Consider the following 53,963-nt stretch of genomic DNA (forward strand, 5'->3'; position numbering starts at 1 on the left):
GGTACCGACAACGGCGGGGACGCCGAGTTCGCGGCTGACGATGGCGGCATGCGAGGTCCGGCCGCCATGGTCGGTGACGATCGCGGAGGCACGCTTCATGACCGGTTCCCAGTCCGGGTCGGTGATGCCGGTGACGAGCACCGCGCCGGTGGGGAAGCGGTCGAGATCCACAGGCGAGTCGAGGACGACGACAGGGCCGGACCCGATGGCTTCGCCGACCGCTATGCCCTCGATGAGGCTCTCCCCCGGGCTCTCGGTCAGGCGACAGCGACGCAGCGTCGTCGTACGGCGTCGGGACTGTACGGTTTCGGGCCGGGCCTGGACAATCGCCAGCTCGCCGGTCAGGCCGTCCTTTGCCCATTCCAGGTCCATGGGGCATCCGTAGTGCTCCTCGACGGTCATCGCCCATCCGGCCAACTGCCGGACTTCCGCAGCTGTCAGGACGGTGCGCGAGCGGCGCTCTTCGCGGGTCGTGTCGACGGTCCGGGTCAGTCCGCGCTCTCCATAGACTGCCTTCTTCCGCTTCGCTCCGATCCGTACATCGATCACGGGATCCAGTGCCGGGTCCTTCAGGCTCGGCTTGAAGACCGTGTATTCGTCGGGATCGACCTGGCCACTGACGACGGTCTCGCCCAGGCCCCACGCCGCGCTGACCACGATGACCTCGGGAAAGCCGCTCTCAGGGTCGAGGGTGAAGATCACTCCGGCGCCCGCGAGGTCCGAGCGGACCATGATCTGGACGCCGACGGAGAGAGCGACCGAGAGGTGGTCGAAGCCCATCCGCTCCCGGTAGTCGATCGCGCGGTCAGTGAACAGAGAGGCATAACAGCGGTGGCAGGACTGCAACAGCTGGGCAGGCCCGCGGACGTTCAGGTACGTCTCCTGCTGGCCGGCGAAACTCGCCTCAGGCAGGTCCTCGGCGGTGGCACTACTGCGCACGGCCACTTCGGGATCGTGGCGGCCCTGGTCCCGCGAGAGCTGCTCGTACGCGGAGACGACCTCGCTCCGCAGCCCGGTCGGCAACGGCTCGGCCAGGATCATCGACCGGATCTCCGCCCCCACCTCGTCAAGCACAGTCCCTTCGTGCAGGCGCCCGATCTGCGCTTCGATCCGCGCACGCAGTCCGTGACCGTCGAGCAATTCTCTGTACGCGTCCGCCGTCGTCGCGAAACCAGGAGGCACTCGCACGCCCGCAGATGCCAGATGTGCGGTCATCTCTCCCAGAGAGGCATTCTTGCCACCGACACGGCCGACATCCTGCCGACCAAGCACTGCGAACGGTACAACCCGTCGAGCAGTTGCCATGATGTCCTCCCGCCCCATGTGCGGTGGCCGCGGGCTTCAGTGGATCCGAGTGCGCTGCATCGTTGTCACCTCGTCGGGAGACGGAGCCCGATACAGCGTTCCGACTTCCACGATCGCTCCGCAGGCGTCATCGCCGCAGTGCCGAGGGGGTCGGCGGCACCGGGCCGAGTGGGCTATGGAGGGGGACCGAACGGCCCATGGAAGTGCACAGCCCGGACCTGGTGACCACGAAGGGGGGCACACATCTGACAATGGCGTCCGCTACGCGTCCCGGTACAGACGTTCAAGGTCGACGAGCATGACCTCGCCGCGAGCACGCGCCGCATGGAGCTCGGGGCTGAACCCCGAAGCACCATAGAGAGCCAGTCGGACGTGGCTGACATCCTCAAGGGAATTGAGTCCGTCCAGGATGCACCGCAGACGTTGCAGATGGTGGATGTCCATGCCGGTATGCCATCGCGCGAGCCCCACCGACAGAAGGGAACCGGCCATCGGGCCGTCCTGTCGGCGGACCACGACCTCGGCATCCAGTCCGGCAGTCGCCGACGGGTCACTGAGGGAGCCGTACGACGCGGTGACATGGTCGGCACCGAATGCAGCCGAGTCGGCAAAGCGGCCCGCCCACTCCCGGCAGACTTGGGCAAACTGAGGTCCGGCGACAAGAGAGTTGAAATCGGTTCGCGCACCTGCCCATACCGTCTCGGCATCGTTTTGCTCAAGGGCGGCCCTGCGTGGGCGCGTTACGGCGTGCTCGAACGCGAGGAGCGGGTCCGCGATGCGATGACGCTTGACCCCCGGCTGCAGCCCATCCGTCTGCGATTGAAGCAGACCGTGGTCGCGGAGGAGGGCGAGGGTCCTGGAGGCATCTGTGAGTTGCTGTCCCAGGAAGGTGGCGATTTCGCCGTGGGTCGTGCAGCCTCTGGCCAGGGCGGCGAGTACGGAGTGACAAACCCCGTGGCTCCAGGGCCCGGTCTCCTCGTCGAGGAGATGGCGAGCCTCGTGGAACAGCGGGGTGCGCGGATTCAGGATGGTGCGACAGACCCAGGCATCGAAGTCGTCACGATCGACAGGAACATCGTCGTCGACGTAGTCGTACCGATAGGCGGGCGTCCCGCCGACGACCGTGTAGACGAGAAAGGCGAGCCTCGGGTCGTCGATGCCCCACAATTGCGCCGTCTTGCGGAAGTCCAGGGGCTGGATGTCGAGCTTCAGAGCGGCGAGTGTGTGCAGCGGCGAGGAGTGCGCGAACAGCCGGATCATCACCGGTGCGGTCTCACCACCGAGCAGCAATCGCGCACGGCTTTCCAGTGGCGGTCTGTCGAGGTGCCGGAGGGCTCCGTGGATGACAGAGGGCAAAGCCGGGCTCGCCGCGACAAGGTCGGGGAACGAGTCGATGATGACGGGCAGTGGCCGGGTGTCACCCAGCGCCAGCAAGGCATCGATGCCTTCCTTCCAATCACGCCAGTGGCTGGGCTGTGCGACCTGCCTGTATCGCGCGTACTCCTCGCCCAACCTGCGCAAGGACTCGGCTTGGGTGGCTTCCTGTCCACAGAAATAGAACCCGCCCGTGGCTCGTGCCACCGATTCCAGCAGGAGGGTCTTGCCCTGGCGGGGCCGGCCCATGACGACGCCGAGGCCCGTTCCCGGATGCGGATCGCTCGAGAAGGACATCAAGGCTGCCCATTCGTCTTCCTTGTCGAAGAGGCGATCGGGCCTGGCTGAGCGTTCAGGGTCCACGATCGAGGTCTGCTGCTGTCCGTGTACGGCATTCACCCCATGCACCTCCGGAACCAGCTGAGGGCTACTCCATTCTCGGGCTCGCGGCCGTCGAGCGCGCGCTGTAGCGACCATCGTTGTCACGACGGACCGCGCGCTCGGGCAGACGGAACCAACGTTGTTCCCCCGCGGCCACGGTCTCCAGCCGCTCGCCGGGCAGGCACACGCGCAGCGGGGGATTGAGTCGCGACAGGGGCACGCGAATCCCCACCCGACCCGGCAGAAACTGGATGCGGATATCCCGGTGTCCGCGGTAACAGAACGTGAACGAGCAGCGCGGCACCTCCTGGAGCGGGATGGGGCCGATCCGGAGTCCGTCCGGGCCTGCCTCCAGCCCTGCGACGACCCGTTCGACAAGATCGAGGGTGCCGGCCATGGCACCCAGGTGGATGCCTTCGCCGGTGGTGCCGCCCTGAATATCTGCCACGTCGCTGAGCAGGGCTTCCTCCCAGTACCGCCAGACGTCCGGACCCTTCTGGCGGGCGAGGACCCAGCCATGCACCAGGCTGCTGAGGGTCGATCCGTGACTGGTGCGAGTCAGGTAGTAATTGACCGTCGTGCGCCACACTTCGTCGTCGAGACGGTACCCGAGGCGGTCGAAAAGTTCCTGCAGCTCGGCGGGGCGGAAGAGATGGCCGAGCATGAGTGTGTCGGCCTGCTTGGAGGCTTGGTAACGGTTGACCGTATCGCCCTCGGACTCCAGGATCCGGTCGAGGCGGCGGATGTCGGAGTAGCGGGAGCGGTAGGCATCCCAGTCCAGCTCGGCCAGCTCACCATAGCCTTCGAACTGGTTGATGACATCGCCGTGGAACGGCACGTACAACCGGTGGGAGATGTCGTCCCCCAGCGGTTCAGCGTCTCGTCGTCGAGGCCGAGTTTCTCGGCCAGCTCCCTTCGGCGGGCAGCAGGCAGTTCGTCGAACACTTCGAGTGCGCGTGCAAGCGCCCAGGCGGTGGTCACGTTGGTGTACGCGTTGTCGTCGATCCCAGCAGCAGCCGCCTCGGGGTAGGCGCGTGCCCCTGCGGGGAATTCTCCCGACTCGACCACTCGCCGATCACTGCGGCCACGGTCACAGGCCAGCGGGCCGCCTGTCGCATCGGCCCACGCCCGCGCTGTTTCGCACCGGTCCGCCCCGACGGCAGCAGTCGGGCGCTCGCCCACACTCACCGAGGAATTTGCCATGACCTCTGGCCGGTACACCGTCAACGACGTCATGACGAAGACCGTCGTCACCATCACCCCCGACGCGGAATTCAAAGAGATCGCCGCCGCCATGGAGCAGTGGAAAGTCACCGCCCTACCCGTCGTCGAAGGCGAGGGCCGAGTCGTCGGCGTCGTCTCCGAGGCCGACCTGCTCACGAAGGAGGAGTTCCACGACCACTCACCCGGCATGATCGAGCATATGCGCCGCCTGAGCGACATCGCCAAGGCCGGCTCGGTCCGGGCCAAGGACCTGATGACAAGCCCCGCCGTCACGGTCAAGCCCGACGCGCCCCTCCCGCAGGCCGCCCGGCTCATGGCCGACCGGCATGTCAAGCGCCTACCGGTCGTTGACGCCGGTGGCACCCTCAAGGGCATCGTCAGCCGCGCCGATCTCCTGAAGGTTTTCCTGCGCTCCGACGACGAGATCGCCGCCGAGATTCGTCTTGAGGTCGTCAACCAGCTGTTCCCCGTCGCGCACCAAGACGTGAAGGTCAGTGTCACCTGGGGTGTGGCCACGCTCACCGGTCGCGTCCGCGACGCCACCCTGATTCCCGCCGCCGCCCGCCTCGCTCAGTCCGTGGAAGGCGTGGTCAGCGTGGACTGCCGGCTCGAAGGCCTGGGATCCGCCTGAGCCCGGTATCACCTCGCACCCGCAGGTGCCGGGTCGAAGGGACCCCTGTGCCTTCCCGTCGGCCCGGCCAGGCGGCGTCCCGCGACAAGCACGAGCAAGGGGCTGGACGGTCGCTGTTCCGCCTTGTGCCCGGCAGCGCAACCTCGTACGTCCTCACGTGGATCCAGCACCTACTGGCCCCCGACGAGGAGTCCATCCGGCCCTGTCGAGGGACGAACGGCCCATTTGTACGGGACAACGGGCCGCTCCATGCTGGAGGGGCCATCGACCGTTCCCGACTCTCCGGGAGACCCGCGATGCTCACCAAAACGCTCGACGACACCACGTTGACCGACCTCGTCGCCGATGCCACCACAGCGCCGTCCATGCACAACGCCCAGCCCTGGCAGTTCCGCTACGAACGCTCCAACCACACCCTCACGCTCCGGGCGGACCTCGACCGTGCGATGCCGGAGGCCGACCCCTCCACCCGCGGACTCCATGTCGGCTGCGGCGCGGCCCTGTTGAACCTGCGGGTATCCGCCGCCCACCTCGGTCTGGACTCGGTCACCACACTGCTGCCCGAACCGTCGGACCCGCCCCTCCTGGCCGTCGTACGCCTGGGTATCCACCCCGACTCCCCCCGGAAGTCGGCGGACAAAGCACTCGCGTCTCTCCACCCCGCGATTCGGGACCGGCATACCAGCCGCTATCCGTTCGACGAGCGAGCGATCCCCGAGGACGTTCGTACGCGATTCGCCGACGCGGCCCGTATCGAGGGCGCGGACTTCGCCTTCCTGACTCCGACGCATTTGGAGACCGTGCTCGAACTGATCCGGGATGCCGAGGGATACGACCGCAGGGATGTTGCGCGAGAGGCGGAACAGCGCAGCTGGACCCGGGACACAAAGACAGAGGTCCCAGTCGACGGAATTCCGGATTACGCGTTCGGGCCCCGTGACGCGTCCGAAAGGGCGACCGTCCGCGATTTCGCGGGCACGGCCGTCCTCGCAGGCCGAGTGCGCGTCCTGTTCGAGAACCGGCCGCAGCTGGCCCTTCTGAGCACCACGGGCGACCGTCCCGAGGACTGGCTGCACGCCGGCCAGGCCCTGGAACGCGTCCTGCTCACCGCCACACTTCACCACGTGTCCAGCTCATTCGCGACGCAACCCCTCGAATGGCCGGACCTGCGATGGCTCCTGCGCGACCCGGTCTTCGGCACGGGAAACGCGCAGATGATCATCCGCCTGGGATACGGGCCGAGCGGGCCACGCACACCGCGACGTCCTGTAGACCAAGTACTGACCATCGAGCCGTAGAAACCCGGGTCGTATGCCACCGAGGCAGGCGGTCATCCGAGCAGGGAAGGCAGTGGGAGCGATGCAGCTTCCCGTAGTCGTCGGAGTGGACGGATCAGAGGGCAGTCTGCGCGCACTGGACTGGGCAGCGGCGGAAGCGGCCCGACAGCGACTCCCCCTCCGCGTCATCCACGCGTCATTGTGGGAACACTACGAAGGGCTGCGCCCCACATTCGACACCGAGCGTCCCGCCGAGCAGATCCTCGCCGAGCATCTCGTCGCCTCCGCGCAGGAGCGGGCACAACGCCTCCATTCGGAGGTGAGCGTGGTCGCCGACGTGCAGCCCGAAGACCCGGTGACCGCACTCGTCCAGGAGAGCCACGAGGCAACCCTTGTCGTCCTCGGCTCCCGCGGCCGGGGCCGAATCGCCGGGATGCTCCTCGGATCCGTCGGCCTCGCCCTTGCCGGCCGGTCCCACTGTCCGGTCGTCGTGATCCCGACGACCCCACCCGGCACGCAGCCGAAGCCCGGCCGCATCGTCGTCGGGATCGGAGACGCCGCAGGACCGTCAGCAGCCGCCCACTTCGCACTCGAACAGGCGGCATCCCGTCACGGTGAACTGATCGCCGTACGGGCCTGGCGCTGCCCTGCCCACGAGGCCATGGACCATCCGCTCCTCTCGGGTTCCCCGGCATCCGCACACCGTCAACAGGCTGAGGAACACCTCGAAAACGTCCTGGCGGTGCTGGACCGCACCGGTTCCGATGCCGTCATCGACCGATCGGTGGTCCAGGGACCGGCTCACCAGGCACTGATCGAAGCAGCCACGGGTGCGGAACTCCTCGTCGTCGGCGCACGGCGCGGCAGCGGACGGCACGGACTCCACCTCGGCCCGGTGAACCACGCGGTGCTGCACTACTCCCCCTGCCCGGTTGCCGTCGTGCCCCACACTCGCTGAGCACGACGCCGATACTCAGAGCACCTCTGATCAACGGTGGGGAACGCGGGGGACCAGACAGTGCGCGTGGTGCAAATACTCCTCGACGGCGTCGAACGGCCGCTGGACGGAATACGGACCCGGCTGCTGTAGCCGTAGTCCCGTGGCCGAGGTTCCGGAGATCTGAACGATCCGGAGCATGGGCCCGTTCGGCCCTGGTGCGTAGCTCCTGTGCGGACGCACGATGACGGAGGGGCGGGACTGCGCAACCCCTCGACGGCCAGGAGGACACCATGAGCGACGAGACGGGGTTCTCGGCCCAGAGACCGATCCGCGTGTTCCTGCTCGACGATCATGAGGTGGTCAGGCGCGGGGTGCAGGATCTGCTTGATGCGGAACTCGACATCAAGGTCGTCGGCGACGCCGGCACAGCCGATCAGGCTCTGGCCCGCGGCCCGGCGCTCCGACCTGACGTCGCGATTCTCGATGTACGGCTGCCGGACGGCGACGGGATCGCCGTGTGTCGTGAACTGCGCTCGCGGATGCCGGAACTGGCCTGCCTGATGCTCACCTCGTTCGACGACGACGAAGCCCTGCTCGACGCGATCATGGCTGGCGCGGCAGGCTACGTACTCAAGGAAATCAAGGGCTCTGACCTTGTCGCCGCCGTCCGCACACTGGCATCCGGGCGTTCGACCCTCGACCCGGCGACCACGGCACGGCTGATGAGCAGCCTGCGCGAGGAGGAAGCCTGCGCTGAACCCGAGGAGGACGACGCGCTGTCGGGGCTGTCCCCGCGGGAGAGGGACGTCCTCGTACTGATCGGTGAAGGGCTGACGAACAGCCAGATCGGCAAGCGCCTCTACCTGTCGGAGAAGACCGTCAAGAATCATATCTCCCGTCTGCTGGCCAAGCTCGGTGTCGAACGTCGCATCCAGGCGGCCGTGATCGCTGCGCACGCCACGGAACCCTCCCCGCCGCCCGGAGCCGGACAGCATCGGACGTAACCGTGCGGCCCCGAAATATCAGGACAGCCGCAGTGGCACCCGCCAGCTCAGCCGAGTGCCACCCTTTTCCGACGCCCCCACACTCATCTCGCCACCGAGTTTCTCGGCGCGCCGTGCAAGGTTGTCGAGCCCGCTTCGGGAACCACCGTCCTCGGGCATGCCCACGCCGTTGTCGGACACGATGAGGTTCAGCGCCCCCTCACCCACCACGAGCGAGATGTCCACCGACGTGGCCCGTGCATGGCGAGCGACATTGCTCAGCGCCTCGCCGAGGACCGCGATCACCTGCTCGGCGATCTCGGCTGGCACATCTGTATCAATGAGCCCTCCCATCCGCAGCGACGGCTGGAAGCCCAGGGTGCGTGCGGCCTCTTCCACCGCGGTCGCCGTCCGGGCCCGCAGCCCCTGGCCGGCACGGCCCGGTCCGCGTGCACGTAGGCCAAAGATCGTGGACCGGATGATCTTGATGGTCTCGTCCAGATCGTCCACCGCTCGCAGCAACCGTTCGCTCGCCTGTGGATGATCCACGAACCGCACCACGCTCTGCAGCGTCATACCGGTGGCGAACAGCCGCTGAATGGCCAGGTCGTGCAGGTCCCGGGCGATGCGGTCCCGGTCCTCCAGCAGAGCGATCTGCTCGGCGGCTTTGCGCCGCTCGGTGAGTTCCATCGCCAGCGCTGCCTGACCGGCGAAGGTCAGCAGGGGCAAAGTTTCCGACGTGGTGAAGGCGGGACCCTCCCGTACGCGGGCCAGCAGCAGCACCCCACGGGTCCGCTCACCTGTCACCATCGGGACCGCGACAGCCGGGCCGAGCCCCTCCCACCTCGGAGGGCCCTCGGTGATCCGCGGATCGTGTTCGACATCGAGGCTGGTGATCGGCTCGCCCGCGTCGAGAGCCGCACCGACGAACGATCCCTCACGTGGCAGGACCAGACCATGGTGAATCTCGGCGTCCACACCTGAAGCCAGTGCCACTCGGAGGGTCCTGCCCTCTGCAGGGAGCGCCAGGACGCCAAGATCCGCGGAGAGAATACGCGAGGCACGATCGATGATCATCTGCAGGACGTGTGCCTCGTTCGCCCCGCTCAGCAGACCCGCGACGATCTCGCTGTTGGCCTCCTGCCAGCGTTGGCGATCGCGCGTCTCCGCGTACAGGCGAGCGTTCTCGATCGCCACTCCCGCCGCCACGGCCAACGTCGACAGCACGGTTTCGTCCTCGGCGTCGAATTCGCGGCCGCCCCGTTTCTCAGTGAGATACAGATTGCCGAACACCTCGTCGCGAACCCGGATGGGCACCCCAAGAAACGAATGCATCGGGGGGTGGTTCGGCGGGAACCCGTACGACGCCGGATGCTCGGCGAGTTCCCCGAGCCGCAGGGGCTGGGGATGACGGATCAGCTCGCCCAAGAGGCCGTGCCCCTCAGGCAGCGGGCCGATGGCCTCTCGCTGCTCCGCCGTTATGCCCACCGGCAGGAACTGCGTGAGCCTGGTTCCCTCGCCGACCACTCCCAGGGCTCCGTACTCGGCATCGACCACAACGACTGCGGCTTGGACGATCCGGCGCAGCACCTGGGGCAGATCAAGTCCCCTTCCCACCGACATCACGGCGTCCAGGAGCAGGGCCGCCTCGGCAGGGCTACGAGTCACGGCATCGAGACGCCCGTGGAGGTCGTCCGGCAAGGTGCTCAGGCGACGGCGCGCCTCGCCGCAGCGGTCAGTTCCGTTGTCGCCCACAGTGCCTCCATCGTGACCCGCACATCCCGGGCGGGTCACACCTCCACGGTAGGACCGACCGTCACGCGGCACCTGGTGACTTCAACCGACTCAGCCGTACAGTCGGGCAGTGCTCGGGGCAGTGCCCGGAATCTGTGGGCTCTCGTCGAGCGGAACCAGCCGCGGCCGACAGCCCGCCGAGATGGCCCGCGCGGTGCTGGACACTACGTGCGAGCCCCATGACCGAAGCGAAGCCCGGGCCTCCTTGACGCGCGCGGATCGGTTCGCTGAGCATCTCCGTGGACGACCCGGAATTGATCCGTACCGCGCCGGGTCGTTCCGGGCGTGCATCGTCCAGAACACAATCGAAGTCCCTCCCGAGATCACCATCACGCTGGGCGCCAGCTCGGGTACCCGGTCGAGCGAGAGCGTGGACCGCGTGCGTGCTGATGCAAGTTGGGACTCCGGCGTCACCCTGTGACAAGTTTCAGGTGATCGATCACTTCGGTCACGTCGTCGATGTCCTTGATTTCTGCGAGGAGCCGCGGAACCTCGTCTTCCGCCATCTGGCCCCTGACGTCCACCACGCCGTTGCGCACGTCGACCTCGACGGTGTTCCGCGCAGCCGGGAAGTGTTCGGCGAGGATTCTCGACTCGATCTCCTCGCGAATCCCGGCATCATCGCGTATCAGCGCGTTAAGCAGTGCGTTCCTGTGCACGACACCGACCAAGCGGCCCTCATGGTCCGTCACCGGCAGGCGCTTGAGACGCGACAGGGACACGAGCCAGGTGGCTTCGGCGACGGTCGAACCTGGGAACACAGTGACGGCCGGAGTGGTCATCAGCGTCTCGGCGGTCTCGGCGCGGGCCTTGTCGTGCAGCCGCCGTTCCCTCAGCCGGCCGATCGGACCGGGTTCGTATCCGGATGCCTCCACCGCGGCCTTCGCCAGCAGGTCGGACTCCGACACCACACCCATCACCCGGTCGTCGGCATCGACCACTGGCAGGGATCCGAGGTGTTCACGCGTCAAGCTCCGCGCGATGTCCAGGAACGGCATGTCGCCGCGTACCGATGCGGCCGGTATGTCCATGACGTCACGCACCAGCAGAGGCGCGGGTTCGGCACCGGACGGCTCGGCGGACTTCTTCACCCGACCGGCCGGAGCCGTCTCGGGGACGGTCGGGCGCCGTGCCGCCGCCTGCTTGGCGGACACCGTGGCCACCGCGCCGAGGTAGCGCAGCAACATGTCCTGCCGCAGGGGTTCGTCGGTGGGCCTCCATGCCTTCGCCGGCACCGCGCGGCGAGCTTCGGCCCCTGCCGAGGTGTTCTCGCGTTCAGTCACGGTGGGCTCCTCACTCGCGCCGAGCTGGCCTACCTCCCAGTCTTCCACGGCTGGAGCCCGGGCCAAGGGCCGATCGGCCCATGCGGGACGACGGACGGTACACGTATCGGCGGCGCCTGCCTCTGGAGGGGGGTGTGGGTCTGCCCCAGATCCAAGGTCTGACACCGGCGTTGAGCTGGGCTGTTACCCTGGCGACCAGCCCCGTCGACCCACGCACCCGCGGCTAGAAGCACCTCGGCCGCGTCGAGCTCCTGAGCCGGCGCGGCCTAGCTAGTAGTCACATGATCCGCCGGGCAGAACCTGAAGTCGTGGAGCCGTAGCCACAGCGGGGTGCCCTCCTTCGCCCGCAGCACGCAGCGCCGCTGGCCGCGGTGCCCCGGACCATGATCGGTCCGGGGCCTTTTGCCTGGTTCCCGCGGCAGGATTCGAACCTGCGACGCCTGCTTTAGACGACGTTTCTGATGGCCGTATGGCTGCCGAAACGGGTGTCTACCCCTGGACGCAGGACATGCGCAACTCCCCCAAGGCGCCCCAGGCTGAGTCGGGAGCGAACAGCGCCGTCAACGTGCTCCGCCCAGGAACGAACAACACATAGTGCCTTGCAAGGTAGGACAGGTCACCCCACGGCTCCTGGTTGTGCGCACGCGCAAGCACTCGGCCACAACGCGTACAGGCAATCCACGGGACAACCAGGAGACCAGCCAGTGCCGTATCGGTGGCTACGGAGGATCCGGGCAACGGGACGGTGTCGGCATGCTCGATCACCCTCAGCCTGCTGTCCTCCTGGTGGTCGTCGAGGCATCGGCCGAGGCCGGGAGCGAGTGCTGTCCGCATGCCCCATAGCTCAGCCGCTACGGCGATCTCGGCCCGCACGGTCTCGCTGATCGGCACCTGATGCTTCAGAAGGCCGGCGACGAGCTGGTCGAGTCCGACTTCCTGCTCCCCGATGTCCCAGCAGTCCATAAATTTCGCAGCGTCAGAGGGTGGCAGCAGCGCAGCAAACCGACGCCACTGGGTTGCTTCATCGATCATGCGGCCGAGGCTATCGGTGCCCTCGAGCATGCGTAGCTGCGCGCCGTGATAGGGGGACCGATGCAGCACAGTTGGGCACTCAGCTCGCTGTACGCGCGTTGATTGGTACCTCTGTCCTGATCAGGTCAGCGACGCCCCTGCCACAGGACGGGTCTCCTGCGCCTACTTCCCGCTCAACTCCAGCTGCTACAGCAAGTGGTGTCAAAAAAGATCTCTCTGCAGTGCAACCGTCCCGGGGGTTCGGCAGTCGTCTTCGGTGCCGTCCACGCAGCCGAGGCGGATCAGGCCGCCCTCACCCCGGTGACCTGACCTCCTCTGCGCCGGATGCGCCTCGCCGGCTTCGGCCCCGGGCGTCCCGGGGCCACCACTGCACGTGCATGCCCCATAGCCATATAGGGGCATCAGACGATTCGCACTCGATCACCGAGGCGCCGGCCGGGAGCACAACCATTCGCGGCCCGTCTGGTGGCGCGCTCGGACAGAACGCAGATCTGCCGGGAGTTCACGCAGCCGCGTCCATGGCCAGCGAGGTTCCCACCGAAACTCCTCAGCATTGGCCCGCGTCCGGCCAAGGTTCCATCGGCCGCTCGCATCCGGCCGCTTGGCCCCGATCGGGAAGAGGACTGCGTGCCCCGGATCGGCCCGAGCCGCGGCCCGATGCTGTCGCCGAAGCATGAGCGCCGTCCCGATCACCGCGCCGAGAGAACTGCGAGCCCCGTAATCATGCGCGGAGTAGGGCAGGAGGACGATGGATCGCCAAGCTGTTTGAGTGAACTCGCCACGTCCCCCAAGCCTCGGGGCCGCTGGCGTGGAACGCGGCACGACATGCGTCACCCGGGTTCGTGCACGCGATGGCGGTTTCGGCACGCCCGAGCAACTTCCGCGATAGATCGGTGGAGTCTCAATGGCCCAGGCGAGCCCGCCGACGATGTCAAGTTCCGTCGTAGCAGCGACCCGCGCTCGTACCTGAGCCCTGTGGCTGCCCATGGTTCCCGTGGTTCTTCCTCGCTCGATCGGGCACGGCTGGGGCACGGTCGCCCCTGCACGGCCCTTGGAGCGGCTCGCCGCTCGCGCCCGCCGTGCCCCCTCCGATCGGCCGCGCCACGGGCACACCCCTATCGCGAATCCGCAAGGAAGCAATCCCCGGAGCCGGTGGCGGTGGCGGTCAGATCACATGCGGCCGTATCGGCCTCCTCTTGCGTCGGGTGCTGCCGCAGAATCGCCGCCGTCGCACGAGTCCCGGCATCGAAGCATGTCGGATTTTGCGCCACCATCATGCTGAGGATCTTCACCTGTGTGGCATCCAAGTCCGACTGCATGGAATCAAGTTCGTCGTCATCGTAGGGCGCCCGTTGCTGTTGCTTCCGGAGCTGGCCGGCCCGTGTCGTGAACTCCTGGTTGGCCTGCTGGCACGTCGCGGACCGCTCCGATGCGCCATCGTGTCGCGACGCCCCGACGGCATAGCCGCCTATGGCGAGTGTGACTGCCTCCAGCGCTGACCAGCGCGATCATCGAACGCTTCATGGTCGTGGATCGTATACACCCAGGTGAGGCCACTCACCACCGTCTGATGAGCCACGGAGCCCAGTGCCGCCGAGCTCACGAGCCGGGGCTGTGGCATCAGCTTCCCTGGGAGGTAAGATCCGCTGCCGACCTACGGGAAGTCCGAACGGGCGGCTTCCAGGGGGTGTGAAGTGGCTGGAGCAGTCAGGGTGCCACGCGGGCAGGCCCGGTTTGCCTGCGGCGCGCTTGCCACGTTCGCGCTGGTGACTGTCGCCGCCGGGCTGGCAGCCTGGCACAAGTACGAACTGCTGGCCGGACCGCCGACGCCAGGGCCGTACGTCAACAACCCATTGGTCGAGGTCGACACGTATTTCAGAAACCTGATGGGCTGGCGGACGGGGCTGCTACTCGTGGCCCTGCTCCAGTTCAGCATCTGGCTCGCCAACATGCGCGACCTCGCGGATGTGATCTGGCGCCAGGGACAGCGTCGGCACAGGGCGTGGCTGGTCTTCGGCTGGGTGATACCGCTGGGGCAGCTCTTCATACCCAAGATGTTCATCAACGACCTGTGGGCTGCCAGCCGGCCGGAACCGCAGCGTCGTCGCGGACATCCCCTGCTCACGGCATGGTGGCTGTCCGTCCTCGTCGCCGCGAATGCATACAGCGATGCCCCCGAGCATCTGAAGGAGGCGGCCACCACGAGCCAGGCTCGCCAGGCCCTTCGTCAGATCATGTTCAGCGATGGTCTGGACATCTGTGCCGCTGCGCTGTCGATCATCGTCGTCTGGCAGCTCATTCGCAGGTTGGAGCGCGCCACACTGACTGCGATAGCACCCGCTGAGGTCTGCCCGGCGGGCCAAGCGGGATCCTGAGGATCCCTGGGTACTTGCATGCCCACGCGATCGGTGGAGTCTCATTGGGCGCGTCAACCGCCTCTGGGTGCGATCAGGCCGGGTTCCCAATCTGTGGTCACGTAATCGATCAACGCTGTGAACTGCTGCTGAGCCGGTCGGCAGTTTCAGCGTTGGTCATGGTTGAGCGCCCTTCCACGGCTCCGTGATGACTCTGGGAGGGCGCTCCGTGGTGCGATGTTCGGCGTGGCACCCGCTGTGGCAGCTCCCACCCGGGGTGCCAAGCCCGTTCAAGCCCACCCAGCACTGCAGTTGTGGGCCGCCGATGATGTCAGTTGTGGATGCCGGGGTGACCGCTCGGCACGTCTCAATCTCCGCTCCCGACGCTTGTACTGCCGGGCCCACCGTCACCCATCGAAGCGCGTCTGGAGTCGACGTCGGAACCCGCTCGTCGACGATTTGATCTGGTGCCCTGCGGCATTAGCTGCCGCACGCGCATCCGGTACCAGTGGCAGCGGGCTCGGCCTGCTCGTCGGAGGTGCAGCAGGCGATCGGTGCGCTGTCGGCGCTCTTACGGAGGGTGTTGGAGTCGGCCTTGACGACGTAGACCTCCCAAGGCTCCTTGCCGGGGCCTGAGACCCAGACCTTGTCCTGGAGGGCGTAGCAGCAGGAGGTGTCGTTCTCCTCGAAGGTGGCCAGGCCCGCTTCCTGGAGCCGCCCGGTGGCTGCGGTGACTTGGTCGGTGGACTCGACCTCGACGCCGAGGTGGTCCAGGCGGGTGTCCTGGCCATCCTCGCCTTCGATCAGGACGAGCTTGAGCGGGGGCTCGGTGATGGCGAAGTTGGCGTAGCCGGGGCGGAGCTTGGCGGGCTCGGTGCCGAAGAGCTTGGAGTAGAAGGCGATCGAGCCTTCGAGGTCGGCGACGCGCAGGGCGAGCTGAACACGGGACATGACGGTCTCCCTCATCTGCTTCTGTATCGACATTCATCGATGCAGCTCGACAAGCCCGAGGTTGCCACCAGAATCGATAAGCGTCAACATAGACACATGTCGAAATCGGAACTTCGGGTTCTCAGGCAGGACGAACAGGCGGTGTGCTGCTCGCCGATGGTCCGCGAGCCGCTGGGCAAGGCGGACGCCGGGGACCTGGCGCGCATGTTCAAGGCGCTCTCGGACCCGGTGCGGCTGAGGCTGCTGTCGCTGATCGCCTCCCACGAGGGTGGCGAGGCCTGCGTGTGTGACCTGACCGGGCCGTTCGACGTGTCACAGCCAACGATCTCGCATCATCTGAAGGTGCTGCGGGAAGCGGGCCTGGTGGGCTCTGAGCGGCGAGGGACCTGGGTCTACTACTGGGTGCTGCCGGCCGCACTGGCCCGGCTGTCCTCGCTCCTGCAGACCTCCGCCGAGCCGACCGAGGTCGGGGCCTGCTGACAACTTCCATAGCCTCTCTCGGCCGCCGTGTCGCAGCCGAGTTCATTGGTGCGGCCGTCCTGGTGACGGTCGTGGTGGGCCCTGGCATTCAGTCAACCGAGCTGTCCCGCGACGTGGGCGCGCGGCCGTTCGCCAACTCGCCGGCAGCCGTGTCCGGCCTTGCCGTGTTCATCGCGCTGCTCGGTCCGGTCTCCGGCGTCCACTTCGACCCGGTCGTCGCCCTCGCCGGATGGCGGACCGGTCGCTTGACGTACGACGGGCCGACTGCCCCCGAGGTTGCCGTCTACCTGCCCGCCCAGATTGCGGGCGCCATCGGCGGCGCACTCCGAGGATCCAGCCAGAACGGTCGGTGACGGCCATACCGGTTGCCACGAAGCTCCGGCGAGACAGTAGCGGCGGACGGGCCGGCTGCTGCGGTTGCGCTACCGGGCTGCTGTACAGCTGTTCCATGGCTCCGTGAGGTACTGAGTAGGGTTGAGACCGGCGTGCGGGTGCCACTGCCCGAGAGTGTGGTGAGTGCATCCGCGAGAACGTCCGAGGGGGCACCACATGACGCCACAGGGAACCATCACGGTAGAGCGGATAGACGGCTCGGCCGCAGCACAGGCTGAGGACTCGTTCAGGCGGGTCTACGCCGACGTCTTTGCGGAACCGCCGTACAACGAGGCCGCGGACGACGTCGCGGCCACGTTCCGGCACTTTCGCTTCCAGACCCGCAAGCGCACTTTTCGCGCCGCCCTGGCCCGTGCCGAGGACGGCGAGCCAGTCGGCATGGCCTACGGCTATCCACTCGAGCCTGACACAAGGTGGTGGGACGAACTGACCGCTCCCGTGCCCGCCGGCATGCGGCGCGAGGATGGGCACCGCACCTTCGGCCTCATGGAACTTGCCGTGCGCGGACCGTGGCGCGGGCAGGGTGTCGCGCGACGTCTGCACGAGGCCCTGCTTGACGGCATCAAGGCCGAGCGGGTGCTGCTGAACGTCCACCCGGAAAGCAAGGCAGCGTCGGCCGCCTACCGGGCGTGGGGCTACCGCAAGATCGGCGAGGCGCGCCCGTGGGAGGGCCCGTACCTCTATGACGTCATGCTGCTCGACCTGCGCGCATGACGACTACCTACAAGCGAATCGCGCATCGAGGAAGCCAGCCGGGATGACGCGGGTGCTGGTTCGGCGGGCGAGGCGGCGGCTCATGAGCAGAGTCATCGCCCCCAGGAGGCCGGGAAGTCGGCGGGAATGGACCGCCACTTGATGCCGTTGTCGACGACGTAGCAGACCGTGTCGATCATCTGCCGGTGGCAGTGGCCCTGTGGCCTGCCGCCCCGCCCCTCCAGCCAGGTCGGCACTGGCAACACGGGACGTCAGGGCGGTCGGCACCGAAGCAAGTCCAAGGAGAAGGTGTCCATCACAGCCGTGGTCTCTGCTGAAGCCTCGACAGCCGGCAGCGAACCCTTGACTTCCCGCTCTTACGCTTTCGCATGCCCCTCGGCCAGCAGTTGAGGTTTCGTCGCGCGGAACGGCGCTTTGCCGGACCTCTCACTGCAGCAGCTCAGCAACCTCGGAGAGCTGGGCCTTGGACAGGGGGCCGAGCTGGAGGGCCCTGGCGTTCTCCTCGGCCTGGGCGACGCTGCGGAAGCCGGGGATCGGCACTGTCCGCGGGCTTCGTGCCCACAGCCACGCGAGGGCGCCCTGTGCAAGCGTGCGATCGTCGGCGGTGAGCACATCCCGGACGGCGTTGATGCGCGCCCTCCATCGCGCTGCGGGTACACCACCCTCGTCGAACCAGCGCAGCCACGCCGGCGGCACCGAACGGATGTCACTCGCTGCACCGCGCCCCGAGGAGCCGTGCTTGCCGGTGAGCAGGCCCATAGCGAGCGGGCTGCGTACGATGGACGCGAGTCCGTGCTGCTCGCACAACGCCAGCATTTCAGGCGCGTCCACCAGCACATTGCACGCGTGCTGGACGCCCACGCAGTGCTGCCCGTGGGCGAAGAGCGCCGCTCGCCCCGGATCGTCGGTGCTCCAGGCGTAAGCGCGGATGAGCCCTTCCCGTACGAAATCCTCGCAAGTTTCGCGCAGTTCGGTTGCCTCGTCCAGCGGTACGTCGCCCAGATGCAGCTGGTAGACGTCGATCCAATCGGTGCCCAGCCGCCGCAGCGATGCGGTCAGTGCGCGGCGCGCGTACGCGGCAGTTGTGTCCTCACCGGTCAGCGTGCGGGTCTCCTCGTTGAAGACGTTGCCCCACTTGGTGGCGATGACCACCTCGTCCCGCCGCCCCGCGAGCGCCCGCCCCAGTACCCGTTCGCTGCGGCCGGTGCCGTACACGTCCGCGGTGTCGAAGAAGGTGACCCCGAGCTCCATCGCCCGACGGATCGCCGCGACGGATTCCTGGTCGTCGACGGTGCCCCACCCGAGGGGGTTCCCGTTGGCGTCCTGCCACTCACCGCCGATGGCCCAGCACCCGAATCCCAGCGCACTGACCTCGATCTCGCTGTCTCCCAGCGTTCTGTTCTCCATGCCTGAACACGCTACGAGTTGGAGCGCACACGAGGGCAAGGCCGCGGAGTGATCCAGAGTTCCTTGACCACCGAGTTGATCGACCAACCGCCCGACGCCACCGGCCCGACTCCAAGCCCGGCACTCGTCCTTGCGGCCGGCTCAGCGGCGATCCCCTCAGTGGCAGCCCCTCACCGTCCAAGTGATCCGGCCCCGTCAGCCGGAGGCCGGCGGCACCGGTTGTGCGAGGTGCCGCCAGAAGAAGGTATGCATCAGGGCGTTGTTGTGGGCGGACTGTTCGTTGTCGCTGGCGCCCGCGTGGCCACCGCCGGTGTTCTCGTGGAGCAGGACCGGGTGGCCGAGTTCACGCAGCCGTGCGGCCGCTTTGCGGGCATGACCGGGGTGGACGCGGTCGTCACGGGTGGAGGTCGTCAGAAGAACCGGCGGGTAGGCCTGGTCTGCGCTGAGCTGGTGGTAGGCGGAGAGCGTACGGAGGTGGGGGCGATCGGCTTCGTTGTCCGGGTTGCCGTACTCGGCGATCCAGGATGCGCCGGCGAGGAGCTTATGGAAGCGAAGCATGTCCAGCAGCGGTACCTGAGCGACGATCGCGCCGAACAGCTGCGGGTAGCGGGTGACCATCGCGCCCATGAGCAGGCCGCCGTTGCTGCCCCCTGCGGCGCCCAGCATGGCCGGTGTGGTGATGCCCCGCGCGACGAGGTCTGCCGCGACGGCCGCAAAGTCCTCGAAGGCGCGCGGCCGGTCCGCGCCGAGCGCGGCCTGGTGCCAGTCCGGCCCGTACTCGCCGCCACCTCGGATGTTCGCGATCACGTAGGTACCGCCGCTCTCCAGCCACGCCCGTCCCGTCACCGCGTCGTAGAAGGGGGTGAGGGAGACCTCGAAGCCGCCGTAGCCGTAGAGCACGGCGGGTCCGGGGCCGGTGGGGGAACGGTCGGGGCCGATCACGAAGTACGGCACCCGCGTGCCGTCCTGAGAGGTCGCGAAGAACTGCTCCGCCGCCAGACCGGCCGTGTCGAAGCGGGCCGGAGCCTGCTTGAGGATCTCCGTGTCGGCGCCGATCTGCCCGTGGTAGAGGGTGGAGGGCTGCAAGAACCCTGACACGTCCAGGAAGTACTCGTCGGAGATGTCCGGGTCCGTGTCCACGACAGTGACGGCGGACAGCGCCGGGACGTCCGCGAGCGGCTTGCGTGCCCACCCACCGACAGGGGTGGGGGTGAGGACCTCGATGCGAGTGCTGACGTCGCGCATCGTCTCCAGGATCAGATGGTGGCGGGTCCATGAGTGCCCGGCCAGAGCCGTTCGCTCATCCGGGGTGAACAACACCTCCGCGGAGCGGTCGCCCGCCAGGAAAGCGTCGAAGTCGAACGCCAGCAGAGAGCCCGCCCTCTGTCCGAGCCAGTCGGACTTCAAGGTGACGATCAGATGTTGCCGATGGACAGAGGTAGTGGCGTCGTCGGGAACGTCGATCCTGACGAGCGTGGCGTCGGGGGTCAGGAGGTACACCTCGCTGCGGAAGAAGTCCACCGACCGGACGACGAAGTCCCGCTCGAAACCCGGTGTGGTGTCGCGCCAGCCCCGGGTCGACACATCTCCCGTCTCGGCCTCGAAGACCAGGGCGGCTTCCTCCAACGGCGTGCCGCGTCGCCACCTGCGAACCGTGCGCGGATAGCCGGCGTCGGTCAGCGAGCCCGGCCCCAAGTCCGTGCCGATGAAGACGGTGTCGGCGTCGATCCAGCCGATCCACGTCTTCGCCTCCCTCACCTGGAATCCGCCCTCGACAAAAGCCCCAGTGGCGAGGTCGAACTCGCGGACCACAACGGCATCACCCCCGTCGCGCGACAGAGACACCAGTGCCCGGTCGTAATCGGGATGGCGGACCCGCGCACCGGCCCACACCCACTTCTCGCCCTCCGCGGCAGCAAGCGCGTCGACGTCGAGAAGGACCTCCCACTCCGGAGCATCCTTGCGGTACTGCTCCAGCGTCGTACGCCGCCACACACCACGCACGTGCTCGGCGTCCCGCCAGAAGTTGTAAAGGAACACTCCGCGACGGGTGGTGTAAGGGATACGTTCCGGTGCGTCCAACACCTCCCGAAGGCGCTCCTTCAGGGAAGCGAACCCGGCGCCGTCAGCCAGCGCGGCCTCCGTCTCGGCGTTCCGCTCGGCCACCCACTCGAGCGCGGCCTCACCCTCAACGTCTTCCAGCCACAGGTACGGGTCGTCATTCATCACAAGCCAAATTGTGCAGGCCCGGAACGCGCGGTGAGACCACATCGACCCAATGGCCGGACGTGCACTCTCGGCTGTGATGCCATCCGGTACGTCCGCTGGGCGTGCTGGACGTACTGGATGGCCACCAAGGCTGCCCCGGCTGACCGGCGCTCGCCGCGCCAACCAGGAACGTGGTGTCCGCCGAAGTCACAGGAGAGGGCAGCCCGGACCAAGGTCACGAAGACCCGACTGCCACCTTTCGGCTGGTGTCCGAGATGAGACTCCGGGCCCGTGATCCCCGTGGGTTCAGGGAAACCGAAGGTCCTTCAGCGCTAACCCACGGCCCACCGGTGTGCGTCAGGCAGACGCGCCCGTGGGTTCGGGTGAAACACGAGGATGCCGAACGATCCGAAGGGCTTCGGCGTGACATCGGCCTGGACGTCCTCGGGTCACGACGGCCGCCCGCCGAACTGCCAGTTGTGCACCTCGATGTCGGCGTACCGGTCCGCTGTCAGGATGGCGCGCGCCGTGTCCGGGTCCGGCGCCCGGACCAACGCCGCAGTACCCAGCCAGGTGGCGCCCTCGTCGGACAGCAGCGGTCCGTAGCCGATCAGCTCGTCCCGGTCGGGCGGCACCGCGAGGTCGGCAGCAGGCCCCGCGCCGAGGCCGAGCACCAGGTACCGGTTGCCACCGGTCCGGCCACCGGGGAAGTCCCACATGGTGCGCCCCAGCATGTTGCGCCACCGTCGCACCAGCACGTCCCGGTACACGCCGGCCTGATAGCCGGGCTCGTCGAAGGCAAACGCGCGGGCGGCGGCGGGATCGGGCAGATCGACGATGTGCACGCTGCCGGTGGGTGTGTCTCCGGCGAGGGTCGGGCCCCGGACGATCATCTCTTTCGCGTACCGGTCCATATAGGACCAATGCTCTTCCAGCAGCTCGTCGCGCAGCTCTACGGAGCCGGGCCGGTCGCGGTGGTAACAGAAGAACTCCATACCCACAGGGTCTCTTCAAGGAGGTGACCGGTCGAGCGAGTTTCACTGCGATCGCTGCTCGGCAGCCTCAGCCAGAAGCACGCGCGCCGACTCCGCATAGCGGATGGCGGCCTTTTCGTCCAAGCCGAAGACGTGCGCGAGGTGCAGAGTGGGGCGCCCCTTCAAGCTGTCCGGCGACGCGGCCTGACGAAACCCCCGCCCGCCGCACAGGCCAGACCGCCCCCTTCCCCGAAGGGAGCGGGATCGCCGCCCGGTCTCGGTAAACCGCTGAGACTTGCGTAGACCGGGCGGCAGGAGTACCTAACCAGTCCGTGCAAGAAGGGACAAATACCCGTCGGCCAGACGGGCGACGGCAGCCCTGAGCTCGGGATGCTGCGATCACGAGCCTGGTGCACTCTGGACGGATGAGTACCCCGATAGTCGTGCACCGCTCCGCACCGGCCGGTGGCCGGGTGGTCACCATCAACGATGAGACGGTCGGCCTCGTCCACGACGACCACGCCCTGATCGAGCTCCTCCGGCGTGCCGGCATCTACGACGCCGAGCATTGCCTCGACGACCCGCAGTGGATCGAATGGCGCGGCGGCCCGGCCCACCGGTACGAAGCGGCGTGACGTAGGCCCTGTACATCCGGAAGGAGTCAGAGCTGTCCCGCCCGCGCCAGACTGGGACCAAGGCGTGTTTTGGAAGTAGCGCATGCTCAGAGGTCTGGAGAGTCCCCGTGGCACGCAGGAGCTCCGTGGAGATCGTCGAAGCGTTCTGGGAGGAGGTTTGGAACCGCCACAACCCCGACAAGATCGACGACTTTGTCGTCGAGGACTTCGTCATCACCAACCCCGGCGGATCCATCGAAGGCCGCGAGAAATTCAAGTCGTGGGTCGCCGCCTTCCTGGACCAGGTCCACGATCTGAGGCTCGAGGTCGTCGAGTCCTTTCAGAACGAGGACGGGAGCCGGGTGGCGTCACGGTGGATCGTGCGCGGGAGGAACAATGGGCTTCTGGGCACCGAGCCCGACGGGCGGCCGATCTCCTTCAGTGGTACGGCCGTCTGGGCGGTGCGCGAGGACGGCAAGCTACAACTGGGTGGAACGTGCCACCTGGGAGCTGTACCAGCAGCTGACGAGCACCTCAGGACGGTGAGACGATCAGCCCGCCTTGCGGTCACTGCCACGGAGCCTCGCTGTCATGGAACGTGCCCACCACCAGGTCGGGCAGAGCAGAGACATCGCTCCGTCGCTCGTCAGCTCCCTGACAGCCGCTGCCGTGACCTCCTACGGCGTGTATCGAAAGTAGATCTTGACCGCATGACGATCTCGGCAAGTGCCGCCGATGCCGTCGACCCGTCAGCCGCCGGGTCCTCCACTGCCAAAAGCCCCACCGTTGTCATCCTTGGGTACGTCCCTTGTCGAAGAGGGCCGGTTGATCTCATATGGGCTGAGACCTTCTCCGAAATCATCCGCATCCCTCACGTTTTCGCCGCGAAAAGGCCGCCGGCTTCCGGAGGAACGCTCGGCCTGCTGTCGTGCCTGAGACCGACGGCGCGCGTCCCACCAGACGAGGCCAAGCAGAACAGCGACTACGACCACCGCTATACAGACGGGGAAAATCCAGCGCACAGCCGAAGCGGCCACTGTGATGTCACTGATGGGCACCTGGCTCACAAGGTGGCTCATCTGGCCCACGTCCTTCCTGAGAGGATTCCACCGCTCACAAAGCGAGGCAGGGGCTTCCGCTCATTGGAGAGAGAGCCCGCGATGGCCGGAGCCATGGGAAACTCCAATCCCACACCTGGCGGAATCAATCTCGCGGGGCCCGCCTGAACGGGACGTCTGGCAAGGCTCAAGCTCCCTCATAAGTCTACGGCGGGGAGCGTACGGGGGCCGCTAGAGCAAGTGGGACAGGATGCCGGTCAGGATGACGACGATCATCAGCGTGCCGACGACCCACCGCTCCCGGGGGACGTCGAAGACGTTGAACTCGTCCGGCTCCATCACCTGCTCGCCGTCGGCGACGTGGCCGCCGCGAAAGAAGTGCCGGCGCTTGGTCCGCTCCTCGTTGAGGCCGTGGCGCGTGACCACCGTCGGCGAGGTCGTGCCGCACTGGGTGCACCGGCAGGCGTACATCCCCGTTCCCTCCTTCATTCCAGAACACTTCCCATCATGACGGACTTTCCGGCCGATTAGCCACGGACCGCACCGGATCACAAACCGAGAGTGCTGTTCGAGTTCAGTCGGTGCGGCCGAATTCGATCTTCCAGGCAGCTGGCCCCTGGTCGGCGTCCGGGACAATCCGGTGCCGTCTCGAGCTCCTCCCGCGTCCACTCGGTGCGATATGCACTCAACTCCTCTCCGGGGGGCTGGCGGCGTTGTTGGCGTTGGCTCTGACCTGCACCAACCCTCTCCCTGGGGCCCCTCCTCGTGGTGGCGGGCGCCGGGCCCATTCCCCGGCCGGGAGGGTCTCGCCGTCCTCCCCGTCGACCTCGTCGGGGGGGACGGCTTGGCAGGGGTGCCGCCACCGCGCCCCAGGCAGCGCGCCCACATCACGAACACGGCAGCCGCGGGGACCACGACCGCGTCTGACCACAGGTCAGGTGAATCGATCCGCTACGCCTTCGGTCACGGGGATAACGCCCGGGCCCGGCAAGGCATAAGAAAAAGGGCCCCGGACATTCGGGGCCCCTTTCGTTGTCTTGGGCGAGTAGGGCGTGCATCGAAAGTAGATCTCCGACTGTGACCGCGCATTCGATCGACCCCGTAGACGGCGCAACAGTGCACGTGTCGGCCACCGCCGCCGGGGTTACGCTGATTCCCAAGGCTGGCAGACCGGATGGATTCTCGTCCGATACCTCTGTGATCGGAGGGAACGCAATGGGAGACCGGGAGACCCGAGCGGCGCTGGACCGGCATTGGGCAGCGTCTGCAGCCGGCGACCAAGACGCCGAGCACGAGATCTATCACGACGACGCCATCACTGACTATCCCCAGTCGGGTGAGCGCATCCACGGCCGCCGCAATCTCCAGGCGCTGCGCTCAAACCATCCGGCCAAGCTCACCTTCACCATCCGTCGAATTCTCGGCAGTGGGGATCTTTGGATCACCGAATATGTGATCGACTACGACGGGAAACCCGCATCCACTATCAGCATTATGGAATTCCGCGACGGCAAGGTCGTCCACGAGACCCAGTACTTCGCGGATCCGTTCACTCCGCCCGCCTGGCGCGCCAAATGGGTCGAGTCAATGCCCTTCGTCTGACGCCTGCTTGCGGTCGACCCGCGTGCCACATCAAGACCAGGGCGGAGCGGGGACTCACGGGCTGTCCCGGCCTCGGAGTTGAGGGAGCAAATCCGGAGCGCGTCCGCGTGAGCCTCAGCGAACGCCTCGCGGACGGAGTCCTCATCCTTCCCCCAAGCCCGAGCAACCGTGTGCGCCTGCAGGCCAATACGTCGCTCAACGACCGGTGCGAAGGCCCTTCCGTGTAGAGGTCCTCGAAGTCCCACCGCCACGGACTGCGCAGTTCCGCCGCGCTGGGATTCGTGACGACCTCGGAGCCGTCCAGGGCGTACACGGCTGGCCCCGCTCCCCCAGTGAGGGGAGTTGCCGGCCCTGAACGTCAGGGCTGCTCGGTGAGGGGCGGAAGCGGCTATATCCAGGACGGCTCCGACGCCCTGATCACTCCAGTCACACCAAGATCGTTCCATCCGGAACCGGCCGAGTTGGGCAATGAATCAAGCGCGGAGCTCGAGGCACCGGTCCAGCTGCCTACGCAGACGAGCAGAAGCTCCACGGAGAGCCCCGAGTCGTCGCACCTCTTCCGCCGCAAGTTCCATTCGTCCTGCCAGCGCGAGCACTACGGCATAGGGCCGTTCGCCCTCGGCGAGCTTGGCCGCCGCGGCATCACGGACGGCTCGCAACACTGTGCAGTCCGCGCGAGGATGTTCCGCCAGCAGGCGAAGGAGCCTGTTGTCGTTCCAAACACTGTCTTGGGCCGCGCTCAGTTCCAGCAGGGTGTGGGGCGCCGTATGGGGATTGGCGGCCAGCGCCTGCCAGACGAAGGAGTACGGACATCGCGCGAGTTGATGCAGGACGGAGCTGTCCTTCTCGGCACGCGCCAGTTCGAGGTAGTCGGCAGGCGTATGCACGGACAATGGCCCCTCAGGATCGTCGGGGCGACCATCCTGTCATCAGGGCTTGGCCACCTGTGTGCGGGGGGGGCGTCCTCTTATCGCAACCGCCCTTTAGACCAATTACGGCACAGCCCTTAGACGGTGTCTCACGTGGCGATCTTGTCCGCTGCAGGGCCATAGGCGCTCAGGGTGGGGCCAGCCTGTCAGGCTGGCCAGCTGAGCTGACCGTCCACGATGGCCGGGAGAGACGCGGGCATCTCGTCGGTGACCCAGGCGAACTCCAGGGCTGCGAGCGTGGCTCCCCGGTCCGTCCACACGAGGATCTCGCCGACGTAGGCGCCGGACGGGTCATGGACTTGCGCGTCTACGGGCACGAGCGCTTCCGGCAGTGCTGCATGCTCGTAAGGTTCCCGGACCTGCAGGTCGACGCTCACGGAGTCAGGCCCCCAGATGGCGATCACCTCGGTGCGGTCCAGCTGACTGCGGAGTTGCGACGCGCCAACGAACTCCGCGGACAGGATGTGTTCAAGCACTGCGCGCTCGTCGGCGTTCAACGGGCGCGGGTCGATGGAAAGAGGAGCCATGCGCCCATTTTGAGGTGGCGGGGGCAACCAGCCCAACGCCTACACCGACCGTCGCCGGAGACCGACCGGCAGCGGCATCATGACCGTTCATGGGTGGGGATCTGTCGCAGCGGCTCGTGCCGGATGATCTATGGGCAATGGTCGAGCCGGTACTGCCGTCCTTCCGCTCGCGCCCGCAGGGCGGTGACACCGCGCCGATTGACCAACGTGCCGTGTTCACGGCCGTCGTGTACGTGCTGACCAGCGGGTGCGCGTGGCGGTATCTGCCACCGACGTTCGGAGTGTCGCCGGCGACGGCTCACCGGAGGTTCTCAGTCTGGACCGCATCCGGAGTGTGGCGTCAGCTGCACCGCGTGGTTCTGGACGAGATCGGTGCCTGTGGCGGACTCGACTGGAGCTCTGTGATCGTCGATGCCGCCTCGGTGCGCGCGAAAAGGGGGGTCCGCTGACGGGGCCGAATCCGGTCGACCGAGGCAAATCAGGCAGCAAACTGCATGTTCTGACCGACGCGCAGGGACTGCCCGTGGTCGTCGGGGTGTCCGCCGCGAACGTCAACGACGTCCAAGCGCTTCGCCCGCTCATACTCGGGATCCCGGCCGTCCGCTCACGCCGCGGCCCCCGTCGGCGACACCCCAACAAGGTCCGGGCCGACAAGGCGTACCACTCGGCAGGCAACCTGGCGTGGCTACGCGAACGCAACATCACTCCGCGGATCGCCTGGCCGGGCGTGGAGTCCTCCGAACGCCTCGGAAGGCACCGGTGGAAGATCGAGAGGTCGATCTCCTGGCTCTTTGGATACCGCCGCCTGACCGTCCGCTATGAGCGCAAGGGCGGTCACTTCCTCACCTTCCTCGGGCTCGCCGCAGTCATGACCTGCTACAAGAAGCTCGCCAAGATCGCCACGTGAGACACCGTCTTAGCTTGTTTTGGAACCTCCCGCCGGGATGCTTGATCACTGGTGGAACGACGCGGTGAGGCGTTGCAGTGCGGCATGGGCGGGTGGGCCCCAGGAGGGCTTGCCTCCGGGGCGGCCGTGGACGCCGGCGTCTCCGATGTGGATGCCGCTGAGGGCGCGCAGCACCGCCCAGCCGCGGGCGCGGCGTAGGGTCGCAGCGTCCGGGCTCGGCTGGTAAGCAGCGTGGAAGCGGTCGGCGGCGCCGTCCGGCAGCAGGATCCAAGCCGCGGCGAGGTCGCAGGCGGGGTCGCCGGCGAACAGGTCGCCGAAGTCGATCACGCCACAGAAGGTGCCGTTCGTGGTCAGGATGTTGGCTGGATGCAGATCGCCATGGAGCCAGAGTCTTGGGCCTGCCCAGTCGGGTGCGGCGGCGGCGTCTTCCCAGACCGCGCGGACGGCGTCGGGGTCGCGAATCAGCCCTAGTTCGGCGGCCGAGGCAAGCGCTTGGGTGAAGCCTTCGGCGGTGTCGGCCAGCGGGCCCCCGCGGTCTCGGCCTGCGGGCGCCTCGTCGGGAGCGGGGCGGTGAAGGGCTGTCAGGAAGGCAGCCAAGGTGACGGCCGCCTCCGCGGCGCGCGTCGCGGGGGCGCGGTCGGCAGGCTCGCCCGGTACCCAGGTGGTGACGAGCCAGGGCCGCGGAAACCGTTCAGAGGGCTCACCAAGGCGTTGCGGTACGGGGATCTGCAGAGGAAGGTCCGGGGCGAGAATGGGCAGCCAGGCGTGTTCCTTGCGTAGCAGCGCGTCCGCAGACTGCGTCGCCCAGGGCAACCGGACGGCGAGGTCGTCGCCGAGCCGCCACACTTGATTGTCCCAGCCACGCGCTCCGAGCTTCAAGGGGCGATCCGCCAGGTCGGGGTGCTGCTCGCGCAGCAGATCCCGGATCAAGTCCTCGGTGATGACCATCTCGGTAGCTGTCATGTGGAGCAACAATAATTGCGTAGCAGCCTGCCTGGGATTCGGGCGAATCCGAGTCAAGTTCCGGCGTCGAACGTACTTCGAACTTGATCAGCGTTTTCGCGATTCAGTGAACGTGAAGGCGGCCTCCCCGGCGCTCCATCGCCGAGCAGCGCCCAGCTCCCGCCCAAAGCCGTGGAGCCAACCGCGATCACAGCTGCGGGTCGTAGGCGATTTTGGGCCGATACTCTCGCGATCAATACGCCCCCATAGAGCGAGAATTGCGAAGTTACCGCCACGCTAATAAACGACTTCAGAGGTGGCAAGCCACCTCTCTCCGAGGTCCATCTCATGGCTTCCGTTCGGCTGCATGGTTCGGTTCCTCCTGCTCAGCGCAGTTGCTCGGCCAGTCCGACGATGATGCCCGCCGGGCCGCGGAGGTAGCAGAGCAGATAGCTGTCCTCGAACCGGGCGATCTCGCCGACGAGTTCGGCGCCGTGAGGGCGCAGGCGGGCAACGGTGTCCTCGATGTCGTCGACGGCGAACATGACGCGGTGCGTGCCCAGAATGTTGTGCGGCCGGTTGCGCGGCCCGGCGCTGATCACCGCGGGGCTGCGGTACTTCGCCAGCTCGAGCCGGCTGTGACCGTCCGGGGTCCGGACCATCGCGATGTCACAGCGGACGCCGTCGAGTCCGGTGCACTGGTCGGCGAAGAGGCCCTCGACCTCCGCCCTGCCCTCCAGCTCCATACCGAGCTCCACGAAGAACGCGATGGCGGCATCCATGTCCTCGACGACGATGCCGACGTTGTCCATCCGCTGAATCGCCATGCTGGTCTCTCCTTCTTCCTCGTGCGGCCGGTGGTGGCCGCTGATGTCCCTAGGACGGAGCCGGTGGCACGTTCTCGACATCCCCAGACCGCCGAACTCCGAAAAATCTGGATCGCGCCTCAGGTGAGATTCATCCGGATGTACCAACCCACCGCCAGCACGACGAGAATGGCTCCCACGAAGGCCCACGCCGCGGTTGCTGCGCTGTGCGAGGTATAGATCAGAGCAAGCATGCTCAGCCAGATACCCGGCAGGAGCGGCCGTAGCCAGTGGACGTTGGCGCCCCCCTGTCGAATACGTGTCGAAGGCGCGATCTATCGCGCTCGGCGTCCGTGGAGCACCAGGTCAGGAGGGATGCGCAGACGATCACACCAGGTGCCTTCTTTAGAGGTTGTCTCACGTGGCAAGTTTCGCGAGCTTCTTGCAGCAGGTCAGGGCGGCGGCCAGGCCGAGGAGGGCGAGGGAGTGCGAGCCCTTTCGTTCGTATCGGACGGTGAGGCGGCGGTAGCCGAAGAGCCAGGCGATCGACCGTTCGATCTTCCAGCGGTGCCGACCGAGGCGTTCGCCGGACTCGATGCCGGGCCGCGCGATGCGCGCGACGAGCCCGCGCTCGCGCAGCCAGGCCAGGTGTTCGGCGGAGAAGTACGCCTTGTCCGCGCGGAGTTTGACGGGTCGGCGCCGCCGTGGTCCCCGGCGGGACCGGACGGCGGGTATGCCGCGGATGAGCGGTTCGAGGGCGAGGCTGTCGTGCATGTTCGCGCCGGACACGGCGACGGCGAGCGGGATGCCCTGGGCATCGGACAGCACGTGCAGCTTGCTGCCCTTCTTGCCGCGATCGACCTGGTTCGGCCCGGTCAGCGATCCCCCCCTTTGGCGCGAACGGAGGCCGCGTCGACGATCGCCGAGGTCCAGTCCACCTCGCCCCGGGCCCCGAGTTCGTCCAGCACCGCCCGGTGCAGCCGACGCCACAGGCCGGCCTCGGTCCATACCGTGAAGCGGCGATGCGCGGTGGCGGGAGACGTGCCGAACGTCGGCGGCAGATGCCGCCAGGCACAGCCGCTGGTCAGCGCGTACACCACTGCCGTGAACACGGCCCGCTCGTCACGCGGAGCGGTCCCACCACCTTGCGGACGAGCAGCGAACGACGGCAGCAACGGGGCGGCCAGCTCCCAGAGTTCATCAGGAACCAGACGCTTCGATGGATCAGCACCCACGACCGGCAGCATGCCGCACGAACATCAAGTCACGTGAGACAACCTCTAAGCCTTGACTGGTGCGGCCGACCTGGCGGCCTGCTCGATCTTCGCGCAGTAGGCTGCACGGGCTTCCTCGTCGATCTGCTTCTCGTGTTCGGCGCGCAACCCGGTCCGGCCGTCGAGGCCCTCGCGCAGGATGTCGGCGTGCCCGGCATGCCGGATGGACTCGCCGAGGACATGGACCATGATGGCGAACAGGTTCGTGTCGGCATAAGGCTCCGGCCACCACGGCACGTGGCCGGGGGCGTCGAGGGCAAGCTCGTTGATCGTCGCGTCGGAGTGTTCCCACGTGCGCCGGTAGAACCCGATGATCTGATCGCGGGTCTCGTCCTCGGTCGCCCACAGATCGCTGCCGTTGGAGTCCTGCCACCGGGGCAGCGGCTCCGGGGAAGGGCGGTCGAAGACCTCGCCGAAGTACCTGGCCTCGACGGTAGCCACGTGTTTGACCAGGCCGAGGAGGTTGGTCCCGGTCGCTGTCAAAGGTCGGCGGGCGTCGTATTCGGACAAGCCGTCGAGTTTCCAGAGCAGCGCCTTGCGGTCCCGCCGCAGTCTCCCGTACAGGTTGTCTTTCGCGAATTCATCGATCATGCGGCATGAGCCTGCCATGGGCTGCTCGTGGTCTCAAGATCCCGTACGCGGTCCGCAACGACTGGCAGAGCCGAGGCCTGGCCATGGCCGCCGCCCTGACCTGCTACAAGAAGCTCGCGAAACTTGCCACGTGAGACACCCTCTTAGTCGCCCTGGAGGTGGAGTTCCAGGCTCGCGGCCTCCGCGCAACGCTCGGCCAGCTCGCGGATCTTCTGCAGAATGTCCCGCTCCCGCTGCCCCTTCACCAGATCACAGGTGGCGTCGACCTCGGAGATGAACTGAGGCATGTCCACCGGCGTAAGGATCTGGGTGCGATACGGGTCCACCCGGTTGAGCATCGGCAGACTGCTGTTCACGCACAGACCGGAGAACAGGTCCGCCCCGTCCTGTACGAATTCCACGGTGGTCAGCCGACGCTTCTTGGGGCTCGTCCCCCGATGCGTCAACTGCATCAGCACTACGTCAACACCCATTCCTCATGCTCCTTCCAGGATCCGGGACACTTGCCCAGGACTCAGGAGTGGGCACCAGGGTTCCGCCCACGATCAGGCCTGCGTCCGCCCTGGTCACACCAAGATTGTCTCACTCGTGACCAGTGGTTACGGGACAACCCTTAGCTACGTTTTCCCACCGTTTTCCCAGTCGTCTATTTGAGCCAGCCAAGTTCCATCGATACTTGCAGGTCAGCCAAGAGAGACAAAGACAGCCGGAGCCGATTGCGAGTGACCTCGGGAACAAGTCCTACGCGGCCCTGTCCCGCGCCGCTGCCGCGGCCACGCGCTCGACCACTGGCCGCCAGCAGTCCAGACCCGGGACGCGCAGGCCCACGACTTTGCCGGCATCGTCGGCGCGGCGCAGCGCGATGGCCGCCGTGGAGTCGGGGTCTGCCTCGAAGACGGCGGCTTCCTCCGACGTCATGACTCCGCCCTGGCAGCCGAGGGTGCGGGCACTCTCGGGCGAAAGCACGAGGTGCGCGTCGGTGGCGGCCAAGTAGCGCTTGGCCGGGATGTGGAGGGCGACCAGGCGGGCGACCCGGGCGCCGAGGAGACCGACGACGGCCGCCGCAGCGTGCTCCCCGTGGCCGGCCTCGTCGGCGGGCAGGAGGTGGTGGCCGATGTCGTGGACGAGCCCGGCAACCTGCAGCTCCTCATCGTCGGGGTGGCGCTCGGCGAGAACCGCCGCAACCTGCAGGCCATGGTCGAGGATGTCCACCGGGTCGCCCGAGCGGTCCGGGGTGTCCCAGGCATCCTCGCAGTCGACCAGCAGTGCCATGAGCTCGTCCACGGACGACAGCCGCTCTCCGTTCATGCCCGCACGCTGCCGAAGTCGTCCGTACGGCGGGTGTACGCACCACGTACTCCACGGAGCCGGTCGGCCAAAGAAACCCGAAGTGAACCGCTGCTCCTGGCTGCTTCACCGCGCGCCCGCCTCCCCACGTCAGACCCTCGAAGACCTCGCAAAAGCCATGGTCATGCCACAGATCTCGGAGATCGAGCCAACATCCGCGCCCCTACGCCAGACAGGCGCGACCGTCAGACCCGGCAGTCAGGGTGCAGACCAAAGTCACCCGGGGCGCCGGCTTGCGCGTAGCGGGTCTGGCGATGGTCTTCAAAGCTCATCGAGTCCGCGCAGGAGCGCCGGCGAGCCGTAAATGCGCCGCGCCTGGTCGCGCCGGTGCGGGCCGGCGCCCGCTTCGAGGCGTCCTGGTCGAGTGTCCGGAAGCCGCGACAGCCTGATCACACGTCAGATCATCAGATAGCGTGCAGGGTTATGGGTGAGCTGATATTGATCAGGCACGGCGAGACCGAATGGAGCCGGTCGGGTCAGCACGCCGGCCGCACCGACATTCCGCTGACTGACGCAGGTGTGGCCGCGGCCAGGGCGCTCACTCCGGTGCTGGCCCGCCGCCACCTGGTCGCTGCGTTCAGCAGCCCGCTGAGCCGCGCCATGCAGACAGCCGAACTGGTGGGCCTGACCGACGTCAAGCCCGATCCTGACCTGATGGAGTGGGACTACGGCGGCTACGAGGGCATGACCGCGGCGCAGATCCGGGAGACGAGGCCGGGCTGGGAGCTGTGGCGGGACGGCGTTGTTCCCGGTGCCGCCGGCTCTCCTGGCGAGCAGCTTCAGCAGGTGGCTGCGCGCACGGATGCGGTGCTCGACCGGATCCAGCCGCTGCTGAAGGACGGCAACGTCGCCCTTGTCGCGCACGGTCACCTCCAGCGCGTACTCACCGCGCGCTGGCTCGGCCTCGACGCGTCCGCCGGCCGGCTGTTCCGCCACCCGGGTCCGGGCACGCTCAGCGCCCTGGGCACCGAGCATGGGCGGCCGGTCCTCTCCGCCTGGAACGTCCTGTAGCGGCAGCCCGGCAGATACTTGCAAGACACCACCGCGCAGCCCACCGCAAACTGCAATTGAGCGTTGTCCATGTGGAAGGCCCCAGCCAGATGCAGTACGCGTCGCAGGCGCCGTCCGGTGCCCCGGTCCCCCACTTCGGCGAACGGGCGGCGGGCGGGCGCAGTCAACCGCGCCTGCGCGGACGGGCGGTCGTCAACCGCTCGCGGACGGACCGGTGGTGGCCTGCTGCCCGGACCGGGTCTGCGGTGACTCGCCCGCGGCCACCGCTTTGAGTTCGTCGAGCGATTCCCGAAAGAAGTCCGCCAGGGTGCGATCCCCGCTGTCGCCGACCCAGCGCTCGAACCCGACCTTGAAGACGGCGATACCCGCCTCCGCGGTAAGGCTCGCGGCCGGGTCCTTGACGCCGCGCCGACGCAACGTGGCGGCGAGCGCCGCGGACAGCGACGCGAGCTTGATCAGCTCGCGCTCACGCAGCTCCGCGTTCGCCATGATGACGGCCTGGCGCTGCCGTGCGAACTCGTGGCGCTCCAGGAAGAAGGCGGCGACGGTCTCCAGCGTCGAGGCCATCGCGTCGATCGGCGTGGCCGAGTCCGGAGTGCCGGCGAGGGTGTCCACGAAGATCTCCTCCAGCGCGTGCGAACCCCCGAACAGCACCTCGCGTTTGTCGGCGTAGTGCCGGAAGAACGTCCGCTCGGTGAGCCCAGCCTGTTTGGCGATCTGCGCAGCGGTCGTCTGCTCGAACCCGCGCTCGCTGTAGAGGTCCAGCGCTGCCTGCTCAAGCCGCCCGCGCGCGTTCGGCTCCCATCTACCCATACGCCGATCCTACGTGACGACAGTGACTGACATCAGGTGCTACGGTTGATGACAGTCACTGACATAGGCTCGTTCACCGTATTTCCCGTGTCCCGGTACCCCGGTACCGCGCGGCGAGGACGGTCGACCTACCCGGAGGTTCACCTCATGCGCGTGTTCATCACCGGCGCGTCCGGCTGGATCGGTTCAGCCGTTGTTCCGGAACTCATCGGCGCCGGCCACCAAGTCGTCGGGCTCGCCCGCTCGGACGCCTCGGCCGCCGCCCTCGCCGAGGCCGGGGCCGAGGTGCGCCGCGGCACGCTCGACGATCTCGACACCCTGCGCAGCGCGGCTGCCGACGCCGACGGCGTGATCCACCTCGCCTTCAAGCACGACATCGCGTTCAGCGGCGGCTTCGAGGACGCCGCCGAAGCGGACCGGCGTGCCATCGATACGTTCGGCGAGGTACTCGCCGGCACCGACCGCCCGTTCCTCATCGCCTCCGGCACGCTCGGGCTGGCGCCGGGCCGGGTGGCGACCGAGCAGGACGGCCAGGTGTCCGGCCCGGTCGGTGCCCACCTGGCCGGCGGCCCGGCCAAGCGGCTGGCCAACGCGCACATGACGGTCGCCCTCGCGGACCACGGCATCCGCTCGTCGGTCGTGCGCCTTCCTCCGACCGTGCACGGCGACGGGGACCACGGTTTCCTCGCCACCGTGGTCGCCATCGCCCGCGAGAAGGGCGTGTCCGGCTACATCCGGGACGGCGCCAACCGCTGGCCCGCCGTGCACCGGTCCGACGCCGCGCACCTCTTCCGCCTGGCACTGGAGAGTGCTCCGGCCGGCTCCACGCTGCACGCGGTCGCGGACGAGGGTGTGCCGATCCGTACCGTCGCCGAAGTGATCGGGCGGCACCTCGGCCTGCCTGTGGCCTCGGTCTCCCCGGACGACGCGCCCGGGCACTTCAGCTGGCTGGCCGGCTTCCTCGGCATGGACAGCCCCGCCTCCAGCGCCCGCACCCGCGAACTGCTCGGGTGGCAGCCGACTCAGTCCGGCCTCATCGACGACCTCGACAAGGGCCACTACTTCGCCACCGGTCCTGAGAACTGAGCGGGAGTGAAGCAGGGGCCGCATCAGGAATCGCATGCCCGTGCGGGGGCATACGGTGGGCATGGCAACTGGATCGGCGAAGGCACGCGGACGCGTGCACGCCCAGCGCGCGGCGAACAGCACAGCAGTCTCGACCGCAGCCCGTGCGGGCTTCGTCGCCCGCGGGGTCATCTACGTACTGATAGGCGTCATCTCGCTTCGGATCGCGCTCTCCGACGGCGGTGGCAAGCAGGCGGACCGCGGCGGTGCGATCGCCGAGATCGCCGAGAAGCCCTTCGGTACCGTTCTGCTCTGGCTACTCGGCGTAGCCCTGGCGGGCATGGCCCTGTGGCGGCTGTCCGAAGCCGCTTTCGGGCAGGCGGGCCCGGACGGCGAGAAGGCGAGTAAGAGGGCGATGGCCGCCGGCCGTTTCGTCTTCTACGGATTCGTCTCCTACTCCGTGCTGTCCTACGCTGCCGGAGACAAGGGCAGCGGCAGCGGCAGCTCCGACAAGAGCTCCCAGGACGTGACAGCGAAAGCGCTGGACTGGCCCGGTGGGCAGTGGATCGTCGCCGTCGCCGGTATCGCGGTGGCCGCAGCCGGCGTGTGGATCGCGGTGAGGGCGATCAGGCATGAGTTCCATAAGCACCTGAAAATGTTCGAGATGTCAGAGAAGACCCGCAAGGCGGTCGATTTCCTCGGAATGTTCGGCGGCACCGCCCGGGGCATCGTCTTCGCTGTCGCGGGTGTCTTCGCCGTAGCGGCGGCCGTCCAGCACAAGCCCGGCAAGGCCAAGGGCATGGACGACACCCTGCGCTCCTTCACCGAGACCCCTGCAGGGCCCTGGCTGCTGGTACTGATTGCAGTCGGCCTCGCGGCGTTCGGGGTCTTCTCCTGGGCCAATGCCCGCTGGCGCAAGGTCTGACAGGCGGCGATGGATCCATGCGGTACTCGGGGTGGCTGCGGCTGCAGGAATGCCTGTGCCGCGGCCACCCTCCGTCGCCGCTCCGGTGTGATCCCCGGTGTCAGCGCAGCCACTGATCCTGGTGGGCGGGGCGGTACGGCGTGACCGCTTCGGGAAGCCTGCCGAGCACCGGACGCCGGTACGTGGCAACTATCACCCCGCCGATGTGAGCGAAGTGCGGTGCGTCTCGCAGCACCTCCAGCTCCAGCCTTCGCACCTTGGCGGTCGTCAGCACGCGGGACGTGTGCAGGGTCCCACACCCCGATGCTGAACGTGTTGAGGCAGACCTGCTGGTCACCGCCGCCCGGAAAGATGTCTGCCGAGCCGGGTGAGCCGCCCGGCGCCCCTCTTCCCGGGGCGGGTGCCGGGGCGCTCGGAGGACGATGCCCGGTCCACGTCGGCCGTGACCGCGTCGCCCGCCCGGATCGCGCGGGCCACGTCCTGCAGAGTCTGAATTAGCGGGGTCCACCGCGAAGTGGTTGAACCTGCGCGGCGGCTTGCTCTCGCCGACTCGTCAGCGGCCCCGGGGCGGTGCACTGTGGAAGACGTGGGCATAAGGGAAGGCGTCGCGGGTCTGCGGGAGTCATGGCGGCCGGGCCATGCGCTCCTGGCGATTCCCGTCGCGCTCATCGTCGTGATCGCAACCGTGGACATCCTGCTGCCGGAAGACATCTATCTGGGACCGCTGCTGGTCATCGCGCCCGCGATCACTTCCTCATTCGAGGGCCCTGCACTGACCGGAGTGATCGGGTTCCTGGCCGTGATAGCCCAGGCATACATCGCCCTGCACTCCGGCGTACTGACCTCCAGGAACGCATTGGTGCAGATCGCCGCCCTCGCGATCCTCTCCGTCCTGACCGTGTTCTTCTGCCTGATACGCGAGCGGCACAGTCGACAGCTCGCCCGGGTGCGCTCGGTGGCCGAAACCACACAGAAGGTACTGCTGCGGCCGCTCCCGGACCGGATCGGCCCACTGCGGATCGCCTCCCTGTACCTGGCCGCCGAGGACGAGGCCCAGATCGGGGGCGACCTGTACGCGGCCACCCGTATCGAAGGCGGAACCCGCATGATGATCGGTGACGTGAGAGGCAAGGGCCTGGCCGCCATCGAAGAAGCCGCCCTCCTCCTCGGCGCCTTCCGCGAGGCCGCCCACCAGCACACCGACCTGCCCGCACTGGCCGCAGCCCTCGATCAGAGCGTCACCCGCTACCACGCCGACTTCGAACCGGAGGATGAGGATGACGCCGGGGAACGCTTCGTCACAGCGCTCCTGCTGGAGATCCCCGAGGAGGGCCCCATCAGCCGAATGACCAGCTGCGGCCACCCTGCGCCCCTGCTGCTCAGCCCAGGACATGCAGAAGCCGTCCCCAGTCGGCACCCAGCGCCCCCGCTGGGGATCGGCGACATGGGGCCGGCGGCCTACACCGTCGACGTGTTCGCCTTCGAAGCGGGAGACACCCTCCTCCTTTTCACCGACGGCGTCATCGAAGCGCGCGACCGAGGCGGCGACTTCTACCCGCTCGCGGAACGCGCCGCCCAGTGGACGGAGAGCCCCCCGGAGACACTCCTGTACCACCTGAGACGCGACCTCCTCGCTTACGTCGGCGGATGCCTGGGCGACGACGCCGCCATCATCGCAATCCACCGCAGCCCGGTCCCCTATCCGGAATACCGCCCTGCAGATCACCTGTCCTGACGGCTTTCCGTCGCGACTCAGGAGGAACCGGAACCACCGGACGCCGGCAGGCGCGATGTCGGTAACGGCGCTCTTCCGCTGCACCCGCATGTCCATGACACTGGCCCAGTTCGCGTCATCCACTGCACTGCGACAGGTCCGTGAAAGGACGAAGATGGCTCCTTCCCGCTTCTCTTCCCGCTTTCCGCACTCGTTCGACCGCCGTACGGCGCTGCGCGGGACGTTGGCCGCCGGTATCGGTGCCGTATTCGGGCCCGTTCTGCTGTCGGGGGCCGCGCAGGCGTACTCCTGGTCGCGCACCCTGAACCAGGGGGCCACCGGCGCCGACGTGACCGAACTGCAGATCAGAGTCGCCGGGTGGGCCGCGGACAGCGCCAGCCAGACCCGCGTGGCCATCGACGGCAACTTCGGTGCCGGCACCGCGGCGGCGGTCCGCCGGTTCCAGGCGGCCTACGGACTCACCGCCGACGGCAGCGCCGGGCCCGCGACCCAGTCGCAGCTCAACGCCCTGGAGCAGTCGGACGGTTCGACCGTGCACTTCGAGTTCAGCGAGTTCACCGACCGGATCAGCGGCACCTTCTCCGGCGGCAAGCTGAGCGCGACCGACGTCAAGGAGAACGTCCGCCGCGCGATGTACAAGCTGGAGGCGCTGCGCAAGAAGCTCGGCAACGTCCCCATCACGGTCAATTCCGGTTTCCGCAGCATTGCACACAATGCCGACGTCGGCGGCGCCAGCGACAGCATGCACCTGTACGGCACGGCGGCCGACCTTGCCGTCCCCGGAGTGCCCAACAAGACCGTCTACCAGAAGGCGGAGACCTCCGGATTCTCCGGCCTGGAGACCTACACCGCGGACCATCAGCACGTCGACAGCCGGGCGGACCTCGGCAGGGCCTGGTGGTGGGAGAACGGCACCGTCTAGGAGTCTCCTGAAGATCAAGTTGGTGGAGGGGTGTCCCGGTTGGGGGTGCCCCTTCGCGGTTGCGCGGGGATGGTGGCTCGGGTCCAGGTGTGGCCGGTGTGGGGGGTGAGGCCGAGTTCGGTCAGGCGGCGGAGGTTGAGGGCTGCGGCCCCTCTCCGACCCGCACAGCCCCTGACAGCGAGGCACAAACGAGAACACCGACGGCCTGCTACGACACTACTTTCCCAACGGCGCCGACCTGTCCCGTTGGAACACCGAGGAACTCGAAGCCGTCGCGAGGGCGTTCAACACCGCCCCGGCCGCCACCTGGACGGCGATGTGACCGTTGGCCCTTGCAGCATGCCGCTTGCACCGGCAAGGCCGTATCCCAGACGCGTACCGAGACGCTGCGACGGTCCGTCCTCAGCCCTCTCCCGACGGGATCTGAGCCGGCATGAGCCTCAGGAAGCCTGGCCGTGGAAGCCGCAAGGCATCGGGCACATGCGATGGAGGATGATGGCCTTCATGCACATCCGCATCGACGCCGTCGACCTGCCCGGCCTCACCTGCCCGGCCCCCGCTGACGCCAAAGTCCCGGCGTACGACAACATTCACGTCGCCGTGCAACGTCGCGACCGTCCGGCTGAACTCCTCGACCCGCAGCCCGGCGACGCCGCGTCCGCGACGTGGACCCTGGAGTGCACCGCGATCGCCTCGCCGACCGGCACCGAGGTGAAAGGCCCCTACGTGCAGGACCGTCTGGGCCGCCGGTTCATCTACCTGTCGTGGGGCACGGTCGACGAGGCGGGAACCTTCACGATGTTCCGCCGCGCCAAGCTCATGCTCGACGTCGTCCCCGCCGACGTACTCGCCTCCGCCGCACACGACGGCCTGCTGGTCGGACGCCTCGGGCTGACCGACGCATGCGGCAGCCCCCTATGCGCACGGGTCGTGCCCCCGCACATCGCCTGGACCGCCGAGCCCGCCGCGTAGAAGCGGCTGCCAGCCGGGCTACGCGACAGCCGCATCACGGCTGTCGGTCCGTGTGGCTGTCCGTGAGCTTCCGAAGGGGCTGGCGAAAGGTTGTCCCGAAATAATGGCGTGACCGAGCACAGAGCTGCCTGATAGCCGGCGTTGGGCTCAGCCGGTGGCTCGTGAAGTGTCCAGAGACAGGGCGAAGTCGGCGAGCGTGCGGAAGTCGTCCTCGCGCAGACCGATCCGCGGGTTGACGTGGTGCAGAAGCCCACGCCCACGGTGGTGGCCGGTCACATACGCCTCGTCCAGATCGCTCTGTTCATCGTTGACCCAGGCGAAAGGACGCCCGTTGATAGGAGGCCGCGCCCACCCCGCCGGGCATGTCGGGGTGGGCGCGCCACCGTCGAGGTGATGGCGGCTGGTGCGGCCTTACCAGGGAAGGCTGCCCTCGGCATCGAAGTAGCCTCCTGTGGGGCCGTCGGGGCCCACCTGCGCCATACGCACGATGATCTCGGCGCCCTGCTCGACACTCTGGACGCCGGTGTTCCCGTTCAGGTCGGTCTTGGTGAAGCCGGGCTCCACCGCGTTGATGCGCATGTTCGGGAACGCCTTCGCGTACTGCACGGTGATCGTGTTGACCGATGTCTTCGACGCCGGGTAGGCAACGCCCGGGTAGGCGTACGACGGGGTACCCGCACTGGTGAGCCGGGTCAGCGAGCCCAAGCCACTGCTGACGTTGACCACGACCGGGGCCTCGGAACGCCCGAGCAGCGGCAGGAAGGCGTGCAGGACACGCACGGTGCCGAAGACGTTCGTCTCGAACGTGCTCCGCATGATGTGGGCGGTCACGTCCGCGGCACCGATCACAACGTTGCCGGCACCCCTTTCCTCGATGCCTGCGTTGTTGATCAGTACGTCCAGCCCTCCATCGGCCTCGATGGTCCTCGCCGCCGCCTCGACGGACGCGTCGTCGGTGGTATCGAGCTGGACCAGCCGTGCACCCAGTTGCTCGGCGGCCCGGCGCCCGCGTTCGGCGTTCCGGCTTCCGATGTAAACGGTGTGGCCTGCGGCAGTGAGTCGGCGGGCGGTCTCGAAGCCGAGACCCTTGTTCGCTCCGGTGATCAGTGTCGTTGTCATGCCTCCAGGCTGCAGCTGAGTGTCGGAAGCAGCCAGGAGTCCCGTCTTCCTGGGACTGCCAGTACCAGGAAGATCCGCGCGTGGCCGTGCACAGTGGTGACATGGCGAGCACGGATTTCGGGCGCACAGTGCGGCGCTGGCGCGACCGGGTCTCCCCGGAGGCAGCCGGGCTGCCCACGGGCGGCCATCGGCGCGCGGCCGGGCTGCGCCGGGAGGAGCTTGCCCTGCTGGCCGGGATCTCGGTCGACTACGTGACCCGCCTGGAACAGGGACGGGCGACCAACCCCTCGGAGCAGGTCGTCGAGGCCCTGGGGCGTGCCCTGCGCCTCTCCACGGCCGAGCGCGAGCACCTGTTCCACGTCGCCGGGCTCGTACCCCCGGGGCAGGGGACGGTGCCCGCCTACATCACACCGAGCGTGCACCGGATGCTGGACCGGCTGTCCGGGACGCCCGTCGCGGTCTTCGACGCGGCGTGGACGCAACTGCTGGCCAATCCGCTGTACACGGCGCTGATGGGCGAGCGGCACGGCCGGGAGCGCAACGGCGTGTGGCGCGCCTTCCTCGGGTCGGGTGATCGCGTCCGCTACACGGCGCAGTCCCGGCGCGCGATGGAGACGGCGGTGGTCGCCGACCTGCGCACGACTGTCGGACGGTACCCGGATGACCGGCAACTCCGGAGCCTGGTAACAGAGTTGCGCACGAACAGCGAACGGTTCGCCGAACTGTGGGATGCGGGCGCCGTGGGTCAGCACGAGGCTGCGCGAAAGACCATCGATCACCCGCAGGTGGGCTCCCTGACGCTGGACTGCGATGTGCTCAGCGTGGCGGGCAGCGATCTGCGCATCATGATTTACACGGCTGAGCCCGGCACCGATGACGCCGAACGCCTGGAGCTCCTCGCCGTCCTCGGCACCCAGACACTCGTCGGATAGCCGCCCTGCCGCGACCACTACTTCTTCGCGGCTTTCATCCGCAGGTCACCGGCCTACAGGTGGGAGACAAGGTGAGCCACCCTGGGGAACCCCATGCATGCCTTGCAGTTCCGGTCCAGCCACGGGCCGGACGGCAGGCGCCAGCACCAGGCTCCGTCTTCGAACGGATCTTGACCGCCGTGGACCCGGACACCGCGAGACGGCTCACCCAGGCTCACCCACGAGAGCCCAAAAAAAATCGGACGGCGATGTCGAGAACCCGCGTCCGGCTCCGTCCCCGGGGTGAACGCGACCACAATGGGTCGCACGAGCACCGAGGAGAACCACGATGGCCAAGTACCTGCTGCTGAAGCACTACCGCGGCGCCCCGGCTTCGGTCAACGACGTGCCGATGGACCAGTGGAGCCCGGAGGAGATCTCGGCGCACATGCAGTACATGAACGACTTCGCGGCCCGGCTGGAGAAGACCGGCGAGTTCATCGACGGTCAGGCGCTCGCCCCCGAGGGAGCGTGGGTCCGCTACGACGGTGAGGGGCGCCCGCCGGTCACCGACGGACCGTTCGCGGAGACCAAGGACCTCATCGCCGGCTGGATGATCATCGACGTCGACAGCTACGAGCGCGCCGTCGAGCTGGCCGGGGAGCTGTCGGCCGCCCCTGGGGCGGGCGGCAAGCCGATCCACGAGTGGCTGGAGGTGCGCCCGTTCCTGGCCGCGCCGCCCACCATCACGGATTGACGTCACCGATGGACGAGGTTCTGCTCAGAAGCCTCACGCCGAGCGTGCTCACCGTCCTCGTCCGCCGCGGAGCCGACTTCGCGGCGGCCGAGGACGCCGTGCAGGACGCTCTGGTCGAGGCGCTCCGGGTCTGGGCGGCCGATCCGCCGCGGGATGCCAAGGGCTGGCTGGTCACCGTGGCCTGGCGCAAGTTCCTCGACGCGACGCGCGCCGACACCGCCCGCCGCCGGCGTGAGGACCGCGTCGAGGAGGAGCCGGCGCCCGGACCGGCGCCCACGGTGGACGACACGCTCCAGCTCTACTTCCTGTGCGCCCACCCGTCGCTGACCCCGGCATCGGCGGTCGCGCTCACGCTGCGCGCCGTCGGCGGGCTGACCACCCGCCAGATCGCCGAGGCATACCTGGTGCCCGAGGCGACCATGGCGCAGCGCATCAGCCGCGCCAAGCGCACCGTCTCCGGCGTGCGCTTCGACCGGCCCGGCGACGTCGCCACCGTGCTGCGCGTCCTCTACCTCGTCTTCAACGAGGGCTACTCCGGCGACGTCGACCTCGCCGCCGAGGCCATCCGGCTCACCCGGCAGCTCGCGGCCCGCATCGACCACCCCGAGGTGGCGGGGCTGCTCGCCCTCATGCTGCTCCACCACGCCCGGCGTGCCGCCCGGACCAAGTCCGACGGCAGCTTGGTACCGCTCGCCGAGCAGAACCGCGGCCGGTGGGACACTGGGTTGATCGCCGAGGGTGTCGGGATCCTCCAGGCGGCCCTCGCCCGCGACCGGCTGGGCGAGTTCCAGGCCCAGGCCGCCATCGCGGCACTCCACGCCGACGCGCCCACCGCCGAGGAGACCGACTGGGTGCAGATCGTCGAGTGGTACGACGAGCTCACGCGCCTGACCGACAGCCCGGTCGTCCGGCTCAACCGCGCGGTCGCCGTCGGGGAGGCCGACGGACCGCGCGCCGGCCTGGCGGCGCTCGCGGCGCTGGACGCCTCACTGCCCCGTCACGCCGCGGTAGCGGCGTACCTCCACGAGCGCGACGGCGCCCTGGCGACGGCGGCACGGCTGTACGCCGAGGCGGCCCACAAGGCACCCAACCTCGCCGAGCGCGATCACCTGACGCGCCAGGCCGCTCGGCTCAACGCCCGCCGATGTCGCTGACGGGCCGCGCTCGGATTTGCCCGCAGCACTGGGCGCGCCCGCGTGGCCAGAGCGGTCGCCTCAAAGTCCTTACGTTGTTGGTGGGTTGATTCCGGTCACTCGTAGGATCGGGAGGCCCATGGGCACTGGGTGTGGCTGTCAAGTTCATGCCGCAGGAGTGGCTTCTACTGATTGGCCGCCCGGTGCCCTGCGACAACTCGGCCACTGATTGGGATGCGCGCGACAAGATCGCTTGGTAAGGACACGCTGGCGAGGTCGTCTGCTGGGACAAGTACTGGGACGACTTCGGAGGTGACCATGCCCGAACTGTGGGCCGGTACGGATGCGGGCAAAGCCGAGCATCACTGCGTGGTGATCGACTCCGACGGTCAGCGGAAGCTGTCGCGACGGGTGGCCAACGACGAGAGCACACTGCTGAATCTGATTGGCGATGTCCTCGCTCTGAGCGAAGACGAGCCGGTGACCTGGGCGATTGATCTCAACGCTAGTGGTGCCGCGCTGATGATCGCGCTGCTGACCGGCAACGGGCAACAGGTCCTCTATATCCCCGGTCGCACCGTCCATCACGCCTCCGGCTCTTACCGGGGCGATGGGAAGACCGACGCGAAAGACGCCTTCGTCATCGCCGACCAGGCCCGGATGCGCCGCGACCTCCAACCGATGCGCCACGGCGACGACATTGCCCTTGACCTGCGGATTCTCACTTCGCGGCGGCTGGACCTGGCTGCGGACCGGACCCGGGGCATCAACCGGCTGCGGGCCCAGATGCTGGAGTACTTCCCCGCTCTGGAGCGGGCCTTCGACTACAGCACTTCGAAGGCTTCCCTGGTGCTGCTGACCGGCTACCAGAGCCCAGCCGCCCTCCGGCGGATCGGCAAGAACCGCCTCGCCGAGTGGCTGAAGAACCGCAAGGTCCGCAACTACAAACTCGTCGCGGCCACCGGCGTCGAAGCCGCTGAGGCCCAGCACACTGCCGTCGCCGGGGAGAAGCTGGCCGCCACCATGGTTGCCAAGCTCGCGAGGGAAGTGATGGCCCTCGATGAGGAGATCGCCGAAACCGACGTCCTGATCGAGGGCCGGTTTCGTGAGCACCCGCATGCCGAGGTCATCCTGAGCATGCCCGGCATAGGGCCCGTTCTGGCCGCGGAGTTCATCGCCCACACCGGCGGAGACATGAGTGTCTTCGGCAGCCCTGACCGCCTCGCTGGCGTCGCCGGCCTGGCCCCGGTTCCCAGGGACTCTGGACGGATCAGCGGCAATATGCGCCGCCCACGGCGCTACTGCCGGCGCCTGCTGCGGGTCTTCTACATGTCCGCGCAGGTCGCTGCCCGCTGTTGCCCTACCTCGAAGGCGTTCTACGACCGCAAGAGAGCCGAAGGCAAGAACCACAGGCAAGCAGTCATCGCCCTCGCGCGGCGTCGATTGAACGTTCTCTGGGCCCCCATACGCGACGGCCGAGTCTTCGAGATCACCGCTCCGCCCAACCCTGCCGTCCTCGGATGAATCGCTCACAGCGCGTCACCGGACGAGATTGACAACTTCATTGGGAATCAGTAGGGGGTCAAGACCAGCTGTGTGACGCGTTGCCGGCGTAGAAGCTGAGCGGCAGATCGTCGGCAACCCTTTGCCGCCACCGCCCGATCTTTGGGACACGTAACCCCGGACGGTTTACTCTCCGCCAGTGTCGAGGAGCGGCACGCGGAGTGAGGACACGCCGTCCCGCCAGGCGCCGAGCAACTGCTCCCCGAACCGGTCTTCCAACCATCCGGTGGCCGCGATGCCGAACGCGACATCTGGTGCCAGATCCGGCTCCACCTGGAGCAGACCGGCGACGACCTCATGCCGCACGAGTTGCTCATGCACGGCGTCGGCCTCGACATGCTCCGTATAGAAGTGGACCGCCGCAGGCCCGGCGCCGGCTCGCTTCAATGCTTCCGCGAGGCGCTTCGACCCCGGGGAGGAGGTGATCTCCACTGAGGCGAAGTGACCGACCAGCGCACCACGGTGTGAGCGGTGGAGCCCGAAGAGCGACATGAGGTTGACGGTCGCGAGCATCTGCCGCGATCCGGCGTCGAGGTAGCGCCCGTACGAGGTGTCCAGGTGGAGGTCTGCCATCAGATCCGCGAACAACTTCGAGTGGATCCGTTCCGCCCGTCCCGCTCCGAATTCGTCGTACTCCACACCCACCATTCCCGCCTTCGCCCGACCCGTCAGGCGCGGAATCACCCACACGTGCGGATCAGCCTCCTTCAGGTGGTACAGCGAGCGTTGGACGGCATACTCGCGCAGATGCCACAGCTCGCCCTCATCCCGCAGGAAGTACGACACGCCTTCGGCGTCCACCGGCTCCAGAAGGGCTTCGTCCAGTGCGCTGCCGACATCCTCGGCAACCGGCACGTCAGCGCGCAGAGCCGCCAGAAAGCCCCGCTCCAGCGCGGCACGCACCCTGAGCAGGTCCGGATCCCACTCCCACATGCCGTCCACCCCGTCGAAGCCGCGGTAGTGCAACTCGTAACAGAGATACAGGGCCAGCTGAAGATCGTCGCCGTACGGATCGGCGCCCCCCACCAGGGACGGCTCCGGCAGCACGTGCCGACCCGGTTCCCCGCCGAGTGCCTCGATCAAGGCGGCAGACACCTCACCTCGTGCTTCAGGCAGCTTCATGGTGCTCCCTTCCTCGACCCGGCGGTTCGTTCCGTAGGGACACCGCGAATGAGAAGGAGTGCCCGGTGAGGTCGGCGTGGAAGCGCACGTCGCATGGCCCACGGCAGTCCTTGGTGTCTATCGGCACAACGCCGAGGCTCACCGCTTCGCGTGTCCAGGCGGATCGCCACGTGTACGCCGTTGTGGCCGACGAGTTCCACAAAATCAGGATCGCTCACGACCTGAATTTCCGCATCGAGGAGTGAGGCGCAGAACTCCGCCAGAGCTTCCGGCTCCGCACAGTCCAGAACGAGGACACTTGCCTTTGCAACTGTCATGTGATTCGGGTACCCGCCGACACTCAGAACACACGGGCGACGGTCAGTGTATACAGGGATGGGATTCCATCATCGAAAACCGTCTTTATTGGGCCTTTCACAGGCACCGCGTCGGCCTTCGTCAGCGTGGCGCGGGTCTGTTCACCGATTCGGTCGGCACGGATGATCACCAATTCTTTCTCACTCCGCGCAGAAACGCCGGGGTTCAGGCGTTCCCGGGGCGGCGCATAGCGCTGCACAGCACGTCAGGCGCCAGCAGTAGCACGCACCGCCTTGCCTCGGCGGCCAGAGGCTCCGCGGCCGTGACCCATATGGCGGGCCGGACAGACACCAATCCCTCGTGGCGCCACCCACGGCTACGGCACGGCTCGCGGCCCGCCCAGACGTCCCGTCACACAGCGGGATCAGCCTGTTTTGCCGCGGGGCTAAAGGAGTCTCATGACCCGCTCGGGATGCGCGGGTCATGGCACCCATCAACTCTGGATATGGCGGAGCAATGCCGCTGAGTGGCGGCCCCCTGCGCAGACGCCGATCGGCTGCCTGCCCATGAAAAGGTGACGCACCCATGAATGACGCAAACAAGATCTTGCTCGCCGCAGCCCTGGCCGGCGGCTATGTGCTGGGCCGTACGAAGAAGGGCCGGTTCGTTCTTACGGCGGCGTCCTATATTGCCGGGCGTCAATTCGGTCTTGAACCGCGACAGCTCGTGGTTCAAGGGATCCGCAAGCTCGGAGAGATCCCGCAGGTTGCGGACCTGGGTGAGCAGCTGCGCGGGGAGGTCATGAACGCGGGCCGGGAGGCGGTCACCGCCGCTGCCAACCGTCGGCTGACGACGCTCGCCGATTCGCTCCGGGAACGTACCCTCCAGCTCGAAAGCGGCGGGGAAGAACCGGAAGAGGAGGAGGGCGAGGAGGAGTACGCCCGCGGCGAGGGCGAGGAGCCGGAAGAGGAATACGAGGAAGAGGAACCCGAAGAAGAGGAGGAGGAAGAGCCCGAAGAGGAACACGAGGAGGGCGAGTACGAGGAGGAAGAGGAACCCGAAGAGGAGCCCGAAGAGGAAGAAGGCGAGGAAGAAGAGCCGGAGGAAGAGCCGGAGGAGCCCGAGGAGGAGCAAGAGGAGGAGCCCGAGGAGGAAGAAGAAGAGGAAGAAGAAGAGGAGGAGCCGGAAGAAGAGCCCGAAGAGCGGCCACGCCGACGCACTCCCCGCGCTGCTACGAAGCCGCGTATGCCCAGCAAGTCAGCCGCTGGCCGGCGTGACAAGACAAAGCGGGCGGCCCTCGCGAAGAGGGGTGCGGAGAAGCCGGCAGCCGAGAAGGCCACCGCGAAGAAGGCCGCGCCCACCAAGAAGGCAGCCGCCAAGAAATCAGCCCCTGCTAAGAAGGCCGCGCCCACCAAGAAGACCGCCGCCAAGAAATCAGCCCCTGCTAAGAAGGCCGCGCCCACCAAGAAGCCAGCGCCTGCCAAGAAGGCCACCGCGAAGAAGGCCGCGCCCACCAAGAAGACCGCCGCCAAGAAACCAGCCCCTGCTAAGAAGACCACCGCCAAGAAGGCGGCCCCCGCTAAGAAGACCACCGCGGAGAAGTCAACTCCCGCTAAAAAGACCCCCGCCAGGAAGGCGCCTGCGAAGAAGGCCGCCGCGAAGAAGACAGCAACCAAGAAAACCGCGCCGAAGAAGGCCGCCGCGAAGAGGCCAGGGAAGAAGACCACCGCCAAACCTGCGAAGAAGACTTCCGTCAAGAAGGCGCCTGCGAAGAAGACTGCGGCACGGAAGAAGGCCGCTCCCGCTGCGAAGAAGACCGCCAGGAAGAGCGCCAAGAAGACATCATCGCGCGTTGAGCGCCGGAGGTAGCCGGTCATGGCAAAAACGGAACAGGACAACGCGGACTCGGGACTCGACCGGCTGCGTGAAGAACTCACGGACTATCTGACGGCGTGGGTGGGGGATCTGGCCGAGCGGGCCGGCGACAAGCTGATCGATGTGACGGACCAACTCACCGACGTCGCCGAGAACGGCGGATCACTCTCCAAGGTCGGAGCCTCCCTCCTCGGAGGTGACTCCCCCGTCAAGGCAGCGCTCTCCGGGACGGCGAAGCACGCCAAGGATAGTGTCCTGGGGAAGGCCAAGGAAGCTTTCGGCGGCGGACATGGACGCAAATCAGGCGACAAGAAGGTCACCAACATCATCGAGGTCATCGATGTCGGGGTGCCATTGCGTACTGCCTACGACCACTGGACGCAGTACGAGAAGTTCAGCAGCTTCACCAAGGGCGTACGGGATGTCTCGCGGACCGACGAGACGACCAGTGACTGGAAGGTCAAAGTTGGTCCGTCGACACGGGGTTGGAAAGCGACCGTCCAGGAGCAGCTGCCCGACGAACGCATCGTCTGGACGTCGGAAGGCGCCAAGGGATCGACCCGTGGTGCGGTCAGTTTCCATGAACTGGCACCCGGACTGACCCGCATTGTTCTGGTCGTCGAGTACTACGCCTCCGGGCTCTTCGAAAAGACCGGAAATCTGTGGCGCGCTCAGGGACGGCGACTGCGGCTGGACCTCAAACACTTCCAGCGCCACGTCACCCTCACCGACGAAGAGCCGGAGGGCTGGCGCGGCGAAATCCGCGACGGCGAGGTCGTACGGACTCACGAAGACGCGCTTGAGGACGAAGAAGCCGAGGGCTACGACAGCGAAGAGGACGAGGAGGACGAGGAGGACGAGGAAGAGGAAGAGGGCGACGAGGATGAGGACTGGGAAGAGGACGACGAAGAGGAGGAGTGAGCTGAGTGAGGCCCCCGGCAAGCCGCACAGGCATGGCGACGTCCTGCCCGAGACGTGCAGCCGCCGAAGTGGGGCGGAGCCGCCGCCCGGCGGTCGGCTGCGGCGCAGTGCGCCGCTCTTCGAAGAAGCCGGCCCGTGGGCGGCGGGCCGGAGCGACGACGCGCATTCCCGAGTAGGTGTTGCGCTGGACGTCGCCAACCGACCCGCCCGTTGCTCAGAGTGCGGCGGGACCACGGCCGTCAGAGCTTGAGGGTCTCCGTCAGTGCTTGAAGGTGTCCCTGCCCTTCTCCACTGCGTGCTGCATTTTTCCCTTGATCTTTTCGACCTTTCCCTTTTTCTCCATACTCTTGTTTCCCATGGCCCTCCCGGCCACTTCTTTGGTCTTTCCCTCGATTATTTTGCCGATGTTTCTGGTCTTCTTGCCGATATCCATGTCGTGCTCCTTCAGGGTCATTCGGTGGGTGGTAGCAGAGTTCCGAGAGGCCCGAGATTCAGATTGAGGTCTTGCATGGAAAGGTCGTATCGAGCGCAGAGTTCAATCATGCGATCGTGCAGAATCATCAGCGTTTCTCCCAGGCGCTCCTCCTGCTCCTCGGTGAGACCTCCGGCGTCCACCCGCTGCAGGGCCTGGCGTTCCATGAGCTGTCGCAGCAGCTCGACGATGGTGAGGACGAGCTTCATCAGATCGCGTTCCACCGTGTCGGGGTCGGTGGTGATCCGCTGAGCCGGCCTGCGGTCTGCGCCACCACAGGTCATGACATCCTGCGGCGGCGCGGGCAGCAGGCGGAAGGCGCGGGCGGCGGCGGCGGCGACTTCGTCGAAGCGGTTTCCGGGCGGGTGGTCCTCACCTGTCATCGTTGTCTCCTGCGGGTGCTGAAATGGCCTGCCACGGGGATGGATTCTGCTCGCTGATGGAGACGATCAGCGCGCGCAGCGATATCCGTACGAGGTCGATATCGGCGATGGAGAGCACAATGTCACCAGTGAGGACCACGCCTCCGCTGAGTAGTCGGTCCAGCAGGTCGATCAGCGCGATCTGCCGATCCGCCAGCGGTTCCTCCGATATGGCCTGCGGCCTGCCCGGCGCCTTCACGGGACGACCCTCTTCATCGGCTCGACATCGGTCGGCGTAGCGAAGGAGTAGGGCGCCCAGGGCCCGGTGACTTCGACGCGCACCCCTGGAAATCCTTCCGCAGCGTGCAGGATGTCGGCGCGGAAGGATTCGCCATGCTGCAGCGGTACGAGGTACGCGTCGTTGATGACGTTCTCTCCCGGCTCACGGGCGAGTTCGCCTTGCTGCGGCCGGTGCTGAACCCGGTCGACTGCATAGACACGGGCTGCGGATTCGATCCGCTCAGCCGCCTGTGAGGCGCTGCAATAGACGTCTTCGCGGGCGTGTCGTTGTGCTCTGCGGTGGCTGAGGTAGGCCCGCCCCGGGCTCAGGCCCGCTTCCGTGGGTGGGTCTGCCGGACTCGCGGCCGCCTCGGGCGCTTCGACATAGAGCTTGACGCCCCACTCCACCTGCGCGGCCAGGGCGGTCAGTCGGCCGGCAAATGCCTCGCGGCGGGCCTGGAGCATGCGTCGCACCCGCTCGTCGTCGAGGTAAACCGTCGCCAGACGAAGTGGCAGGACGGTGGTGCGAGCAGCCAATGCCTCAATCACACGGTTATGGGCTCGGGCGACGGACTCCAGCCAGTCCAGGTCCTCGAGATGCGCGCGCAGCGCGGCCTCCTGGAAGTCCTGCTCAGGCACCGCGCTCACGGCAATTACCACATCGTCACCTTGTTCTACGCGCACCAGATGCACGGGCGCGTCCGCCACCCCAGGAAGCCCCGACAGAGCCTCCTCCAGTGATCGGTCAGCATCCCGCGCGACGGCGTACGCATAGGTGATGGCGTCGGTCATGGCGCGTCCCGCCTATCGCTGCGGGCTCTGGGCGCTGCACGTTTGGTACGTGAAGTGCGGCGCGGGGCTGCAGAGCCACTCTCCTCGCCCTCGGCCGGTGGCAACTCACCGCCCTCGCGCATCGCCTCAATCTCGGCACGCAGCCTCTTGTTCTCCTCGGCGAGTGAGCTGTAACCGTCGTTGGCGCGTGAGGACAGCGAAGGATCATGCTCCCACCAGTCGATGCCCATCTCCTTCGCTTTGTCCACCGACGCGATCAGCAGGCGCAGCTTGATGGTGAGAAGTTCGATATCCAGCAGGTTGATCTGGATATCGCCCGCGATGACGATGCCCTTGTCCAGGACCCGCTCCAGGATGTCGGCGAGATTGGCCGAGGACCCCTGACCGTAGGGGGTGGCTCTGGACGGGAAGTCGCCCATCCTCCTGGCGACGGGTTCGTTCACGGCGCTGCACCTCTATCCCCGGTGTCCCTGCGTTGCGACGGGAGCGCGTAGCAGCGCTCCGGCTCCGCGGCAGCTGCCGCGATCAGGTATCGGTGCCCTGGACATGGGCCCTGATCTCGTCCAGCCGGTCCAGCAGCTCGTCCTCGCGCCGGTCGAAGGTTTCCTCGTCGATGTCTCCCGCCAGCAGCGCCCGCTCGAGCTCGGCGAGTTCCCGCTCGACGGGGGCTGGGTCGTAGTACTCGTTCTCCGCGGTCTCGACGACACGCTCCATGACCCAGGCCACGCCGCGCACCGGCGCCAGTGGGAGGGTGGCGAGTTGAGTGAACAGCCCCATGAGAACTCCCTAGACGAAACTGTATGCGGGCAACGGGCCGAGGAGCCTGAGGTCGAAGTCCTCCCCCAGCTCCTTGGCGAGACCCTGCTCCTCGCTGAGGAAACTCTGCTCCTTGTCCCGCTCCACCAGAAAGGACACGTTCAGGAAGTCGTTCCCCGTCGGCGGCGACGAGCGTTCCTCCCGCGCGAACCCCCGCAGGGCATCGAGGACTCCAGCGGCGAGTCTGTCCTGCCGCTCCTGCACTTCCTGGGAGACCAGCTCGCCGAGGGCGAACGACAGGTCCGGGCTGCTGTTGCCGCTTCTGATCTCCTCGTTGAGCCCGCGCGCCTCGTCGGACTCCAAAAGGATCTGCCGCAGCAGGGCATCCTCGTCCTGGGCAGCCTTCAGGTGGTATTCCACGCAGCCCTCCAGCGCCTGCAACCGCTCGGCGAACTCGTCCTTGCGCTCCTCCAGCACCGCTCGTACGGCGTCGTCGTCCAGAGTGGTGAAGCCGAACTGCAACGGTAGAACCGTGCCGTCGGCCATCAGCCGTTCCTGCACGGCCTGATGTGCGGCGAGGTCCCTGCGTTTGGGCCGTAGGTTCTCGGGGGCGTCGCTGACGACCGCCGCCAGCTTGTCGGTCTTCACGGTGCGAAGGCTCGTGGGTGGATTCCCTACCCCGTCGAGGTCGTCCAGGCGCTGCGGATGGGTGGCCGCGACAATGGAGTAGACGTATACGGCCATGACTCACTCCTCACGGCGTCGGGCGGCTGGCCGACGCCTCGGCCGCTCCCGCCTCTCCTCGGGCTCCTTGCGCCTCTCTTCGGACTCCTCGTCGTCATGTCCCCCCTTGAGCGCGTCGGTCACCGCTTCTGCGGCCCCGCTCAGGGCTCCCTTGGCCTTGCCGTGCGCCCCGCCTTCGGTCACTTCACCTACCAGGTCGGTCAGCTGGGCGGGCGCCTTGCGGCCCGACTCCAGGTCGAGGCGGTTACAGGCCTCCGCGAAGCGCAGGTAGGTGTCGACGCTCGCTACGACGATGCGGGCGTCGATCTTGAGGATCTCGATGCCCACCAGTGACACACGCACAAAGACGTCGATGACCAGTCCGCGGTCCAGAATCAATTCGAGGATGTCGTAGAGGTTCCCGGATCCTCCGCCGCCGCCCCTGGAAATGGTTCCTCCACCTTGCGGCACCACAGTCATGGTGCCTCCTTTCACGGCTCACTCCTGGCGTGGCCGGTTCCGTTCGTGCGGTGTTGCGTGGCATCCGGGGCCTCAGCCGCGTGGGTCGATCTGCCCTCGGGTGTAGCGGCGGATGCGCTCGTACGCCATCAGTTCACCCTCCTTGTCCAGCGTCACTCGATAGCTCGCCATCACGCTGGTGGTCCCGGGAACACGTTCCAGCTCCAGAACCTCCACGTTCGCCTGCCAGCCTTCTTCCGTCGGCTTCAAGGCGGAGACGGACTCAGGTGCTCGGCCCAGAAGCTCCTGGAGCTGCTCAGCCGCGTACCGCATAGCCCGCGGAGCCGAAAGCCGCCGGGCCGTGCGCTTCGGTTCGTCTTCGCTCGTTCGGCTGCTCGCCCGTCCGGTGCTGGTTTTCCGGGCGCTTTTCTTGGCGGGCGTCTTGCTGGACGAGCGCCGGACGCGCTCTGTCTCGTCCTCTTCGCCTGCGGCCATGTTCCCTCTCCGGAATCGGAGACGACGACTCGCTACCGCGCCACATTCACAAGGCGCCATTTCATGATAGACAGCCCCCGTTAACCGTATCTCGGGCTGTCCGGTACGGCCTGGGGGCCGCCATCACTGCACGCAACGGCTGGTGGCCACGCTGTGCAGTGTTGTGCCTGCCAGGGCCCCCC

The 53,963-nt window shown here is 67.4% G+C and carries 59 protein-coding genes and 4 pseudogenes (1 of these 63 running past the window's edge); 27 read left to right on the forward strand and 36 right to left on the reverse strand.

Annotated features, from left to right (window positions below):
- From ppsA to OHA88_RS04670, 3 genes are all read right to left on the reverse strand, one after another.
- Positions 1-1,323, reverse strand: the 5' portion of a protein-coding gene (ppsA, locus tag OHA88_RS04660; RefSeq protein ID WP_328624341.1) for a phosphoenolpyruvate synthase. The gene continues 1,140 nt to the left of window position 1, outside the view; the window shows 1,323 of its 2,463 coding nt (coding positions 1-1,323); its start codon is at positions 1,321-1,323; its stop codon lies off the left edge, out of view.
- Between the two features lie 243 nt (positions 1,324-1,566).
- On the reverse strand, positions 1,567-3,078 hold the full coding sequence (locus OHA88_RS04665; RefSeq protein WP_328624342.1) for an AAA family ATPase: 1,512 nt from the start codon (positions 3,076-3,078) through the stop codon (positions 1,567-1,569).
- A gap of 28 nt (positions 3,079-3,106) precedes the next feature.
- Entirely contained in the window at positions 3,107-3,898 is a 792-nt protein-coding gene (locus tag OHA88_RS04670; RefSeq protein WP_443044174.1) for a hypothetical protein, read from the reverse strand.
- A 363-nt stretch (positions 3,899-4,261) separates the two neighbouring features.
- Between OHA88_RS04670 and OHA88_RS04675 the strand changes: the two genes are divergently transcribed.
- The 4 genes from OHA88_RS04675 to OHA88_RS04690 all read left to right on the forward strand — a co-directional run bounded on the left by OHA88_RS04675 (position 4,262) and on the right by OHA88_RS04690 (position 8,136).
- Positions 4,262-4,915 carry a CBS domain-containing protein gene (locus tag OHA88_RS04675; RefSeq protein ID WP_328624343.1) on the forward strand — a complete coding sequence of 218 codons (654 nt, stop codon included), beginning with the start codon at positions 4,262-4,264 and terminating at the stop codon, positions 4,913-4,915.
- A 296-nt stretch (positions 4,916-5,211) separates the two neighbouring features.
- Positions 5,212-6,213, forward strand: a complete 1,002-nt coding sequence (locus OHA88_RS04680; RefSeq protein ID WP_328624344.1) for an Acg family FMN-binding oxidoreductase — start codon at positions 5,212-5,214, stop codon at positions 6,211-6,213.
- A 61-nt stretch (positions 6,214-6,274) separates the two neighbouring features.
- On the forward strand, positions 6,275-7,150 hold the full coding sequence (locus tag OHA88_RS04685) for a universal stress protein (protein WP_328624345.1): 876 nt from the start codon (positions 6,275-6,277) through the stop codon (positions 7,148-7,150).
- A gap of 272 nt (positions 7,151-7,422) precedes the next feature.
- Positions 7,423-8,136: a response regulator transcription factor gene (locus tag OHA88_RS04690; protein ID WP_328624346.1), complete on the forward strand. Its 714-nt coding sequence runs from the start codon at positions 7,423-7,425 to the stop codon at positions 8,134-8,136.
- Positions 8,137-8,154: 18 nt separating this feature from the next.
- On the opposite strand, the gene OHA88_RS04695 is transcribed toward OHA88_RS04690, so the two are convergent.
- The 3 genes from OHA88_RS04695 to OHA88_RS04705 all read right to left on the reverse strand — a co-directional run bounded on the left by OHA88_RS04695 (position 8,155) and on the right by OHA88_RS04705 (position 12,224).
- On the reverse strand, positions 8,155-9,870 hold the full coding sequence (locus OHA88_RS04695; RefSeq protein WP_328624347.1) for a sensor histidine kinase: 1,716 nt from the start codon (positions 9,868-9,870) through the stop codon (positions 8,155-8,157).
- 449 nt (positions 9,871-10,319) lie between these two features.
- On the reverse strand, positions 10,320-11,192 hold the full coding sequence (locus OHA88_RS04700; protein ID WP_328624348.1) for a CBS domain-containing protein: 873 nt from the start codon (positions 11,190-11,192) through the stop codon (positions 10,320-10,322).
- A 489-nt stretch (positions 11,193-11,681) separates the two neighbouring features.
- Positions 11,682-12,224, reverse strand: a complete 543-nt coding sequence (locus OHA88_RS04705; protein ID WP_328624349.1) for a hypothetical protein — start codon at positions 12,222-12,224, stop codon at positions 11,682-11,684.
- Between the two features lie 1,712 nt (positions 12,225-13,936).
- Here OHA88_RS04705 and OHA88_RS04710 point away from each other — a divergent pair.
- On the forward strand, positions 13,937-14,599 hold the full coding sequence (locus OHA88_RS04710; protein WP_328624350.1) for a DUF4328 domain-containing protein: 663 nt from the start codon (positions 13,937-13,939) through the stop codon (positions 14,597-14,599).
- Between the two features lie 459 nt (positions 14,600-15,058).
- On the opposite strand, the gene OHA88_RS04715 is transcribed toward OHA88_RS04710, so the two are convergent.
- The gene (locus OHA88_RS04715) at positions 15,059-15,529 is read right to left on the reverse strand and encodes an ArsI/CadI family heavy metal resistance metalloenzyme (RefSeq protein ID WP_328624351.1); all 471 of its coding nucleotides are present in this window, start codon (positions 15,527-15,529) and stop codon (positions 15,059-15,061) included.
- A 96-nt stretch (positions 15,530-15,625) separates the two neighbouring features.
- On the opposite strand from OHA88_RS04715, the gene OHA88_RS04720 reads away from it, so the two are divergent.
- The 3 genes from OHA88_RS04720 to OHA88_RS04730 all read left to right on the forward strand — a co-directional run bounded on the left by OHA88_RS04720 (position 15,626) and on the right by OHA88_RS04730 (position 17,116).
- The gene (locus OHA88_RS04720) at positions 15,626-16,009 is read left to right on the forward strand and encodes an ArsR/SmtB family transcription factor (protein WP_328629591.1); all 384 of its coding nucleotides are present in this window, start codon (positions 15,626-15,628) and stop codon (positions 16,007-16,009) included.
- A gap of 8 nt (positions 16,010-16,017) precedes the next feature.
- Positions 16,018-16,362 carry an aquaporin gene (locus OHA88_RS04725; RefSeq protein WP_443044348.1) on the forward strand — a complete coding sequence of 115 codons (345 nt, stop codon included), beginning with the start codon at positions 16,018-16,020 and terminating at the stop codon, positions 16,360-16,362.
- A 196-nt stretch (positions 16,363-16,558) separates the two neighbouring features.
- Positions 16,559-17,116, forward strand: a complete 558-nt coding sequence (locus OHA88_RS04730) for a GNAT family N-acetyltransferase (RefSeq protein WP_328624352.1) — start codon at positions 16,559-16,561, stop codon at positions 17,114-17,116.
- A 92-nt stretch (positions 17,117-17,208) separates the two neighbouring features.
- Here the strand turns inward: OHA88_RS04730 and OHA88_RS04735 are convergent, their stop codons facing one another.
- From OHA88_RS04735 to OHA88_RS04750, 4 genes are all read right to left on the reverse strand, one after another.
- Positions 17,209-17,352: a transposase gene (locus OHA88_RS04735; protein WP_443044175.1), complete on the reverse strand. Its 144-nt coding sequence runs from the start codon at positions 17,350-17,352 to the stop codon at positions 17,209-17,211.
- Positions 17,353-17,542: 190 nt separating this feature from the next.
- Positions 17,543-18,523: an aldo/keto reductase gene (locus OHA88_RS04740; protein ID WP_328624353.1), complete on the reverse strand. Its 981-nt coding sequence runs from the start codon at positions 18,521-18,523 to the stop codon at positions 17,543-17,545.
- 195 nt (positions 18,524-18,718) lie between these two features.
- Positions 18,719-20,749 carry a prolyl oligopeptidase family serine peptidase gene (locus tag OHA88_RS04745; RefSeq protein WP_328629592.1) on the reverse strand — a complete coding sequence of 677 codons (2,031 nt, stop codon included), beginning with the start codon at positions 20,747-20,749 and terminating at the stop codon, positions 18,719-18,721.
- 431 nt (positions 20,750-21,180) lie between these two features.
- The gene (locus OHA88_RS04750) at positions 21,181-21,726 is read right to left on the reverse strand and encodes a YciI family protein (RefSeq protein WP_328624354.1); all 546 of its coding nucleotides are present in this window, start codon (positions 21,724-21,726) and stop codon (positions 21,181-21,183) included.
- Between the two features lie 404 nt (positions 21,727-22,130).
- On the opposite strand from OHA88_RS04750, the gene OHA88_RS04755 reads away from it, so the two are divergent.
- Both OHA88_RS04755 and OHA88_RS04760 read left to right on the forward strand, forming a co-directional pair.
- Positions 22,131-22,340, forward strand: coding sequence for a hypothetical protein (locus OHA88_RS04755; protein WP_328624355.1), 210 nt, complete (start codon positions 22,131-22,133; stop codon positions 22,338-22,340).
- A gap of 125 nt (positions 22,341-22,465) precedes the next feature.
- Entirely contained in the window at positions 22,466-23,545 is a 1,080-nt protein-coding gene (locus tag OHA88_RS04760; RefSeq protein WP_328624356.1) for an ester cyclase, read from the forward strand.
- 63 nt (positions 23,546-23,608) lie between these two features.
- Here the strand turns inward: OHA88_RS04760 and OHA88_RS04765 are convergent, their stop codons facing one another.
- Positions 23,609-23,866, reverse strand: a complete 258-nt coding sequence (locus OHA88_RS04765; RefSeq protein WP_328624357.1) for a hypothetical protein — start codon at positions 23,864-23,866, stop codon at positions 23,609-23,611.
- Positions 23,867-24,454: 588 nt separating this feature from the next.
- Between OHA88_RS04765 and OHA88_RS04770 the strand changes: the two genes are divergently transcribed.
- Positions 24,455-24,979: a nuclear transport factor 2 family protein gene (locus tag OHA88_RS04770; RefSeq protein WP_328624358.1), complete on the forward strand. Its 525-nt coding sequence runs from the start codon at positions 24,455-24,457 to the stop codon at positions 24,977-24,979.
- A gap of 473 nt (positions 24,980-25,452) precedes the next feature.
- Here OHA88_RS04770 and OHA88_RS04775 read toward each other — a convergent pair whose 3' ends face one another.
- On the reverse strand, positions 25,453-25,866 hold the full coding sequence (locus OHA88_RS04775) for a hypothetical protein (protein ID WP_328624359.1): 414 nt from the start codon (positions 25,864-25,866) through the stop codon (positions 25,453-25,455).
- A gap of 188 nt (positions 25,867-26,054) precedes the next feature.
- Complete coding sequence (locus tag OHA88_RS04780) at positions 26,055-26,435, reverse strand: hypothetical protein (protein ID WP_328624360.1); 381 nt, start codon at positions 26,433-26,435, stop codon at positions 26,055-26,057.
- Positions 26,436-26,524: 89 nt separating this feature from the next.
- Here OHA88_RS04780 and OHA88_RS04785 point away from each other — a divergent pair.
- Positions 26,525-27,342, forward strand: a protein-coding gene (locus OHA88_RS04785) for an IS5 family transposase (protein WP_328624361.1) whose coding sequence is annotated in 2 segments (ribosomal slippage) — positions 26,525-26,867 and positions 26,867-27,342 — 819 coding nt in all. Because the reading frame shifts where the segments join, the coding sequence is not laid out codon by codon here.
- Positions 27,343-27,387: 45 nt separating this feature from the next.
- Here the strand turns inward: OHA88_RS04785 and OHA88_RS04790 are convergent.
- The 4 genes from OHA88_RS04790 to OHA88_RS04805 all read right to left on the reverse strand — a co-directional run bounded on the left by OHA88_RS04790 (position 27,388) and on the right by OHA88_RS04805 (position 30,955).
- Positions 27,388-28,305, reverse strand: a complete 918-nt coding sequence (locus tag OHA88_RS04790; RefSeq protein WP_328624362.1) for an aminoglycoside phosphotransferase family protein — start codon at positions 28,303-28,305, stop codon at positions 27,388-27,390.
- Between the two features lie 365 nt (positions 28,306-28,670).
- Positions 28,671-29,111 (reverse strand): VOC family protein, encoded by a 441-nt coding sequence (locus tag OHA88_RS04795; protein ID WP_328624363.1) that lies wholly within the window; start codon positions 29,109-29,111, stop codon positions 28,671-28,673.
- Between the two features lie 396 nt (positions 29,112-29,507).
- A protein-coding gene (locus OHA88_RS04800) for an IS5 family transposase (protein ID WP_328624364.1) occupies positions 29,508-30,337 on the reverse strand; the annotation gives its coding sequence in 2 pieces (ribosomal slippage) (positions 29,508-29,980 and positions 29,980-30,337; 831 coding nt in all).
- A 33-nt stretch (positions 30,338-30,370) separates the two neighbouring features.
- Positions 30,371-30,955 (reverse strand): DinB family protein, encoded by a 585-nt coding sequence (locus tag OHA88_RS04805; RefSeq protein ID WP_328624365.1) that lies wholly within the window; start codon positions 30,953-30,955, stop codon positions 30,371-30,373.
- 5 nt (positions 30,956-30,960) lie between these two features.
- On the opposite strand from OHA88_RS04805, the gene OHA88_RS04810 reads away from it, so the two are divergent.
- Positions 30,961-31,089, forward strand: coding sequence for a hypothetical protein (locus OHA88_RS04810; protein WP_328624366.1), 129 nt, complete (start codon positions 30,961-30,963; stop codon positions 31,087-31,089).
- A gap of 9 nt (positions 31,090-31,098) precedes the next feature.
- Here the strand turns inward: OHA88_RS04810 and OHA88_RS04815 are convergent, their stop codons facing one another.
- Positions 31,099-31,428, reverse strand: coding sequence for a hypothetical protein (locus tag OHA88_RS04815; protein ID WP_328624367.1), 330 nt, complete (start codon positions 31,426-31,428; stop codon positions 31,099-31,101).
- 268 nt (positions 31,429-31,696) lie between these two features.
- Positions 31,697-32,263 (reverse strand): HD domain-containing protein, encoded by a 567-nt coding sequence (locus OHA88_RS04820; protein ID WP_328624368.1) that lies wholly within the window; start codon positions 32,261-32,263, stop codon positions 31,697-31,699.
- 236 nt (positions 32,264-32,499) lie between these two features.
- On the opposite strand from OHA88_RS04820, the pseudogene OHA88_RS04825 reads away from it, so the two are divergent.
- Positions 32,500-32,653 (forward strand): annotated as a pseudogene (locus tag OHA88_RS04825) (IS256 family transposase); the annotation flags it as partial.
- A gap of 72 nt (positions 32,654-32,725) precedes the next feature.
- Complete coding sequence (locus tag OHA88_RS04830) at positions 32,726-33,313, forward strand: histidine phosphatase family protein (protein ID WP_328624369.1); 588 nt, start codon at positions 32,726-32,728, stop codon at positions 33,311-33,313.
- A 192-nt stretch (positions 33,314-33,505) separates the two neighbouring features.
- Here OHA88_RS04830 and OHA88_RS04835 read toward each other — a convergent pair whose 3' ends face one another.
- Entirely contained in the window at positions 33,506-34,126 is a 621-nt protein-coding gene (locus OHA88_RS04835; protein ID WP_328624370.1) for a TetR family transcriptional regulator, read from the reverse strand.
- Between the two features lie 147 nt (positions 34,127-34,273).
- Between OHA88_RS04835 and OHA88_RS04840 the strand changes: the two genes are divergently transcribed.
- Positions 34,274-35,212 (forward strand): SDR family oxidoreductase, encoded by a 939-nt coding sequence (locus OHA88_RS04840; protein ID WP_328624371.1) that lies wholly within the window; start codon positions 34,274-34,276, stop codon positions 35,210-35,212.
- Between the two features lie 61 nt (positions 35,213-35,273).
- Entirely contained in the window at positions 35,274-36,116 is an 843-nt protein-coding gene (locus OHA88_RS04845) for a DUF1206 domain-containing protein (protein ID WP_328624372.1), read from the forward strand.
- 100 nt (positions 36,117-36,216) lie between these two features.
- Here the strand turns inward: OHA88_RS04845 and OHA88_RS04850 are convergent, their stop codons facing one another.
- Together OHA88_RS04850 and OHA88_RS04855 are read right to left on the reverse strand one after the other, a co-directional pair.
- Positions 36,217-36,390, reverse strand: coding sequence for a hypothetical protein (locus tag OHA88_RS04850; RefSeq protein ID WP_328624373.1), 174 nt, complete (start codon positions 36,388-36,390; stop codon positions 36,217-36,219).
- A gap of 59 nt (positions 36,391-36,449) precedes the next feature.
- Positions 36,450-36,593, reverse strand: a complete 144-nt coding sequence (locus tag OHA88_RS04855) for a hypothetical protein (RefSeq protein ID WP_328624374.1) — start codon at positions 36,591-36,593, stop codon at positions 36,450-36,452.
- A 115-nt stretch (positions 36,594-36,708) separates the two neighbouring features.
- Between OHA88_RS04855 and OHA88_RS04860 the strand changes: the two genes are divergently transcribed.
- From OHA88_RS04860 to OHA88_RS04875, 4 genes and pseudogenes are all read left to right on the forward strand, one after another.
- A complete protein-coding gene (locus tag OHA88_RS04860) occupies positions 36,709-37,851 on the forward strand; it encodes a PP2C family protein-serine/threonine phosphatase (RefSeq protein WP_328629593.1) in 1,143 nt (380 codons plus the stop codon).
- Positions 37,852-38,005: 154 nt separating this feature from the next.
- A complete protein-coding gene (locus tag OHA88_RS04865; protein WP_328624375.1) occupies positions 38,006-38,773 on the forward strand; it encodes a D-Ala-D-Ala carboxypeptidase family metallohydrolase in 768 nt (255 codons plus the stop codon).
- Between the two features lie 154 nt (positions 38,774-38,927).
- Positions 38,928-39,095, forward strand: a pseudogene (locus tag OHA88_RS04870) (IS30 family transposase); the annotation flags it as partial.
- A gap of 182 nt (positions 39,096-39,277) precedes the next feature.
- Positions 39,278-39,745 (forward strand): DUF5990 family protein, encoded by a 468-nt coding sequence (locus OHA88_RS04875; RefSeq protein ID WP_267009436.1) that lies wholly within the window; start codon positions 39,278-39,280, stop codon positions 39,743-39,745.
- A 147-nt stretch (positions 39,746-39,892) separates the two neighbouring features.
- Here the strand turns inward: OHA88_RS04875 and OHA88_RS04880 are convergent.
- Positions 39,893-40,078, reverse strand: a pseudogene (locus OHA88_RS04880) (hypothetical protein); the annotation flags it as partial.
- Between the two features lie 78 nt (positions 40,079-40,156).
- Entirely contained in the window at positions 40,157-40,864 is a 708-nt protein-coding gene (locus OHA88_RS04885; protein ID WP_328624376.1) for an SDR family NAD(P)-dependent oxidoreductase, read from the reverse strand.
- Between the two features lie 101 nt (positions 40,865-40,965).
- Here OHA88_RS04885 and OHA88_RS04890 point away from each other — a divergent pair, with 101 nt between their 5' ends.
- From OHA88_RS04890 to OHA88_RS04905, 4 genes are all read left to right on the forward strand, one after another.
- On the forward strand, positions 40,966-41,796 hold the full coding sequence (locus OHA88_RS04890) for a helix-turn-helix transcriptional regulator (protein ID WP_328624377.1): 831 nt from the start codon (positions 40,966-40,968) through the stop codon (positions 41,794-41,796).
- Positions 41,797-42,124: 328 nt separating this feature from the next.
- A complete protein-coding gene (locus OHA88_RS04895) occupies positions 42,125-42,532 on the forward strand; it encodes a YciI family protein (RefSeq protein ID WP_328624378.1) in 408 nt (135 codons plus the stop codon).
- An 8-nt stretch (positions 42,533-42,540) separates the two neighbouring features.
- A complete protein-coding gene (locus tag OHA88_RS04900; RefSeq protein WP_328624379.1) occupies positions 42,541-43,686 on the forward strand; it encodes an RNA polymerase sigma factor in 1,146 nt (381 codons plus the stop codon).
- A 297-nt stretch (positions 43,687-43,983) separates the two neighbouring features.
- A complete protein-coding gene (locus OHA88_RS04905; protein WP_425898662.1) occupies positions 43,984-45,189 on the forward strand; it encodes an IS110 family transposase in 1,206 nt (401 codons plus the stop codon).
- A 165-nt stretch (positions 45,190-45,354) separates the two neighbouring features.
- Here the strand turns inward: OHA88_RS04905 and OHA88_RS04910 are convergent, their stop codons facing one another.
- Complete coding sequence (locus tag OHA88_RS04910) at positions 45,355-46,350, reverse strand: iron-containing redox enzyme family protein (RefSeq protein WP_328624381.1); 996 nt, start codon at positions 46,348-46,350, stop codon at positions 45,355-45,357.
- Positions 46,337-46,667, reverse strand: a pseudogene (locus tag OHA88_RS04915) (VOC family protein). The gene OHA88_RS04910 and the pseudogene OHA88_RS04915 overlap by 14 nt, the downstream one beginning before the upstream one ends.
- A gap of 565 nt (positions 46,668-47,232) precedes the next feature.
- Between OHA88_RS04915 and OHA88_RS04920 the strand changes: the two are divergent.
- Together OHA88_RS04920 and OHA88_RS04925 are read left to right on the forward strand one after the other, a co-directional pair.
- Complete coding sequence (locus OHA88_RS04920; protein ID WP_328624382.1) at positions 47,233-48,516, forward strand: histone protein; 1,284 nt, start codon at positions 47,233-47,235, stop codon at positions 48,514-48,516.
- A 6-nt stretch (positions 48,517-48,522) separates the two neighbouring features.
- Positions 48,523-49,443 carry an SRPBCC family protein gene (locus OHA88_RS04925; protein WP_328624383.1) on the forward strand — a complete coding sequence of 307 codons (921 nt, stop codon included), beginning with the start codon at positions 48,523-48,525 and terminating at the stop codon, positions 49,441-49,443.
- 259 nt (positions 49,444-49,702) lie between these two features.
- Here the strand turns inward: OHA88_RS04925 and OHA88_RS04930 are convergent, their stop codons facing one another.
- The 9 genes from OHA88_RS04930 to OHA88_RS04970 all read right to left on the reverse strand — a co-directional run bounded on the left by OHA88_RS04930 (position 49,703) and on the right by OHA88_RS04970 (position 53,781).
- A complete protein-coding gene (locus OHA88_RS04930; protein ID WP_328624384.1) occupies positions 49,703-49,897 on the reverse strand; it encodes a CsbD family protein in 195 nt (64 codons plus the stop codon).
- Positions 49,894-50,298 (reverse strand): gas vesicle protein K, encoded by a 405-nt coding sequence (locus OHA88_RS04935; RefSeq protein WP_328624385.1) that lies wholly within the window; start codon positions 50,296-50,298, stop codon positions 49,894-49,896. The genes OHA88_RS04930 and OHA88_RS04935 overlap by 4 nt, the downstream gene beginning before the upstream one ends.
- On the reverse strand, positions 50,288-50,536 hold the full coding sequence (locus OHA88_RS04940) for a gas vesicle protein (RefSeq protein WP_326624442.1): 249 nt from the start codon (positions 50,534-50,536) through the stop codon (positions 50,288-50,290). Before OHA88_RS04940 ends, OHA88_RS04935 begins: the two co-directional genes overlap by 11 nt.
- The gene (locus OHA88_RS04945) at positions 50,533-51,348 is read right to left on the reverse strand and encodes a GvpL/GvpF family gas vesicle protein (RefSeq protein ID WP_328624386.1); all 816 of its coding nucleotides are present in this window, start codon (positions 51,346-51,348) and stop codon (positions 50,533-50,535) included. Before OHA88_RS04945 ends, OHA88_RS04940 begins: the two co-directional genes overlap by 4 nt.
- Positions 51,345-51,767, reverse strand: a complete 423-nt coding sequence (locus OHA88_RS04950) for a gas vesicle protein (RefSeq protein WP_328629594.1) — start codon at positions 51,765-51,767, stop codon at positions 51,345-51,347. The genes OHA88_RS04945 and OHA88_RS04950 overlap by 4 nt, the downstream gene beginning before the upstream one ends.
- A gap of 106 nt (positions 51,768-51,873) precedes the next feature.
- Positions 51,874-52,125, reverse strand: coding sequence for a gas vesicle protein GvpG (locus OHA88_RS04955; protein WP_328624387.1), 252 nt, complete (start codon positions 52,123-52,125; stop codon positions 51,874-51,876).
- 9 nt (positions 52,126-52,134) lie between these two features.
- Positions 52,135-52,848, reverse strand: a complete 714-nt coding sequence (locus tag OHA88_RS04960) for a GvpL/GvpF family gas vesicle protein (protein ID WP_328624388.1) — start codon at positions 52,846-52,848, stop codon at positions 52,135-52,137.
- 3 nt (positions 52,849-52,851) lie between these two features.
- A complete protein-coding gene (locus OHA88_RS04965; protein ID WP_328624389.1) occupies positions 52,852-53,307 on the reverse strand; it encodes a gas vesicle structural protein GvpA in 456 nt (151 codons plus the stop codon).
- A 72-nt stretch (positions 53,308-53,379) separates the two neighbouring features.
- On the reverse strand, positions 53,380-53,781 hold the full coding sequence (locus tag OHA88_RS04970; RefSeq protein ID WP_328624390.1) for a gas vesicle protein GvpO: 402 nt from the start codon (positions 53,779-53,781) through the stop codon (positions 53,380-53,382).
- Between the last annotated feature and the right edge of the window lie 182 nt (positions 53,782-53,963).

Origin of the sequence: Streptomyces sp. NBC_00353, from assembly GCF_036108815.1 — a bacterium.
Taxonomy (GTDB): domain Bacteria; phylum Actinomycetota; class Actinomycetes; order Streptomycetales; family Streptomycetaceae; genus Streptomyces.

Excerpts from the sequence above, each read along its gene's own strand:
- OHA88_RS04965 (WP_328624389.1), bottom strand. The coding sequence starts at position 53,307 with ATGACTGTGGTGCCGCAAGGTGGAGGAACCATTTCCAGGGGCGGCGGC.
- OHA88_RS04705 (WP_328624349.1), bottom strand. The coding sequence starts at position 12,224 with ATGATCGATGAAGCAACCCAGTGGCGTCGGTTTGCTGCGCTGCTGCCA.
- OHA88_RS04925 (WP_328624383.1), top strand. The coding sequence starts at position 48,523 with ATGGCAAAAACGGAACAGGACAACGCGGACTCGGGACTCGACCGGCTG.
- OHA88_RS04970 (WP_328624390.1), bottom strand. The coding sequence starts at position 53,781 with ATGGCCGCAGGCGAAGAGGACGAGACAGAGCGCGTCCGGCGCTCGTCC.
- OHA88_RS04755 (WP_328624355.1), top strand. The coding sequence starts at position 22,131 with ATGAGTACCCCGATAGTCGTGCACCGCTCCGCACCGGCCGGTGGCCGG.
- OHA88_RS04950 (WP_328629594.1), bottom strand. The coding sequence starts at position 51,767 with ATGGGCGACTTCCCGTCCAGAGCCACCCCCTACGGTCAGGGGTCCTCG.
- OHA88_RS04930 (WP_328624384.1), bottom strand. The coding sequence starts at position 49,897 with ATGACCCTGAAGGAGCACGACATGGATATCGGCAAGAAGACCAGAAAC.
- OHA88_RS04730 (WP_328624352.1), top strand. The coding sequence starts at position 16,559 with ATGACGCCACAGGGAACCATCACGGTAGAGCGGATAGACGGCTCGGCC.
- OHA88_RS04680 (WP_328624344.1), top strand. The coding sequence starts at position 5,212 with ATGCTCACCAAAACGCTCGACGACACCACGTTGACCGACCTCGTCGCC.
- OHA88_RS04890 (WP_328624377.1), top strand. The coding sequence starts at position 40,966 with ATGGCGAGCACGGATTTCGGGCGCACAGTGCGGCGCTGGCGCGACCGG.
- OHA88_RS04810 (WP_328624366.1), top strand. The coding sequence starts at position 30,961 with ATGAGCCTGCCATGGGCTGCTCGTGGTCTCAAGATCCCGTACGCGGTC.
- OHA88_RS04690 (WP_328624346.1), top strand. The coding sequence starts at position 7,423 with ATGAGCGACGAGACGGGGTTCTCGGCCCAGAGACCGATCCGCGTGTTC.
- OHA88_RS04675 (WP_328624343.1), top strand. The coding sequence starts at position 4,262 with ATGACCTCTGGCCGGTACACCGTCAACGACGTCATGACGAAGACCGTC.
- OHA88_RS04910 (WP_328624381.1), bottom strand. The coding sequence starts at position 46,350 with ATGAAGCTGCCTGAAGCACGAGGTGAGGTGTCTGCCGCCTTGATCGAG.
- OHA88_RS04885 (WP_328624376.1), bottom strand. The coding sequence starts at position 40,864 with ATGACAACGACACTGATCACCGGAGCGAACAAGGGTCTCGGCTTCGAG.
- OHA88_RS04805 (WP_328624365.1), bottom strand. The coding sequence starts at position 30,955 with ATGATCGATGAATTCGCGAAAGACAACCTGTACGGGAGACTGCGGCGG.
- OHA88_RS04895 (WP_328624378.1), top strand. The coding sequence starts at position 42,125 with ATGGCCAAGTACCTGCTGCTGAAGCACTACCGCGGCGCCCCGGCTTCG.
- OHA88_RS04955 (WP_328624387.1), bottom strand. The coding sequence starts at position 52,125 with ATGGGGCTGTTCACTCAACTCGCCACCCTCCCACTGGCGCCGGTGCGC.
- OHA88_RS04765 (WP_328624357.1), bottom strand. The coding sequence starts at position 23,866 with ATGAAGGAGGGAACGGGGATGTACGCCTGCCGGTGCACCCAGTGCGGC.
- OHA88_RS04960 (WP_328624388.1), bottom strand. The coding sequence starts at position 52,848 with ATGGCCGTATACGTCTACTCCATTGTCGCGGCCACCCATCCGCAGCGC.
- OHA88_RS04820 (WP_328624368.1), bottom strand. The coding sequence starts at position 32,263 with ATGAACGGAGAGCGGCTGTCGTCCGTGGACGAGCTCATGGCACTGCTG.
- OHA88_RS04745 (WP_328629592.1), bottom strand. The coding sequence starts at position 20,749 with ATGAATGACGACCCGTACCTGTGGCTGGAAGACGTTGAGGGTGAGGCC.
- OHA88_RS04875 (WP_267009436.1), top strand. The coding sequence starts at position 39,278 with ATGCACATCCGCATCGACGCCGTCGACCTGCCCGGCCTCACCTGCCCG.
- OHA88_RS04905 (WP_425898662.1), top strand. The coding sequence starts at position 43,984 with ATGCCCGAACTGTGGGCCGGTACGGATGCGGGCAAAGCCGAGCATCAC.
- OHA88_RS04840 (WP_328624371.1), top strand. The coding sequence starts at position 34,274 with ATGCGCGTGTTCATCACCGGCGCGTCCGGCTGGATCGGTTCAGCCGTT.
- OHA88_RS04740 (WP_328624353.1), bottom strand. The coding sequence starts at position 18,523 with ATGGAGAACAGAACGCTGGGAGACAGCGAGATCGAGGTCAGTGCGCTG.
- OHA88_RS04865 (WP_328624375.1), top strand. The coding sequence starts at position 38,006 with ATGGCTCCTTCCCGCTTCTCTTCCCGCTTTCCGCACTCGTTCGACCGC.
- OHA88_RS04780 (WP_328624360.1), bottom strand. The coding sequence starts at position 26,435 with ATGGCTCCTCTTTCCATCGACCCGCGCCCGTTGAACGCCGACGAGCGC.
- OHA88_RS04795 (WP_328624363.1), bottom strand. The coding sequence starts at position 29,111 with ATGGCGATTCAGCGGATGGACAACGTCGGCATCGTCGTCGAGGACATG.
- OHA88_RS04935 (WP_328624385.1), bottom strand. The coding sequence starts at position 50,298 with ATGACAGGTGAGGACCACCCGCCCGGAAACCGCTTCGACGAAGTCGCC.
- OHA88_RS04720 (WP_328629591.1), top strand. The coding sequence starts at position 15,626 with ATGTCGAAATCGGAACTTCGGGTTCTCAGGCAGGACGAACAGGCGGTG.
- OHA88_RS04750 (WP_328624354.1), bottom strand. The coding sequence starts at position 21,726 with ATGGAGTTCTTCTGTTACCACCGCGACCGGCCCGGCTCCGTAGAGCTG.
- OHA88_RS04715 (WP_328624351.1), bottom strand. The coding sequence starts at position 15,529 with ATGTCCCGTGTTCAGCTCGCCCTGCGCGTCGCCGACCTCGAAGGCTCG.
- OHA88_RS04830 (WP_328624369.1), top strand. The coding sequence starts at position 32,726 with ATGGGTGAGCTGATATTGATCAGGCACGGCGAGACCGAATGGAGCCGG.
- OHA88_RS04835 (WP_328624370.1), bottom strand. The coding sequence starts at position 34,126 with ATGGGTAGATGGGAGCCGAACGCGCGCGGGCGGCTTGAGCAGGCAGCG.
- OHA88_RS04685 (WP_328624345.1), top strand. The coding sequence starts at position 6,275 with ATGCAGCTTCCCGTAGTCGTCGGAGTGGACGGATCAGAGGGCAGTCTG.
- OHA88_RS04920 (WP_328624382.1), top strand. The coding sequence starts at position 47,233 with ATGAATGACGCAAACAAGATCTTGCTCGCCGCAGCCCTGGCCGGCGGC.
- OHA88_RS04945 (WP_328624386.1), bottom strand. The coding sequence starts at position 51,348 with ATGACCGACGCCATCACCTATGCGTACGCCGTCGCGCGGGATGCTGAC.
- OHA88_RS04900 (WP_328624379.1), top strand. The coding sequence starts at position 42,541 with ATGGACGAGGTTCTGCTCAGAAGCCTCACGCCGAGCGTGCTCACCGTC.
- OHA88_RS04815 (WP_328624367.1), bottom strand. The coding sequence starts at position 31,428 with ATGGGTGTTGACGTAGTGCTGATGCAGTTGACGCATCGGGGGACGAGC.
- OHA88_RS04845 (WP_328624372.1), top strand. The coding sequence starts at position 35,274 with ATGGCAACTGGATCGGCGAAGGCACGCGGACGCGTGCACGCCCAGCGC.
- OHA88_RS04790 (WP_328624362.1), bottom strand. The coding sequence starts at position 28,305 with ATGACAGCTACCGAGATGGTCATCACCGAGGACTTGATCCGGGATCTG.